Below are 56,167 nucleotides of genomic sequence, written 5' to 3'. Positions count from 1 at the left end.
GGTCCGCTCTTTGCTTTGAGGCAGGTATCGGGGGAATCGCTTCGTGGATACGATGCGGATGGGTATGGCGCATCCACCTGGCGGATCTCTGAGTGGGGAGACAGGGGCCATGCGATCGATGAGCCGCACCGGACTGGTGAGCGCTGGCTTGGGCCTTGGGGCCGTCGGCGGATTCGTCGGCAGCCTGCTCAGGGAACGCAGCGCTCTGACAGCCGCTCGCGACGCAGCGGGCGAAGGAAGCGAGGAACAGCCTTCATGGGGCGCCGGCTCGTACCGCTCACGCTGGACAACCTTCAGGACCTTCCCAAGCGCTGTCGCTCGTGCGTCTTCTGGGAGCTCGACCCCGTCAGCGGCGAAGCCGCGGTAAAGGCGGGCACCTCCGCGCTGGAGAAGGAGTCCTGGATCTCCGCCGTCCTGCTGGACTGGGGATCGTGCGGCCGGGTGGTCTACGTCGACGACGTTCCCGTGGGCTTCGTTCTCTACGCGCCGCCGGCCTACGTCCCGCGCTCCACGGCGTTCCCGACGAGTCCGGTCTCACCGGATGCCGTCCAGCTCATGACGGCGTTCATCATGCCCGGTTACCAGGGGCAGGGGCTGGGCCGGGTGATGGTCCAGACGGTGGCCAAGGACCTGTTGCGCCGGGGCTTCAAGGCGATCGAGGCGTTCGGTGACGCCCGCTGGAGGGAGCCCGCCTGTCTGCTGCCCGCCGACCATCTCCTGGCCGTGGGCTTCAAGACGGTCCGGCAGCATCCCACGCACCCCCGTCTGCGGCTGGAGCTGCGCTCGACGCTCTCCTGGAAGGAAGACGTGGAGATGGCGCTCGACCGGCTGCTGGGAGCCGTACAGAAGGAACCGGTGCTGCGGCCGCTGTAGAGGCCGGCGTCAGCCGAGGGCCTCATGCAAATGGGCCAACCCAGAGGGGTTGGCCCATTCGTGTTTCACGTGAAACGTCACTCGGCGATGAACTCGTCGAGGTCGCGCACGAGCGCAGCCTTCGGCTTGGCACCGACGATCGTCTTGACGACCTCGCCGCCCTGGTAGACGTTGAGGGTCGGGATGGACATGACGCCGTACTTGGCGGCCGTGCCCGGGTTCTCGTCGATGTTCAGCTTGACGATCTCGATCTTGTCGCCGTGCTCGGCGGCAATCGCCTCAAGGGACGGAGCGATCTGGCGGCACGGGCCGCACCAGTCGGCCCAGAAGTCCACCAGGACGGGCTTGTCGTTCTTGAGGACGTCCTCGTCGAAGGACGCGTCGGTCGTGCTCTTCAGGGCCACGGTGGGCTCCTTATCTTCTGCGGTGGGGCGAGGGAGGGGGAAGGTCAGACGGTGGCGGCAGCCTCGGCCTTGTCCTCGTCCGCGAGGGCGGAGAGGAAGCGCTCGGCGTCGAGGGCGGCGGAGCAGCCGGTGCCGGCCGCGGTGATCGCCTGCCGGTAGGTGTGGTCGACCACGTCACCGGCGGCGAAGACACCGGTCAGGTTGGTGCGGGTGGACGGGGCGGCGACCTTCAGGTAGCCCTCATCGTCCAGGTCCAGCTGGCCCTTGAACAGCTCGGTGCGCGGGTCGTGGCCGATCGCGATGAACAGGCCCGTCACCGGCAGGTCGGAGAGCTCGCCGGTCTTGACGTTGCGCAGCTTCAGACCGGAGAGCTTCTGGTCGCCCTGAACCTCGGCAACCTCGCTGTCCCAGACGAACTTGATCTTCGGGTCGCCGAAGGCACGCTCCTGCATCGCCTTGGAGGCGCGCAGGGAGTCACGGCGGTGGACGACGGTCACGGACTTGGCGAACCGCGAGAGGAAGGTGGCCTCCTCCATCGCGGTGTCGCCTCCGCCGATCACGGCGATGTCCTGGTCCTTGAAGAAGAACCCGTCACAGGTGGCGCACCAGGAGACACCCCGGCCGGAGAGCGCGTCCTCGTTCGGGAGGCCGAGCTTGCGGTGCTGGGAGCCGGTGGTGACGATGACAGCCTTCGCCCGGTGGACCGTGCCCGCGGTGTCGGTGACGGTCTTGATCTCACCGGTCAGGTCGACGGAGACGATGTCGTCCGGGATCAGCTCGGCGCCGAAGCGCTCGGCCTGCGCCCGCATGTTGTCCATCAGCTCAGGCCCCATGATGCCGTCGCGGAAGCCCGGGAAGTTCTCCACCTCGGTGGTGTTCATCAGCGCGCCACCGGCGGTGACGGCCCCCTCGAACACCAGGGGCTTCAGCGAAGCGCGCGCGGTGTAGAGCGCCGCCGTGTAGCCTGCCGGCCCGGAGCCGATGATGATCACGTTACGGACGTCGCTCACGGCTTGGTTCCTCGTCTCTGGTCTGCGTCAGTCGACCGGTGAGAGCCCCTTTCAGAACTCTCACCCCACCCAACGGATCCTAAGGGGCGCGCATTCCCGGTGTGTCCGGGCACACGGGGATGGCACACGGTACGGATGACCGCACAGACGGAGACGAATCCTCTCCGGACTCAGGTTCGAGGGAGGGACTGCTTGAGCAGGACCTTGCCGGCGGACGAGGGGTCCTGGTGGACGCAGTCCGCGTCGACGACATAGGCCGTGACCCGGGTGTTGTCGCCGGCGTCGGGCATCACGACGAGATAGGCACTCCTGCCGGCATAGGTACCGGTCTTGGCACCGAGGGCGTCGTCGCTGCTGTTGATCGCCTTCCGGACGCAGTCGGGAACCGAGGGCTGGGTCTGGATGAGGGTGTTCGCGCTCTGCGTGGACCCGGGGCTGTTCTGCTGGGAGTCGATGCCCGAGCGCGGCCGCTGGCTCTCGGAGCCCCGCTCCGTGCCCTTCTTCGTGGCGAGCAGGTCCTTCACCTGGCTCTGCACGCTGTCCCCGGAGAACGCGCTGGCGGCCGGTGTCGGCCGACCGTGAGCCGTTGTGTCGGAGCCACCGCTGACGAGCGACTGGAGGACGAGAGACCCGGCCCCCAGGACGGCGGCGGTGAGAACGGCACCCAGGGCGACGGTCCTGCGGCGCCGGCCGCGCTCGCGTCCCTTCCGTCCCGGGCCGGTAGATCCACTGGGGCGCCCGAGGGGGCGGTCCGACGGGACCGATGTTTCACGTGAAACATGACCGCCCGTGCGTGCCGGCTCTTCGGATGCGGAAACGAGGAGAGGTGCGTCCAGGGCTTCAGGTGCGGTGGAGGCAAGCAGCGCTTCGGCGGCGAGGGCGGCGTCGATACGCCCGGCGACGTCCGCGGGCATGGGCGTTGGGCCCGGCATGGTGCCGAGCAGCCCCCGGATCTCCTCCAGCGAGGCATGCACGTCCGCGCACAGCTCGCACCCTTCCAGGTGGCGCCGTAGTTCCGTGCTCCGGTCCGGTGGGAGGAGGCCTTCGGTGAGGTCGGAGATCTCGGCGACGTCCGGGTGCCCGGCCGTGTCTGTCGAGTAAGTCACGCTCGCCCACCTCCGCCCTTCACTGCGGTTGAATCGCTCGGACCCGTACGTCCCGGACCCTTGTCATGAGGACCTGCCGCAGGTGGGACGGATTTCCCTTCCACCCGGTTCCGTCCCGGCTCGGGCTCTTTTTCGTCACCGGTGCTTCCGGGCCGCAAATGGGTGAGGAGCGGAAGGAGTCTGGCCCGGCCTCGGGCGCACCGGCTCTTCACCGTCCCCGTCGGCACATCAAGGATCCGGGCGGCCTCGGCCACGGGGTAGCCCTGCATGTCCACGAGGACCAGAGCCGCACGCTGCTCATACGGAAGCGTGCCGAGCGCCTCGAGGAGCTGGCGGTGCACATCGTTCCGCTCGGCAGGAGCGGAGGCCGACTCGTGCGGCTCCAGCAGCTGCTCCAGCCGCTCGGTGTCGTCGACCGGAGCGGTCTTCCTGGAGGCGGCCTTGCGGGCCCGGTCCAGGCAGGCGTTCACGGTGATGCGATGCAGCCAGGTCGTGACGGCCGACTGCCCTCGGAAGGTGTGCGCGGCCCGGTAGGCGGACACCAGCGCATCCTGGACGGCGTCGGCGGCCTCCTCCCGGTCCCCCAGCGTCCGCAGCGCCACCGCCCAGAGCCGGTCCCGATGCCGCCGCACGATCTCACCGAAGGCATCGGGGTCGCCTTCCACATGGCGGGCGAGCAGATCCTGGTCGCTCACTCCGTCGTATCCGGCGCCCTCTGCCATCATCCCCTCCCGAGCGGAGACCTCAGCTGGTCACCTTGATGTCTGCCACTCTGCCCCGCCAGTGGTCTCCCCCGTCTGAAGGCAGCTTGGTCAGCCACACCAGGAGGTACCGGGTCTTGAGGGACGTGCCAGGCTTGAGCACCACCGTCGTGCCCGATCCGCTGGCAGCCTTGGTATAGGCGTCAAGCGATGTCGGTTCCGACCCCGCGTCCGCGCCGGCGGCACGGAGCTCGACCGAAGTCTGCCCGACGAAGGTGACCGTCACCTTTCCGACCTGCTGGACCTTACCGAGGTCGAGGACCATCCCGACGCCCGGCTTCAGATTGCCGAACTCCGGGCTCAGGTAGAAGCTCGTCTCCCAGTTGGTGGACGGGCTGTTGTCGAAGGCCTTCGTTATGTCATCAGGGTTTTCAGAGCGGTCGTCGCTGAACGGGTCGAAGTCGCGGCCGCCCTTGATGGGGACGGGAGTGCCGGACGCCGGCTTCTTCGGGCCCTTGTCCCCGCCGTCCTGAACCTGTGTCTTGTTGGTGTCGTCCGACTTGTCGCCCTGGCCCATCAAGGCGTCCGCCAGCTGCCAGCTGCCCAGACCCAGGGCGGCGATGAGGAGGGCCGAGACAGCCCACTTCAGGGCCTTGCCGGTGCGGCTCTGCAGCGGGGGCGGCGGGGCCACGATCGGCTGCGTGGCACCGGGGCGCGCTGCAGGGCGGCCGTACGTGCCCTGCTGGTACGTCGTGCGCTGGTACTCCGGTGGGGCTGTGAACGCCGGCTCCGGCGGGCGGATGCGGGGCATCTCACCGATCGCCTTGACCAGCTCCTCCGGCGTCGTGCACGCAGCCTCGTGCCGGGACGCGGTGGCCCCGTCGTTGACGAGGGCGCGCATGGCGAGTTCGGACAGGCCGCGGTGGACCCCGGCGCGCACCTGGTCCGGGGCGATCAGGCCGATGTCCTTGGGCAGGCCGGACAGGCCGTAGGCGTCGTTCTCGTACGGCCAGCGCTGGGTCAGCGCCGCGTACAGCAGGGCGCCGATCGACTCGGTGTCGGTGCGCTGCGGGGTGTCGGAACTGATGCCGCGCAGCGCCGCGTTCACGGCGAGGCCGCGGATGCGCCACTGACCGGTGGAGGCGCGCAGGACGGCGTTCGGGTTCAGCCGCAGATGGGCGAGGCCCTCGCGGTGTGCGGCGGCCATGGCAGAGGCGACCTGACTGACCATCTGGTAGGCGTCGTGCGGCTCCAGCGGGCCGGCCGCCAGCAGCGCGGTCAGTTCGGTGGCGTCGGGCAGCCACTCGTGCACGACGTAGACGAGGTCGTTCTCCTCGACGGCGTCCAGGACCTGGACGAAGCGTGGATCGCCGAGCAGCGCCGAGGAACGGGCGGCGGCCAGCACCGACCGGGCCCGCGCATGGTCCGCGGGAAGGATGTGGACGCCGACGGCGCGACGGAGTTTCTCGTCGACCGCACGCCAGCTGCTGAATCCGTCCAGACGGGTGACGCACTCCTCGAGACGGTAGCGTCTGGCGAGTTTGTGACCGCTGTGCAGTTCTGGCGGTGAGGCCTTCTTTCCGTGACCGTCCGTCCCGCCGCTCCCCTGCCCCTCGCTGTCCGTGTCCCGCTCCGGGTTCTGGGCCACCCCGTCGGCCGTGGACTGGTCCGCCTTGGCGGTCAGCGGCTGCTCGCCGCTGTTGTCTGCCACGTCGACGGCAGCCGTGCTCCGTTCCGCCACCGTCGTCCCTGCCTCCCCATCCGTTGCACGCTGTCCGACGCCGAATCCAATTGTGCCCACAGTCCGCCGCTATGCACGACACACAGCTGCGGACGATGGTTGTGCGCCTACCCCCGCCTCAGCGACCCAGACGCCCGCGCACCATGCCCACGAGCGAGTTGAGTTCGTCGATCCGCATCCGGCGGGCGGCCACGAAGAAGACGCCGAGCAGGACCGCACCGCCGACGACCAGCGCCGCGAAGGATCCGATGACGCCCTGACCGAGGGTGTGTCCGATGCCGTAGCAGGCCGCACCGCTGAGCAGGGCCGCCGGTACCGAGGCGATACCGAGCCGCGCGTACGTCCGCAGCACCCGTGCGCCATCCAGGTCACCGCCGAGCCGCTTGCGCAGCCTCCGCCAGGCGACGCCCACACCGATCGCGTAGGCGAGGCCGTACGCGGCGGCCATGCCCGCGACCGCCCAGCGGGCCGGCAGCAGGAAGTAGCAGAGCGCGGAGGCGCCCGCGTTGACCGCCGCCACGATGACGGTGTTGTAGAAGGGCGTCCGGGTGTCCTCGTAGGCGTAGAAGGCGCGCAGGACCACGTACTGCACGGAGTACGGGATCAGGCCGAGGGCGAAGGCCATCAGCATGTAACCCATGTTGACGGCTGAGCTGGTGCCCGCGGAGCCGAAGATCAGCGTGCACATCGGGATGCCGAGCGAGAGGAAACCGAAGGCGATGGGCACGATGGCGACCGCGGTGGTGCGCAGGCCCTGCGAGATGTCGTCACGGACGGCGCCGCCGTCACCTTCGGAGGCCGAGCGGGAGATGCGCGGCAGCAGCGCGGCCATGAGGGACACCGTGATGATGGCCTGCGGCAGGCCCCAGATCAGCTGGGCGTTGGCGTAGGCGGCGAAGCCGGTGCCCTTGACACCGGAGGCGTCGCCGGCAGCGGTGGAGAGCTGCGTCACGACCATGGCGCCCACCTGGTTGGCGAGGACGAACAGGATCGTCCACTTGGCGAGCATCGCGGCCTTGCCCAGGCCGTGGCCCTTCCAGTCGAAGCGCAGCCGGATCCGGAATCCGGTCTCGCGCAGGTAGGGGATCATCGCGAGGGCCTGGACGACCAGGCCGAGCAGCACACCGACACCGAGCAGTCGCTGACCCTGCGGCGGGATGTTGTCGACGCCCAGGTGGGAGTTGGCTGCGGTGCCGTAGACCCAGATGAACGCGCCGAGCGAGATGATGATGACGATGTTGTTCAGGACCGGCGTCCACATCATCGCGCCGAACTTCCCGCGCGCGTTCAGGATCTGACCCATCACCACGTGGATGCCCATGAAGAAGATCGAGGGCAGGAAGTAGCGGGTGAAGGTGACCGCGACGTCGTTGGCCGCAGGGTTGTCGGCGATGGTGGGAGACAGTGCCCGCACCAGCAGCGGCGCCGCGAGCATCGCGAGGGCGGTCAGCGCGGCCAGGGCCACCATCACGAGGGTCAGCAGACGGTTGGCGAAGGCCTCGCCGCCGTCCTCGTCCTCCTTCATCGAGCGCACCAGCTGGGGCACGAAGACGGAGTTGAGACCGCCGCCGACCGTGAGGATGTAGATCATCGTCGGCAGCTGGTAGGCCACCTGGAAGGAGTCGGCGAGGAAGCCGAGGCCCAGCGCGGCCGCGATCAGCGCGGAGCGGATGAAACCGGTGAGCCGGGACACCATCGTGCCCGCCGCCATGACCGCGCTGGACTTGAGCAGCCCGGCGGCCTTCCCGCCCTTCTTCGGGACGGGAGCCGGGGGTGCGGATGCCTCCGCGGCAGCGGACGGACCGGCGGGCTCGGGAGCTGAGGCCGGGGCCGGCACCGGCGGCTGGAGCGGCTGCCCGGGGGCGGGCGGACCGGCCTGGTACGGCGTCTCGGCGTACTGGTTCGCGTACTGCGGGCTCTGGGGGGCGTGCGGCGGCGCCGGGTACGGAGCCGCTGGGCCCTGCCCGGGGCCCGGCACGGCAGCCGTGCCGGGAACGGCCGGGGGATCCATCGGCGCGGGCGTACCGCCCTGCTGCTGGTCCCGGAAGAGATGCGCGAAGGCGTCGGGCTGGTGGTACTCCTCGCCGGAGTGCGTCACCAGGTCGTCCACGCCCACGAACTGGGTCGTACGGGGGTCGTCACCGTACGGCAGGTACTGGGCCGCGCCCTCCGGCTCCGGCGCCGGGGTCTGCGCCCACACGCGCGGGTCGGGGGCGTACGGCGACTGGGCCGGCTGGCCGTACAACGGCTGCTGCTGCTCGTACGTGCCCGGGGGCGGCGGGGGGTGCGCGGCACGGTCGTAGAGCGCCTCGGCGACCGGGTCCTGGGCGGCGAGATCGTGGTCTCGGTAGGGGTCCTGGTCGTAGGCGTCCTGGAGGTACATGTCCGCAGCGTGCTGCGGCGGCACCTGCCCGGGCTCGGGCGTCGGCTCGGGGTAGCCGGAGCCGGCTGCGCCCGGAGCGCGGTCACCGTCGTACGGCGCGTTCATGGTTACCCCACCTCATCGTCCCGGGCCACACCGGCCACGACATCGCTCAACGGTCCACTCTCTCACCCGTCCCGGACGGGTCGGCGCTTTCCGGTGCGGTGTCCGGTGCAGGGTCACTCGGCTGCTCCGGGTCGTCTGCCCCGGAGGGGGCGTCGGACTCCTCCGGGAGACGGTCCCCGGGGGCCCCGGGGTTCCCGGGCTTCTCGCCGGTGTCCTCCTCCGCGGCGTCGGGGCCGTCGTCCTCGGCCTGACGGGCGGCCGCACGCTTGCGCTGGGTGTACATCCGGAAGCCGGCCAGGACGAGGAGGAGCACGCCGCCGCCGATGACCAGCATGACCGTGGGCGTGACCTCGGTGACCTTCACATCGAACTGGACTTGGTCGCCGTATTCCTGACCGTCCTCGGTGTACAGCTGGGCGTAGACCGATACCCGGCCATTGGCGTTGGCCGAGGTGGTGAACTTCACGGACTGGCTGTGGCCGCCGGAGACCTCGACGCGCTGCTCGTAGTAGGCCTTGCCGCCGATCTTCAGGCGGGTCGGGTTCGTCGAGGTGAGCCGCAGCACGAGGTGGTTCACGGGCTGGACCAGGTTGTTCTGGACGGTCACCGGGATGGTGGCGCTGCGCCCGGAGAGCTTGGTCTCGGACTTCTCGATCAGCTTGACCTGGTCGGCCAGTTCGTCGAGCCAGTTCTCCACGTCGCCCCGGAAGCTGTCCGCCTGGGTGCCGCGGCCTCGCCACGACGTGGACATCTCACGGTTTATGGCCCTGCCGAACGGGGTGACCACGCGGGACTGGTCGCTGAGGATCACCTTGAAGTTGTCGAGCTTCTCCTGGGTGCGCGCGATCTGCTCGAAGGCCGTCCTGGGCAGCTCCTGCTTGCGCAGCGAGGAGGGGTAGGCGGACGTGGACGGGATGCGCGTGGTGGCGTCCGGGTCGGGCTTGGCCTTGGCGGCCGCGGTGAGGTTCTGCGACTGCGACCAGGTGCCGTCCTGGAGCGCCTTCAGCGCCGTCGCCATCGCCTGGGCCTGGCTCGCCGACGGCATGCGCTGCGGAGCGACGACGATGCTGCGCTGCTCGTCCGTCTGCGCGTTCACCTCCAGACTCTGCGCCAGGAACTCCTGCACGGCGAGCGTGGCCGAGTCCGCCTTGGTCAGATCGCCCGCGAAGGCCGTGGACAGCCGTGCGTCGGCCACCACCGCCGTCGTACCGCCGCCGACGGGGCGGGCGGCGGAGGGCGTGTACGACAGCCCGGCGGTCTCCTGGAGGCTGTCGCTGCGGGCGATCACCCGGTCGGCACCGGCCGAGGTGGCGACCTTCATGATCGACGGGTCCACGGCGCCTTCCACCGGCCAGGCGAAGTCCGTGCTCGGTGTGACATGAAGCACGGTCTTCACGGTGGTGGCGGCGACGTCGGTGGCGTCCTTGAGGTGGCTGAGCGAGCCGGTGACGCTGGTGCCGTTGTGCGCGAGGGAGGCCAGGTCCGGGTCGGCGAAGGGCAGGGCGACGACCTCCTTGCCCGCCACGGCCTTCTGCAGGCCGGCCAGCCACTGCTTGGCGACCGCCTGGTGGGTGCCGGCCGTGGTGGTGTTGCCCTCGCCCTGGACGCGGTAGTTGCCCGCCATCGCATCCACCGACGCCAGCAGGTCCGGGTCGATCACCCAGGTGACGTCGAGGTCCTTGCCCAGTTCCAGCATCTGCGCCAGCCGACCGCCCCGGGCGAGCTCCTTGGCCAGGTCGTCGTTGAGGAACACCGGCGTCTGCAGCTCGCCGGCACCTGTCCGGGCCGTCATGTGGACGGTGGAGATCAGCGGCCACAGGAACGTCGTCTTCGTCTTCGTGTCGGCCTCGGAGGGCTGCCACGGCAGGAACGTCTGCTGGACGCCGAGCACCTGCTCCCAGGGCTGCGCGGCGGTCTGGCCGGACAGGGCGACGCCGAACTCGTAGACGCCGTCGTCGCCGAGGTCCAGCTTGTCCACCGGGACCGAGATGCTGAAGTGCTCGGCGACGCCCGGGGCCAGCTTGGCGAACTTCTCCTCGTACTTTCCGCCGACCTCGGTGCCGGTGGTGCTCTGGAGGTCGTCGGAGCGCTGGGCGACCCCGTCGATCGCCGAGCGCGTGTTCAGCATGCGACCCACCCGCAGGCCCACGTGGGCGCCGGTGACGGCCTGCTTGCCGTTGTTGGTCACCGTGCCGGACACGGTCAGCGTGTCGCCGTCCGTGGGGGCGCTGGGGCTGAGTGAGTCCACCGAGACGGACACGGCGTCCGAGGAAGCGGCCTGTGCCGGCCCCGCGGCGGGCAGCTGGAGGAGCCCGGCCAGCAGGGGCACACCGGCGAACAGTCCTCCGGTGCGCCGCAGCCACCGGCGCACCGGTGAGGCACTGGTCCCCTGGAAGTCAGCCGCCTCGGCCACGCGCTCGCCCGTCCCTCGTCGTCGTCAGTGGTCGTCGGAATGTGCGTCCACGCATGGTAACGAGGCGCGCTGAGGTGAAGTGCCGCGGTCTGCTCCGCAAGATCGTGGGGCAGTAGCGACCCGTCCTCTATATCCAGTATCGAGGGGAGAGCGGATGTACGCCGTAAGCGCAGCCCTTGTGCGCTTATGGCAGGAGGCATCCGTGCCCGTCCAATCGAGGCGCCCCGGGGCGCCGGGGCCACGTACCCTCTTCTGTTGTGCCGAACCCCATCGATGACAATCCCTCTGCCCTGAGCCAGGCGCAGCAACGCGCTGTGAGCGAGCTGCTACGGGTGGCCCCCGTGGCCGACGATCTCGCCCGCCGTTTCCAGGAGGCCGGGTTCTCGCTCGCCCTGGTGGGCGGCTCGGTCCGCGACGCGTTGCTCGGCCGGCTCGGCAACGACCTGGATTTCACCACCGACGCGCGCCCCGAGGACGTACTGAAGATCGTGCGGCCCTGGGCGGACGCCGTCTGGGAGGTCGGGATCGCCTTCGGCACGGTCGGGGCGCAGAAGGACGGCTACCTGATCGAGGTGACCACCTACCGGTCCGAGGCGTACGACCGCACCTCGCGCAAGCCCGAGGTGTCGTACGGCGACTCCATCGAGCAGGATCTGGTCCGTCGGGACTTCACGGTCAACGCGATGGCCGTGGCGCTGCCGGAGAAGGAGTTCATCGACCCGCACGGCGGCCTGGAGGACCTCGCGGCCCGGGTGCTGCGCACCCCCGGTACGCCCGAGGAGTCGTTCTCGGACGATCCGCTGCGGATGATGCGGGCCGCCCGGTTCGCCGCCCAGCTGGACTTCCAAGTGGCTTCCGAGGTCGTCACGGCGATGACGGACATGGCCGGGCGGATCGAGATCGTCTCGGCCGAGCGGGTGCGGGACGAGTTGAACAAGCTGATCCTCTCCGCGAACCCGCGCAAGGGTCTGAGTCTTCTGGTCGACACCGGGCTCGCCGACCACGTCCTGCCCGAGCTGCCGGCCCTGCACCTGGAGCGTGACGAGCACCACCGGCACAAGGACGTCTACGACCACACGCTGATCGTGCTGGAGCAGGCGATGGCGCTGGAGGAGGACGGCCCCGACCTCACGCTGCGCCTGGCCGCGCTGCTGCATGACATCGGCAAGCCGCGCACCCGCCGCTTCGAGAAGGACGGCCGGGTCTCGTTCCACCACCACGAGATGGTGGGCGCGAAGATGACCAAGAAGCGCATGACGGCTCTGAAGTACTCCAACGACCTGGTGAAGGACGTCTCGCGTCTGGTCGAACTCCACCTGCGCTTCCACGGCTACGGCACCGGCGAGTGGACGGATTCGGCGGTGCGCCGCTATGTCCGTGACGCGGGCCCGCTCCTGGACCGCCTGCACAAGCTGACCCGCTCCGACTGCACCACGCGGAACAAGCGGAAGGCGGCCGCGCTGTCGCGGGCCTACGACGGCCTGGAGGAGCGCATCGGGCAGCTCCAGGAGAAGGAGGAGCTGGACTCGATCCGCCCGGACCTCGACGGCAACCAGATCATGGAGATCCTGGGCGTCGGCCCCGGACCCGTCATCGGCAAGGCGTACAAGCACATGCTGGAGCTGCGCCTGGAGAACGGTCCGATGGAGCACGATGCGGCGGTGGCGGCCCTCAAGGAGTGGTGGGCCGAACAGAGCTGAGGCCGTGGACGGGGCATGTTTCACGTGAAACATGACCGAGGGCCTAGCGAGGGGGCGATGTTTCACGTGAAACATCGCCCCCACTGCTGTCTCGGCGCGCTTCGAAGCGGGCCATGGCCACCGCGACCCCGCCGTAGATCAGGGCGACGAACACCACCAGCACCGCTGACCGGCCGTCCGGCGGGAGCATCAGGGCGGCCACTCCGGCAGCGCCCACGAAGGCGACGTTGAAGAGGACGTCGTACACGGAGAAGATCCGGCCCCGGAAACCGTCCTCGACCGAGGACTGGACGATCGTGTCCGTGGCGATCTTGGCTCCCTGAGTGATCAACCCCAGGACGAAGGTCGCGACCATCAGGGGGCCGGTGGCGAACGGCAGACCCAGCGCAGGCTCCAGAACCGCGGCCACACCGGAGCAGACCACGATCCAGCGGCCGGGGCCGAGCCGGCCCACCGCCCACGGTGTCACCACGGCGGCCGCGAAGAAGCCCGCGCCGGACACCGCCACGGCGAGTCCGAGCAGCCGGAGTCCTTCGTCCGGGGTCGCGGCGAGGGTGTACCGGCACAGCATGAGGAGCAGGACGAGGAGCGCGCCGTAGCAGAAGCGCATCAGCGTCATCGAGGCCAGCGCCCAGGCCGCTTCCCGGCGCCGGGGCTCGGCCAGGTGCCGCACGGCCGCGAGCAGATCGCGTGCGGTGTCGGCGACCGCGGTCGGCAGGTGGGGCTGCGTCGGCAGCCGGTCGGGGCCCAGCAGCGCGGGAGCCATCCTCAGTGAGGTCAGCGCGGCACAGAGATAGAGGAAAGCGCCGAGCAGGACCACCGCGGCATCGGAGCCCGCCGCCACGAGCCGTACGAGGAAGGCGAGGCCGCCGCCCGCGGTCGCGGCGAGTGTTCCGGCCGTCGGGGACAGGGAGTTGGCGATCACCAGGCGCTCGGCGTCGACCACGCGCGGCAGGGCGGCCGACAGCCCGGCGAGGACGAAGCGGTTGACGGCCGTGACGCACAGCGCGGAGACATAGAACAGCCAGTCCGGCACCGAGCTGACCATCAGCACGGCGGTGGCCGCCGCCAGCAGTGCGCGCAGCAGGTTGCCGTACACGAGGACCTGGCGGCGGCGCCAGCGGTCCAGCAGGACGCCCGCGAAGGGACCGACCAGCGAGTAAGGGAGCAGCAGGACCGCCATCGCCGAGGCGATCGCCACGGCCGAGGTCTGTTTCTCCGGGGAGAAGACGACGTACGCGGCGAGCGCGACCTGATAGACGCCGTCGGCGCCCTGCGAGAGGAGGCGTACGGACAGCAGGCGTCGGAAGTCCCGCAGACGCAGCAGGACGCGCAGGTCACGGACGACGGGCATGGAGCAAAGCCTCACATATGCCGAGGGTCCCCGGGTCAGGAAACCCGGGGACCCTCACAGCCCTGGCAGGAGCGTTCTGTGCGGTGTGCTGGCTGTCGAGCTAGCGCACCGCGTGGTGCCGACTAGCGCACCGCGTGGTGCCGACTAGCGCACCGCGTGGTGTCGACTAGCGCACCGCGTTGTGTCGAGCTAGCGCTCGACGTCACCGCGGATGAACTTCTCGACGTTCTCGCGGGCCTCGTCGTCGAAGTACTGGACCGGCGGGGACTTCATGAAGTAGCTCGACGCCGACAGGATCGGGCCGCCGATGCCGCGGTCCTTGGCGATCTTCGCGGCGCGCAGGGCGTCGATGATGATGCCGGCGGAGTTCGGGGAGTCCCAGACCTCGAGCTTGTACTCCAGGTTCAGCGGGACGTCGCCGAAGGCGCGGCCCTCGAGGCGGACGTACGCCCACTTGCGGTCGTCCAGCCAGGCCACGTAGTCGGACGGGCCGATGTGGACGTTCTTCTCGCCGAGGTCCCGGTCGGGGATCTGGGAGGTGACGGCCTGCGTCTTGGAGATCTTCTTGGACTCCAGGCGGTCACGCTCGAGCATGTTCTTGAAGTCCATGTTGCCGCCGACGTTCAGCTGCATCGTGCGCTCGAGGCGCACACCACGGTCTTCGAACAGCTTCGCCATGACGCGGTGCGTGATGGTGGCGCCGACCTGGGACTTGATGTCGTCACCGACGATCGGGACGCCCGCCTCGGTGAACTTGTCCGCCCACTCCTTGGTGCCGGCGATGAAGACCGGAAGGGCGTTGACGAAGGCGACCTTGGCGTCGATGGCGCACTGGGCGTAGAACTTCGCCGCGTCCTCGGAACCGACGGGCAGGTAGCAGACGAGCACGTCGACCTGCTTGTCCTTGAGGACCTGGACGACGTCGACCGGCTCCTCGGCGGACTCCTCGATGGTCAGGCGGTAGTACTTGCCGAGGCCGTCGAGGGTGTGGCCTCGCTGGACCGTGACGCCCTTGTTCGGAACGTCGGCGATCTTGATGGTGTTGTTCTCGGAGGCGCCGATCGCGTCCGCGAGGTCGAGGCCGACCTTCTTGGCGTCCACGTCGAAGGCGGCGACGAACTCGACGTCACCGACGTGGTAGTCGCCGAACTGCACGTGCATCAGGCCGGGGACCTTCGACGCCGGGTCGGCGTCCTTGTAGTACTCGACTCCCTGCACCAGCGACGCGGCGCAGTTGCCCACGCCGACGATGGCTACGCGAACCGAACCCATTCCGGTTGCTCCCTGTGTGTACGAGTGAGGCCCTGAGTGGGTCTCACGTGGCGGTGTCGCCGGGCGTATCCGTCCGGGGGGTTTCCCCGGGACGGGGCAGGCCGCCCGTCGCTCCAGTTGTGGTGTCCTGCTGAGCGGACCCCCCGGATGCGGAACCCTTCAGGTCCCGACCGGCCCGCTCGCTCTCGATGAGCTCGTTCAGCCAGCGCACTTCGCGCTCCACGGACTCCATCCCGTGGCGCTGGAGCTCAAGCGTGTAGTCGTCGAGGCGCTCCCGGGTGCGCGCCAGGGAGGCGCGCATCTTCTCCAGGCGCTCCTCCAGGCGGCTGCGCCGGCCCTCCAGCACGCGCATACGCACATCACGCGACGTCTGCCCGAAGAAGGCGAACCGTGCGGCGAAGTGCTCGTCCTCGTAAGCGTCAGGACCGGTTTGTGAAAGAAGCTCCTCGAAGTGCTCCTTACCTTCTGCCGTCAACCGGTACACGATCTTCGCGCGGCGTCCGGCGAGGGGAGCGGCGAGGGCGTCGTCATGGGTGCTGCCTTCCTCGATCAACCAGCCGTTGGCGACCAGCGTCTTGAGGCAGGGGTAGAGGGTCCCGTAGCTGAACGCCCGGAACACACCCAGCGACGTGTTGAGTCGTTTGCGCAGCTCATAGCCGTGCATCGGGGACTCGCGCAGCAGCCCGAGTACGGCGAACTCAAGGATGCCGGAACGCCGGCTCATGATCGCCTCCTCTCGGTCCGCAGCGTCTTTATCTCGCGCTGATGTATCGACTCGATACATCCCGACGATAGAACGGCCTTCCGCATGCGACAAGAGGGAGGACGGTGAACGGGATCACATCACCGATTCGTAGGAAGCGAGTTGCCTGTTTTGGGGTGAACCTCGGGGCTCGGCAGGTTTTGGCGGTGCGTAGTCTGTGCGGCATGCAGACCACCGGGAACCAAGTGACGCCTGGGGGGCGTCGTCGTCCCCGGTGCAGTACGGGTGAATGCGGAACCGACCACATCCGTACTTCGGGGGGACCGGAAACCAGCCGCCGTTCCAGGCGCGCACGGGTGCGCCTGCCCGAGGAGTAATCGTTCGATGAGCGAGCACCGTCGCAAACCGCCGCCGCCGCAGGGAGGCGGACGTGCCGCGGCCCGACGCGGCCAGCCCGGCCCGTCCTCCGGCCGCCGTGCGGCACCGCGAGGCGCCACCGGGTCTTCTGCCGACTCCTATGGTTCCAGTTCCCATGGGTCGGACTCCTACGGCTCGGGGGGTGAGGAGCGCCCCTACGGCAGCCGCGCCGAGGCACGCCGGGCGGCGCAGAGAGGCGGCGGCAGGCGCCGTACCGCCGACAACGCAGGTCCGGGCGGCCGGCGCGGCGGTCCGGGCGGACCGACCGGGCCCGGACGCGGCAGAGGCCGTGCGGCGGCACCGCCCGGCAAGAAGCGATTCATCGACTACCCACGGGCGGGCAAGTACGGCTGGCACCGCTGGGTGCCGTCCTGGAAGCTCGTCTCGGGTCTGTTCATCGGCTTCGTCGGCGCTCTCGTCGCCATGGTCGGCATCGGCTTCGCGATGGTGCAGATCCCCAGCGAGAACATCGCCGCCCAGTCGCAGAACAACGTCTACTACTGGGCCGACAACACTCGGATGGTGGCCACCGGCACCGGCGTCAACCGCCAGAACGTCACCATCGACAAGATCCCCGAGGCCATGCAGTACGCGGTGATCTCGGCCGAGAACAAGAGCTTCTACAAGGACTCGGGTGTCGACCCCATGGGTATCGTCCGAGCCCTGGCCAACATGGCGCGAGGCGGTCAGACGCAGGGTGGTTCGACCATCACCCAGCAGTTCGTCAAGAACACGTACCTGAGCCAGGACCAGACCGTCACCCGCAAGTTCCGCGAGATGTTCATCTCCATAAAGGTGGGTGCCAAGCTCAAGAAGCCGCAGATCCTCCAGGGCTATCTGAACACCTCGTACTACGGCCGCGGTGCCTACGGCATCCAGGCCGCCGCCCAGACCTACTACAACGTGGACGCGGTCAAGCTCACGCCGAGCCAGTGTGCCGTCCTCGCGGCGCTGCTGAAGGGCCCGACCTACTACGACCCGGCGGGCAACCCGGACCTGGACAAATCGGCGACCCAGGCTGCCAACACCAAGCGCTCGCAGGAGCGGTGGCGCTGGATCCTCGGTGAGATGCACAAGGACAAGCACCTCTCCGACGCCCAGTACCAGGACGCCCTCAAGAAGTACCCCGAGCCCCAGGGCCGCAAGGCGACCAAGGGCATGACCGGCCAGATCAGCTACCTGGCCGACACGGCGAAGAAGTACGTCCTGAGCCACTCCGACATCTCGGAGGCGGATTTCGACCGGGGCGGCTACCAGATCTACACGACCTTCAAGAAGAACAAGGTCAACGACCTGGCCGCGGCCGTGAAGAAGATCCAGAAGTCGCGCCTCGACCCGAAGCGCCGCGACCTGGACAAGTACGTCCAGTTCGGTGCGGCCTCGGTGGTGCCCAACGACGGCGCGATCGTCGCCCTCTACGGCGGTGACGGTTACGAGAACGGGCACTTCACCAACAACGCCGACACCTCGGGTGTCCCCGTCGGTTCGACGTGGAAGCCGTTCGTGCTGGCCGCGGCCATGGAGTACGGGACGTACAAGACCCAACCCGAGGGCCTCTCGCCGCTGAGCAAGTACAACGGCAACGACAAGCTCAAGGTCCTGAACCAGGACGGCTCCACCGTCCTGAAGAAGGACGGCTCGCCGTTCTACCAGCGCAACGAGAGTGACCATCGCTGGGGCTACATCACCCTGCGCAAGGCGATGGAGCAGTCCATCAACACGCCGTTCGTCCAGCTCGGCATGGACGTGGGGATGTCGAAGGTCCGGGACGTGGCCGGCTCGACCGGCATCCTCCCCCAGAGCATGTCGAAGGACCTCAACCCGTCGTTCGCCATCGGTACGTCCACTCCCAGCGCGATCCGTATGGCCGACGCCTACGCGACCTTCGCGGCGTCCGGCAAGCAGGCGGATCCGTACTCGGTGACCAGTGTCAAGAAGGACGGCGTGGACGTGCCCGGCTTCGAGAAGCCCAAGGTCAAGCGGGCGATGGACTCGAACATCGCCAACAACGTCACGGACGTCCTGCAGAACGTCATCCAGAACGGTACCGGTCAGAACGCCAAGGCCCTGGGCCGTACGGCGGCGGGCAAGACCGGTACCACCGACAGCAACAAGTCGGCCTGGTTCGTGGGCTACACCCAGCAGCTGTCCACCTCGGTGGCGATGTTCCGCGAGAACCCGAAGGACCACGAGCTGCTCTCCATGAACGGCACGGCCGGCGTGCCGTCGATCCATGGTGGTGACATCCCGACGTCGGTGTGGACCGAGTACATGAAGGCCGCGCTGAAGGGGAGCAACGACCTGGGCTTCCCGGAAGCCACCGAGATCGGCAAGGTCCAGGACGAGGTGGGCGCGCCTTCGCCGACTCCGTCGGTCACCATCACACCGAGTGAGACTCCCAGCGAGACGCCGAGCGCCACGCCCAGCGAGACGGCCACCTCGCCGTCGCCCACGGTGAGCCAGCCCTGCAACAACTGGAAGTGCGTCCCCACCGGCACGGACGGCGGTACGACGGACGGGGGTGTCAGCTCCAGTCCGACACCCACGGATACGAGCGGCACCACTAAAGGCAACGGCAACGGAGGCATCTTCGCAGGTCAGACCGGCTAGCCGGGCAGTCTGACCGATTGGTGGTCATATCGCCCGCCAAGGGTGTTTCACGTGAAACGAGGGCCGCCGCATCCACGAGGTGCGGCGGCCCTCGGCGTATTCCTAGACAGGTACGGCAGGATGTGGCCCATGCCCAGTGCAGAGATGACGCCCGCGAGCGTGCACGAGCCCGAGCCCGTGCGGCCTGCCGGTGCGGAGCCGGTGCGGCCGACCAGGGAGGACGAGGTCGCCGCGGCCGGGAGTGAGCTGATCGGTGGCCCCATCGGGCGGCGCGCCCTGCTCGGGACGACCTGGTGGACTCCCGTACGGGTCGTCGCGCTCGTCGCGATCGGCATGTTCGCGCTCGGCCTCGTCCAGAAGGCGCCCTGCTATCACAGCGCCTGGTTCTTCGGCGCCAGCTCGCAGTACACGCATGCCTGCTACTCGGACATCCCGCACCTCTATCAGGGGCGCGGTTTCGCCGACGGGCTGGTGCCGTACTTCGACAAGCTCCCGGGCGACATGGACTACCTCGAATACCCGGTGCTGACCGGTGTGTTCATGGAGGTGGCCGCCTGGCTCACGCCCGGCAGCGGCACCATCCAGCACCAGGAGCAGTGGTACTGGTTCGTCAACGCCGGGATGCTGATGGCCTGTGCGGCCGCCATCGCCGTCTGTGTGGCCCGCACCCACCGCCGACGCCCCTGGGACGGCCTGCTGGTCGCTCTGGCGCCCGCCTTCGCCCTCACCGCCACCATCAACTGGGACCTGCTGGCGGTGGCTCTGACGGCCGCCGCGATGCTGATGTGGTCGCGGGGGCGCGCCGTCGCCTTCGGAGTCCTCCTGGGGCTCGCCACGGCCGCCAAGCTCTATCCCGTCTTCCTGCTCGGCCCGCTGCTGGTGCTGTGCTGGCGGGCCGGCAAGTGGCGGGAGTTCTTCCAGGCCGTGGGCGGAGCCGTCGTCGCCTGGCTCGTCGTGAACCTGCCGGTGATGTACTTCGCCTTCCAGGGCTGGTCGAAGTTCTACACGTTCAGCCACGACCGGGGTGTCGACTTCGGCTCCTTCTGGCTGATCTGGGCGCAGAACTCCAGCAACCCGCCCACCACCGACTTCGTGAACACCTCCGCCACCGTGCTGGTGGTGCTGTGCTTCCTCGGCATCGCGGCACTCACCCTCACCGCTCCGCGCCGGCCGCGCTTCGCCCAGCTCGCGTTCCTGATGGTGGCGGCCTTCATCCTCACCAACAAGGTCTACTCCCCGCAGTACGTCCTGTGGCTGGTGCCGCTGGCCGTCCTCGCCCGGCCCAAGTGGCGGGACTTCCTGATCTGGCAGGCGTGCGAGGTGGCGTACTTCCTGGGCATCTGGATGTACCTCGCCTACACGACCAGCGGAGACGCCCACAAGGGTCTACCGACGCAGGGCTACCACTGGGCGATCGCGTTGCACCTGCTGGGCACGCTGTACCTGTGCGCCGTCGTCGTACGCGACATCCTCATGCCCGAGCGGGACGCGGTGCGCCGGTCCGGCGACGACGACCCCTCGGGCGGGGTGCTCGACGGCGCGGAGGACGTCTTCGTGCTCGGTGCGGCGGCCCATCCCCCGCGGCACGCCGCCCACTTCGACGCTCCTCAGGTGGACTGGGGGAGGCCGGAACCGCCGTCGCACGAGGACCGTTCGCTCTGAGCGAACACCCTCTCGGCATTCCTCGGCGTCCCCTCGGCACCACGTCCGGGCCCTCGGTGGGCATGAAGAAGGCCGTACACGAACGTCGTGTACGGCCTTTCGCTTCGGCAGCCGGGACTAGCGGTCCACGATCCGGTCGAACTGTGTGGTGGTGTGCCGCAGATGGGCCACCAGCTCGTCCCCGACCGTCGGCTCGGGGGCGTCCGACGGGACGAAGAGGATCGACACCTGCATGTGCGGCGGCTCGGCGAACCAGCGCTGCTTGCCGCCCCAGACGAACGGAGAAAGGTTCCGGTTCACCGTGGCGAGGCCGGCCCGTGCAACACCCTTGGCGCGCGGCATGACGCCGTGCAGGGCCTTCGGGGCCTCCAGGCCCACCCCGTGCGACGTACCGCCTGCCACGACCACCAGGAAGCCGTCGGAGGCCGCCTTCTGCTGCCGGTAGCCGAAGCGGTCGCCCTTGGCCACGCGCGTGACGTCCAGGACGGCGCCGCGGTACTCGGTGGCCTCATGGTCCCCCAGCCACAGCCGGGTGCCGATGCGGGCGCGGAACCGGGTCTGCGGGAACTGCTGCTGGAGCCGGGCGAGTTCCTCGGCCTTGAGGTGGCTGACGAACATGGTGTGCAGCGGCAGCCGGGCCGCCCGCAGCCGGTCCATCCAGCCGATGACCTCCTCGACGGCGTCCGAGCCGTCGGTGCGGTCCAGCGGCAGGTGGATGGCGAAGCCCTCCAGCCGGACGTTCTCGATGGCCTGGTGCAGCTGCGGCAGGTCCTGCTCGCTGATGCCGTGCCGCTTCATCGAGGACATCACCTCGATGACGACACGGGCGCCCACGAGGCCGTACACGCCGTCGATCGACGACACCGAGCGGACCACCCGGTCCGGCAGCGGGACGGGCTCCTCACCGCGCCGGTACGGCGTCAGCACCAGCAGGTCACCGCTGAAGTAGTCCTTGATGCGCGCGGCCTCGTACGTGGTGCCGACGGCGAGGATGTCCGCACCCAGGCGCCTGGCCTCCTCGGCCAGTCGTTCGTGTCCGAAGCCGTAGCCGTTGCCCTTGCAGACCGGGACGAGGCCCGGGAACTGCTCCTGCACGTGCTTGTGGTGCGCCCGCCAGCGCGCGGTGTCGACGTAAAGCGTGAGCGCCATGGCCGGACCCGGAACCTTTCTCGTGGCTGCGGTGAATCAGAGGTGCGAAAGCTGTGAAGCCTATCGAATCAAACGCCTGCGGCTCAGCGGCGCGACATGTAGATGTCGAGCGCCTTGTGGAGCAGCTTGTTCAGCGGGAAGTCCCATTCGCCCAGGTACTCGGCGGCCTGCCCGCCCGTGCCGACCTTGAACTGGATCAGGCCGAACAGGTGATCCGTCTCGTCCAGCGAGTCGGAGATGCCGCGCAGGTCGTAGACGGTGGCGCCGAGCGCGTAGGCGTCGCGCAGCATCCGCCACTGCATCGCGTTCGAGGGGCGGACCTCACGGCCGATGTTGTCGGAGGCGCCGTAGGAGTACCAGACGTGGCCGCCGACGATCAGCATGGTCGCGGCGGACAGGTTCACGCCGTTGTGGCGGGCGAAGTACAGCCGCATCCGGTTGGGGTCCTCGGTGTTGAGGGCCGTCCACATGCGCTGGAAGTACGACAGCGGGCGGGGCCGGAAGTGGTCGCGCACGGCCGTGATCTCGTACAGCCGCTGCCACTCGGCGAGGTCCTGGTAGCCGCCCTGGACGACCTCGACGCCGGCCTTCTCGGCCTTCTTGATGTTGCGGCGCCACAGCTGGTTGAAGTTCTTGTGGACCTCTTCCAGGGAGCGGCCCGCCAGCGGCACCTGGAAGACGTAGCGGGGCTGCACGTCACCGAAGCCGGCCCCGCCGTCCTCGCCCTGCTGCCAGCCCATGCGGCGCAGCTTGTCGGCCACCTCGAAGGCGCGCGGCTCGATGAAGTCGGCCTCCATGTCGCGCAGGCGCTTCACGTCCGGGCTCTGGATGCCCCGCTTGATGGTTTCCGCGTCCCAGCGGCGGATGATCACCGGCGGGCCCATCTTCACGGAGAAGGCACCCTGCTGCTTGAGGTGCGCCAGCATCGGCTGGATCCAGTCGTCCAGATTCGGCGCGAACCAGTTGATGACCGGGCCCTCGGGGAGATAGGCGAGGTAGCGCTTGATCTTGGGCAGCTGACGGTAGAGGACCAGGCCGGCGCCGACCATCTCGCTGGTGCGCTCGTCGAACCAGCCGAGGTGCTCCGAGCGCCACTCCGCCTTCACATCGGCCCAGGCCGGGACCTGCATGTGGCTCGCCGCCGGCAGGCTCTGGATGTAGGCCAGATGCTGCTCGCGGCTGATGGTCCTCAGGGTCAGGCTCATGTCGGGGCGCTCCTCGGGCTGGTGTGTCCCCATGGGTTCAGGGGCTCCGGCTCTCGCGCCGAAGCCTACTGCGCCTTGCGAGCACCCCGACTGGGGCGTACGGCACCTTCGCCCCGGCTTCTGGCCGCCGAGGCGTTTTCACGGTGTCGGAGAAGGTGCCGGACCGACGGCCGGACGGGTCAGCCGATGAGGCCGCCGAACAGTCCGCCGTTCGACATGCCGAGCATGAAGCCGACTCCGGCGGCACCGAGACCCAGGATCAGCCCGGTCCGCTCCCGCGTGGTCTCCGAGACCCACTGCCCGTACAGGCCGGTGATGATCCCCACCAGGCCGGCCCAGGACGAGAGCAGGTGAAGGCCGTGGAAGAAGGACGTGATGAAGGCGATCAGGCCCAGGGCCAGCGTCGCCACCATCAGGGTGTCCTGGAGCGGATGAGGCCTGCCGTCGGTGGCGAAGAAGGATCCGGCGGTGTTGGGTCGCAATGCCTGCTGTGCCATGAGGCACCTCCTGCGGATCGCGGCGCACTGTAGCGCCATACACACCCGATGTGTACAGATTGAAGGGCCCCCACCGCCGGATTTCAACCGGAAGCACGTGTGCGGGTAGTCTGTACCGCTGCACCGGTGTCTGCCCAGGCCGCTGCGGGGATCCCCCCGAGGAGCCCCCGATTGTCAGTGGTGGCCGATACCGTTGCGTACGCATCACAACCCTCCTGCCACGGAACGACCGTGGCCGCTGAGTCCAAAGGAGGTGGGTTCCACATGCGTCACTACGAGGTGATGGTCATCCTCGACCCCGATCTGGAGGAGCGCGCTGTCGCCCCCCTGATCGAGAACTTCCTCTCCGTCGTCCGTGAGGGCAACGGCAAGGTGGAGAAGGTCGACACCTGGGGCCGTCGTCGTCTCGCGTACGAGATCAAGAAGAAGCCCGAGGGCATCTACTCGGTCATCGACCTGCAGGCCGAGCCTGCGGTCGTGAAGGAGCTCGACCGCCAGATGAACCTGAACGAGTCGGTCCTCCGGACCAAGGTCCTCCGCCCCGAGACCCACTGAGCTTTCCCGCTCAGCTGATCTCGGGATTCGAGTAGCAGTAACAAGCAGCCAGAGCAGCAAACCCGCCGAGAGGTACCCCCATGGCAGGCGAGACCGTCATCACGGTCGTCGGCAACCTTGTCGATGACCCCGAGCTGCGCTTCACCCCGTCCGGTGCGGCGGTCGCGAAGTTCCGCGTCGCGTCCACTCCCCGCACCTTCGACCGCCAGACGAACGAGTGGAAGGACGGCGAGAGCCTCTTCCTCACGTGCTCGGTCTGGCGTCAGGCGGCGGAGAACGTCGCCGAGTCGCTCCAGCGAGGCATGCGCGTCATCGTGCAGGGCCGGCTGAAGCAGCGGTCCTACGAGGACCGTGAGGGCGTCAAGCGCACGGTCTACGAACTGGACGTCGAGGAAGTCGGCGCCAGCCTGCGCAACGCCACGGCCAAGGTCACCAAGACCGCCGCCGGTGGTGCTCGCGGTGGCCAGGGTGGTTACGGCGGCGGTGGCGGCCAGCAGGGCGGCGGCTGGGGCGGTGGCCCCGGTGGCGGTCAGCAGCAGGGCGGCGCTCCTGCCGACGACCCGTGGGCGACCGGCGCTCCCGCCGGTGGCAACCAGGGCGGCGGCGGCTGGGGCGGAGGCTCCGGCGGCGGTGGCGGCTACTCGGACGAGCCCCCCTTCTAGGGCTCGCATCCCCACTTCTTGATCACACAGGAGAAACATCATGGCGAAGCCGCCTGTGCGCAAGCCGAAGAAGAAGGTCTGCGCTTTCTGCAAGGACAAGGTCACGTACGTGGACTACAAGGACACGAACATGCTGCGGAAGTTCATTTCCGACCGCGGCAAGATCCGTGCCCGCCGTGTTACCGGCAACTGCACGCAGCACCAGCGTGACGTCGCCACGGCCGTCAAGAACAGCCGTGAGATGGCGCTGCTGCCCTACACGTCCACCGCGCGCTAAGGGAAGGGTGACCGACTAATGAAGATCATCCTCACCCACGAGGTCTCCGGCCTCGGTGCCGCTGGCGACGTCGTCGACGTCAAGGACGGTTACGCTCGCAACTACCTCATCCCGCGGAAGTTCGCTATCCGCTGGACCAAGGGTGGCGAGAAGGACGTCGAGCAGATTCGCCGCGCCCGCAAGATCCACGAGATCCAGACCATCGAGCAGGCCAATGCTGTGAAGGCCCAGCTCGAGGGCGTCAAGGTCCGCCTGGCCGTCCGCTCCGGCGACGCCGGCCGTCTCTTCGGTTCCGTCACCCCGGCCGACATCGCTTCCGCGATCAAGGCTTCCGGTGGCCCCGAGGTCGACAAGCGTCGCATCGAGCTGTCCGCCCCGATCAAGACCCTGGGCGCCCACGAGACGTCCGTGCGTCTGCACCCCGAGGTTGCCGCCAAGGTCAACATCGAGGTCGTCGCGGCGTGACGCTGCGCTCGGCTTGAGCAGTTGAGAGGGGCCGCCTCCTACGGGGCGGCCCCTCTTCGCGTTCGGTCTCAGTGCGGCTGTGCGCGGGGCGCTGCATGTTTCACGTGAAACGGTCAGCGCGTCGCACCCGTTACGATCCAGCGGCCCGAGCGGGCGCGGAGCCAGAGAGTCAGCATCCTGACCGTCATCATGAGCGTCATAGCCGCCCAGAGCGCGGTGAGGCCCCCGCCCAGCGTCAGGACGAGCAGCGCCACCGGGGCGAACACCGCCAAGGTCGCCACCATCGCCCAGGCCAGATACGGCCCGTCCCCAGCGCCCATCAGGACTCCGTCCAGCACGAAGACGATTCCGCAGACGGGCTGGGAGAGGGCCACCATCAGCAGTGCCGGAAGTGCCGCGTCCTTGACCACGGAGTCGCTGGTGAACAGCGGGAGGAACAGCGGCCGGGCGGCCACCACGAGGAGGCCCAGTACGACACCGGCGGCTACGCCCCACTGGACCATGCGGCGGCAGACCTCGCGGCTGCCGTGGGCGTCGTTCGCGCCGAGGTAGCGGCCGATGATGGCCTGCCCGGCGATCGCGATCGCGTCGAGGGCGAAGGCCAGCAGGCTCCACAGGGACAGGATGATCTGGTGGGCGGCGATGTCGGCGTCACCGAGGCGTGCCGCGACAGCCGTGGCGATCATGAGAATCGCCCGCAGCGACAGCGTGCGGACGAGCAGGGGAACTCCGGCCTGAGCCGAGGCCCGGATGCCGGCGGCATCCGGGCGCAGGGAGGCCCCGTGCTTGCGGGCCCCACGCACGACCACGGCCAGATAGACGGCCGCCATGCCGCACTGTGCGATGACGGTGCCCCAGGCGGATCCGGCGATGCCGAGTCCGGCGCCGTAGACGAGTCCCGCGTTGAGTGCGGCGTTGGCGACGAAGCCTGCGACAGCGACGTACAGCGGGGTCCTGGTGTCCTGCAGGCCGCGCAGCACACCGGTGGCGGCGAGGAGGACCAGCATGGCCGGGATGCCGAGTGCGGAGATGCGCAGATACGTCGTGGCATAGGGGGCAGCGGTGGCGGAGGCACCGAAGAGGTCCACGATGCCCGGAGCCAACGGGAGGACGAGGGCGATGACCGCCACTCCGAGGAGCAGGGCGAGCCAGATGCCGTCCATACCCTGACGGATGGCTGACTGGAGATCGCCGGAGCCGACGCGCCGGGCCACGGCGGCCGTGGTGGCGTAGGCGAGGAAGACGAAGACGCTCACGGCGGTGGTGAGGAGGGCCGAGGCCACGCCCAGACCGGCGAGCTGGGCGGTCCCGAGGTGGCCGACGATGGCGCTGTCGGCCATGACGAACAGAGGCTCCGCGACGAGTGCGCCGAAGGCCGGGACGGCCAGCGCGACGATCTCTCGGTCGTGCCGGCGGCGGGTGGCCTGGGGGATCGCTGGAGCCTGTGTCATGAGCACTAATCTAATCGTCCACAGGTAAGAGATGCAATTGCTGACTGACCCTTACTTCCGGTCTCGAACCGTGCACATGAGCGCACCGTTCGAGGCGATCTTGATCCGACTGGGGAAGTTTTTCTTCTGCACAGCCGGTGGACGGTAAAGGTGCAGGTCAAAGCGCTGCACTCGGCGGGATCGAGGGCTTGTTCACAGGGCTGTCCACCGCGTCGTGCACAGGTTTCGGCAGGTTCTCCACAGCATCCGGGCCGTCGTCCACATGGCCTGTGGATAACCAGATTGGCTGACGGTGCCGACAGGCCTACCGTTGTCCGGCGCCCGCTCCTTCCCTCGGCCTGGGAAACGTCACAAAACCGACGCGCCAGAAGCGGAGTTGGGCCTCTCAACTGTCAGTGTCGTGCCGTACAACAGAGGGCACGGCGAGGTCCGCCGTGCGGACGGGAGGAGGTGGCTCGGTGAGCATTTCCGAGCCCTTGGACGATCCGTGGGCCGACAGCGGACCCAGCGATCGTCTGCCCGCCTCCCGTCGCCGAAGCGACGGCGGCCGGGGCCGTGACGAACAGCACGACCGGGGCCGGGAGAACGGCGACTGGGAAGGCGGCACCTCCTTCGAGCGGGTGCCGCCGCAGGACCTGGACGCCGAGCAGTCCGTGCTGGGCGGCATGCTGCTGTCCAAGGACGCCATCGCCGACGTCGTCGAGGTCCTCAAGGGCCACGACTTCTACAAGCCGGCGCACGAGACGATCTACCAGGCGATCCTCGACGTCTACGCCAAGGGCGAGCCGGCCGACCCCATCACCATCGCCGCCGAACTCACCAAGCGCGGCGAGATCAACAAGGTCGGTGGCGCGTCGTACCTCCACACCCTCGTCCAGACGGTGCCTACGGCGGCGAACGCCGAGTACTACGCCGAGATCGTCCACGAGCGGGCGGTCCTGCGCCGCCTGGTCGAGGCAGGCACCCGCATCACGCAGATGGGATACGCGGCCGACGACGACGTCGACGAGATCGTCAACCGCGCCCAGGCCGAGATCTACGCAGTCACCGAGCAGCGCACCAGCGAGGACTATCTGCCGCTCGGCGACATCATGGAGGGCGCCCTCGACGAGATCGAGGCGATCGGCTCACGCAGCGGCGAGATGACCGGTGTGCCCACGGGCTTCACGGACCTGGACTCGCTGACCAACGGCCTGCACCCGGGCCAGATGATCGTCATCGCGGCCCGTCCCGCCATGGGTAAGTCCACGCTCGCGCTGGACTTCGCACGCGCGGCGTCGATCAAGCACAACCTGGCCAGCGTCATCTTCTCCCTCGAAATGGGGCGCAACGAGATCGCGATGCGTCTGCTGTCGGCCGAGGCGCGCGTGGCGCTGCACCACATGCGCTCGGGCACCATGACGGACGAGGACTGGACCCGCCTGGCGCGCCGTATGCCCGAGGTCTCCTCCGCGCCGCTCTACATCGACGACTCCCCGAACCTGTCGATGATGGAGATCCGCGCGAAGTGCCGCCGGCTGAAGCAGCGCAACGACATCAAACTCGTGATCATCGACTATCTGCAGCTGATGCAGTCCGGTGGTTCCAAGCGCTCCGAGAGCCGTCAGCAGGAGGTGTCGGACATGTCCCGTAACCTCAAGCTGCTGGCCAAGGAGCTGGAGGTCCCGGTGATCGCGCTCTCGCAGCTCAACCGTGGTCCCGAGCAGCGCACGGACAAGAAACCGATGGTGTCCGACCTGCGTGAGTCCGGCTCCATCGAGCAGGACGCCGACATGGTCATCCTGCTGCACCGTGAGGACGCCTACGAGAAGGAGTCACCGCGAGCGGGCGAGGCGGACATCATCGTGGGCAAGCACCGTAACGGCCCTACGGCGACGATCACGGTGGCCTTCCAGGGCCACTACTCCCGCTTCGTGGACATGGCCCAGACCTGACCCGGCCGGACTGCCGGAGAAATGAACTCGACGCATGGCGCCCCAGCGGATGGACTGGGCCCATGACGACATCGCAAGAAGAGCTGCTCCCGGGCACCCGGCGGGCGTTGCTGCACCGGATCGCTCTCGCGCAGGCCGAAGGGCGGGCGCCCTCGCTGGTCGCCGCTGTCGTGCGGGACGGGCGGGCCGTCTGGCACGGGTCGCGCACTTCGGTGGACGGGCACGGGCCGAACGAGAACGTGCAGTACCGGATCGGGTCGATCACCAAGACGTTCACCGCCGTACTGGTGCTGCGGCTGCGCGACGAGGGCGTGCTCGATCTCGGTGATCCCCTGGAGAAGCATCTGCCGGGCACCGGAGCCGGCGAGGCGACGATCGCCGAACTGCTCGCACACACCTCCGGGTTGGCCGCCGAGTCACCCGCGCCCTGGTGGGAGCGGACCCCGGGCTCACTGCGCCCCGAGCTGAGCGACGTCCTCGGCGAGCAGCCCCTCCTGCACCCCGTCGGTCGGCGCCACCACTACTCCAATCCCGGCTACACCCTGCTGGGCGCACTGGTGGAGGAGCTTCGGGGCGCCCCCTGGGAGGAGGTGCTGCACAGCGAGGTGCTCGAACCCCTCGGGCTCCACCGCACCACCGCCCAGCCGCAGGCGCCGCATGCGGGCGGCTGGGCGGTGCATCCCTGGGCCGACGCACTGCTGCCCGAACCGCTGGAGGATCTCGGCCGGATGGCTCCCGCCGGCCAGCTGTGGTCCACCACCGGTGACCTCGCGCGGTTCGCCGCCTTTCTGGCCGGGGGAGACGACCGGGTGCTGAGCGCGGAGTCGGTGCGCGAGATGCGGACGCCCGCGGCGCCGGCCGAGGCCGCGGACGTGGTGGACGGGGCGACCTATGGCCTCGGCATGCAGGTCCAGCGGCGGGACGGCAGGCTCCTCGTCGGGCACTCCGGCTCGCTCCCCGGCTTCCTCGCGAACCTCACCATCAGCGTGGAGGACGACGTGGCGGCGGTGGTGCTGGCCAACTGCACGAGTGGCCCGCTGCTGGGGGCGGTGGGCGCCGATCTCGTCCGTATCGTTGCGGAGGCGGAGCCGCGTATCCCCGAGCCGTGGCGTCCGCTGCGTGAAGTCGACCCGGATGTCCTGGAGTTGGCGGGGCAGTGGTACTGGGGGACGCACGCTTTCGCCCTGCGGGTGATGGCCGACGGGCTTCTTGCGCTGGCACCGCTGACCGGTGGCGGCCGCCGCGCCCGCTTCCGTTCGAACGGAGACGGCACATGGACGGGCCTGGAGGGTTACTACGCCGGAGAGCTGCTCCGGCCCGTACGCCGCCCGGACGGTTCCCTGATCCATCTGGACCTCGGGTCGTTCGTGTTCACGCGGCAGCCCTACGAGGTGGGGGCTGAGGTGCCCGGTGGGGTGGATTCGAAGGGCTGGCGCGGGATCGCGGAGTAGGCGGCTCGTCGCCGGGGGTGGGTGTTTCACGTGAAACACCCACCCCCTGGCCGTTCATTCAGAGCTGGAGCTTGAAACCCACGTGCGAAGCGGTGAAGCCGAGGCGTTCGTAGAAGCGGTGAGCGTCCGTGCGGCTGCTGTCGGAGGTCAGCTGCACCAACTGGCAGTTCTGGCGCCGGGATTCCTCGACAGCCCACTCGATGAGCTGGGTGCCCAGGCCGCTGCCGCGCTCGTCGGCGTGGATGCGGACGGCCTCGATGATCGAGCGGGTCGCTCCCTTGCGGGAGAGCCCATGGACGAGCGTCAGCTGGAGGGTGCCGATGACTCGGCCTTCTCGAACCGCCACGACGAGCTGCTGGTTCGGGTCCGTGTTCAGCCGGTCCAGCGCCGCGAGGTAGGGCGTCAGGTCGTCGGGTGACTCGCGCTGGGCGCCCAGTGGATCGTCGGCGAGCATGGCGACGATCGCCGGCAGATCGTCCGCGGTCGTACGGCGTATTTCAAGATCTCCCATACCCGCACCCTATGCGGGCACGTTCAGGGACTCCACGACGCGTACCAGCGGGGCCAGTTCGGGGTTCCTGGCCGCCTCGTCCAGGGCCTCGCGCAGGGCGGCGTCATTGGTGGGCCGCGCCTCCTCCAGCAGCCGCAGACCCGCCTCGGTGACATTGGTGTAGATGCCGCGACGGTCGGTGGGGCACAGGTAGCGCTCCAGCAGACCGCGGTCCTCCAGGCGGGTCACCAGTCGCGTGGTGGCGCTCTGGCTGAGCACGACCGCGTCGGCGACCTGCTTCATCTGCAGATGGCCGCCCTCGCCCTCGTGCTGCCGGCTGAGCACGTCGAGCAGGGAGTACTCGCGCACGCTCAGGTCGTGCCCGGTCTGCAGGGCGCGCTCGATGTGCGCCTCGATCCTCCCGTGCAGGAGAGCGAGGGCGGACCAGCCCTGAGCGAGGGCGGTGAGTGCGGGGTCCGTCGCTGTCATTGGCGTTTTCCTCCGTCCCGGAGCGGCTGGATCCAGAGTAGAGCACTCCCGCAATAGTCGGCGGTTGCCCTTAGCCCGCGTCTGCAACTATTGTGAACGCACGCAAAGCGCTCCTGCAATCGTCTGGGAAGGTGTACCCCCCATGCCTCTCGCGCTTCTGGCCCTCGCGATCGGGGCCTTCGGGATCGGAACGACCGAGTTCGTGATCATGGGTCTGCTGCCCGAGGTCGCCGGAGACTTCGGGGTCTCCATCCCCACAGCGGGCCTGCTGGTGACCGGATACGCCCTCGGCGTGGTGATCGGCGCCCCGCTGATGACCGTGCTCGGCACCAAGGTCTCGCGCAAGCGGATGCTGATGCTCCTGATGGGCCTCTTCATCGCTGGCAACCTGGTCTCCGCTCTGGCTCCCACCTTCGCGATCATGCTGATCGGACGGGTGATCGCCTCGCTCGCCCACGGTGCCTTCTTCGGCATCGGCTCGGTCGTCGCGGCCGAGCTGGTGGCGCCCGACAAGAAGGCCGGCGCCATCGCGATGATGTTCACGGGCCTGACCGTCGCCAACGTCGTCGGCGTTCCGCTGGGCACGTTCGTCGGGCAGCACGTCGGATGGCGCGTCACCTTCGGCATCGTCGCCGCCCTCGGTCTCGTCGGCCTGGCCGGCATCGCCAGGCTGGTGCCCGAGATGCCCAGGCCCGAAGGCGTGCACCTGCGTCATGAAGTGGCTGCCTTCAAGAACGCCCAGGTCCTGCTCGCCATGGCGATGACCGTGCTCGGCTTCGGCGGTGTCTTCGCGGCCATCACCTACATCGCGCCGATGATGACCCACATCGCCGGCTTCGCCGACGGGTCCGTCACCTGGCTGCTGGTCCTGTTCGGCCTCGGCATGGTCGGCGGCAATCTCATCGGCGGCAAGTTCGCCGACCGCGCGCTGATGCCGATGCTGTACGTCTCCCTGGGTGCCCTGGCCGCCGTGCTCGCGCTGTTCTCGCTCACCGCGCACAACAAGATCGCTGCCGCCGTGACCATCGCCCTGATCGGCGCCCTCGGCTTCGCGACCGTCCCGCCGCTGCAGAAGCGCGTCCTCGACCAGGCCCACGGCGCCCCGACGCTCGCCTCGGCCGTGAACATCGGCGCCTTCAACCTGGGCAACGCCCTCTCCGCCTGGCTCGGCGGTTTGGTGATCGCGGCCGGCTTCGGCTACACCGCCCCCAACTGGGTCGGCGCCGCCCTCGCCGCGGCCGCCCTGGTCCTCGCCGTCCTCTCGGCCGCCCTGGAGCGCCGGGACAGCGGGCGGAGCGCCGTGGTGACCTCCGGAAGCCCCGCCGGGCAGCGGACCCCCGTCCACCACTGAGCCCGCCCCGACCGCAGGGCATCACCACCCGTACTCGACCGTCACCCGGACCGCTGGGGCGCAGGCCGCCCCCGGCCCGTACGGCATCCCCTCACCTCTCGCACACACCGCACCAAGGAGAAAGCGCCATGAGCACCACCGCCGTCGCCCCGCTCACCACCGAGGACGCCGAGCTGCTCGTCGCCACGGCCCGTCGCGCTGCCGAGGAGGCGGGAGTCACCGTCAGCGTCACCGTCCTGGACGCCGGCGGCCACCTGCTCGCCTTCCGCCGGGACGACCGGGCCGTGCTGATCTCCGGCGAGACCAGCACCCGCAAGGCCTACACCGCCCTCCAGCTGAACGCGGCCACCGCCGACCTCGTCGACGCCGTGCAGCCCGGCGGCCTCTTCCACACGCTCCCCACGGCACTCGACCGGCCCCTGCTCTTCATCGCGGGCGGTCTCCCCGTCCACCGGGACGGCAGGCTGATCGGCGCGATCGGCGTCGGCGGCGGTGCCCCGGACCAGGACCACGGCTTCGCCACCGCGGCCGTCCAAGCGCTTGCCTGACCGCACACCCCGCGGCATGACAACGCCGGTCCTCACCGCCCTGGAGCGGTGAGGACCGGCGTCTGCCGTGCGACCGCTCAGCCCGCGGCCACCGTCAGCGGCGCGAACCGGCGCGTCCAGTCCCCCGGCAGGTCCGTGATGCCATAGGTCATGACGGCGTTGAAGGCCACGGACGTCAACCCCCGCGCCCTGGCCCAGGCCAGCAGCTCCTCGTGGCGTACGTCGATGTCGGTGCGCAGCGGGCGGTCCGTACGGGCCGCCAGCGAGGCGATGAGGGCCTTGGCCGTCTCGGTGTCCCGGGCGATCAGCGGGCCGACGACATGCGTGTCCATGTTGGGCCACGCGGCCGTGTAGCCGATGATCCGGCCGCCGTCCTCGGCCACGCGCAGCTGATCGGCGAAGGCGGGCAGGCGGGTGATGAGGGGAGTGCGGTCGACGCCGAACACCTCCTCGTCGAGACGGAGGATCGAGGGCAGGTCCTCCGCGGTGGCAGCACGGGTCGCCACCCCGTGTTCCGTGCCGCCGGGTACGAAGTGCCCCCGCAGCATCTCCGCCCGGCCCGTGACCTTGAAACCCAGTTCTTCGTAGAGCGGGCGCCCATAGGGCGTGGCGTGCAGGGTCAGCGGCGTGGTTCCCATGGCCGCGACGACATGCTGCATCAGGCGGCGCCCGACACCTTGGCGGGCGTGGCGCTCGGCCACCAGGACCATGCCGATGGCGCCGAGGTCCGATTGCTCCCAAGAGCCGTACTCCGTGACGACGCAGGCGGCGACGAGCCCTCCGTCGGGGTCGTCGATGCCGTAACCCTTGCCGGCCGTGAGCAGGAAGCCCCACTTGTGTTCCTCGCGTGGCCACCCCCGATCTTCGGACAAGTCGGCGCAGGCGGTGAGATCGCGGAGCGTCAGACGGCGTATGGGCAGAGCAGCGGGGGAAGGAGTCGGCACGCAGGTCAGGCTGTCCGACCGGCACCCCCGACGTCCACCTGTTTCGACGCAGACGCAGGTGCTTTTGGCCATGTCGTGGCCGTTCGAACAGGCCGTCGACCGGCGTGCGTGTTTCACGTGAAACATCAAGGGACGCGGCGGCGCCTCCCATTAGCCTCAGCCCATGGCGAGACTTCACCTCTTCGACCTCGATGGCACTTTGCTGCATGGCACCACCGCCCCCGTGGAGATTTCCCGCCAGTTGGGCAGGGAAGCGGAGACGGTGGCGCTGGACCGGGAGATCGCGGAGGGGCGGATAGGTCCGCCGGAGTATGCGACCCGGGTGTACGACCTGTGGGCGGAGCTGACCGAGGCGCAGGTGAGTGCGGCCTTCGAAGCGGCTCCCTGGCTTGCCCGGATCCGTGAGGTCTGGGCGGAGATCAGGGCCACGGGCGACTACTGCGCGGTGGTGTCCCTCTCACCTTCCTTCTTCGTGGAACGTCTCCTGGGCTGGGGTGCACACGCGACCTACGGATCGCGCTTTCCCGCCGTGCCGTTCACCGAGCCCGTGGACCCGGCCGGAGTGCTCAACGCCGCGGCCAAGGTGACCATCGCGGACCGGCTCTGCCAGGAATTCGGTGTGACCCGTGGAGACTGCGTCGCGTACGGCGATTCGCTGTCGGACAGGGAACTATTTGCTGTCGTACCGGTTTCCGTTGCGGTCAATGCGGACAGGCACCTGGCCGGACTCGCCACATACTCCTACACCGGCCGTGATCTGCGGGAAGCCTATGAATTGGTGTACACGTCCGGTAGTTGAGGGAGTTCATGGTTCGCCCCTTGCTCGTTCCATGGGGAAGCAAGGGGGGACTTGTGTGCATGGCGACGGCCGGTAGGGTCGACTCCGGTTCACGTCCGGGATGGAGTACACGCATCCCGTGCGGGCCGAGAGCAGGGCAGACAGCCTAACGGGACGAAGAGATCGAAGACCCGCGTTTCCGGGTATACGGCCGTGGCATCCGGCCAGGATGGGATGCTGCGGAGAGTGCTACGGCTGGCCGCCCGCCGGGGGAAAGCATGCGCCTCCCGAGGAGGTGCGCAGACCGACCGAGAGATGTTCGAGGCGAGGGCACCCATGGACGCTCCGACCACCACGTCGGGGGAGAACGGCATAGCGGGCGGAGGCGGCTGGTTCACGCCGCACAAGGCGCCTTCGACCCCGCCGCCGGGCGGTGATCAGGAGACGGCCGAGGGACGCAGGCCCGCGGTGGTACGCCCGGTGGGTCGGCCGACCCGGGAGGGCACCGCCCGCCCCACGTCCGACGCCCCTGCCGCCTACCCCACTCCTGCCGCTCCCGTCGAGCAGCCCGCACAGCCGCTCGCACAGGCCCCGCCCAGCAGCCCACCGATCCCCGAGCCCGCCGCGGCCTTCGAGCCTTCACGCCCCGCCGCAGCGTCGACCGAGCCGGAGCGCGTGCCCCCTCAGCGCTCCGCTCCCCCCGTCGTCGAGGAGACATCCCCGGACGCGCTCGCCGTCCGGGGCACGATGGCCGAGATCGGCCCCGTCGCCGACAAGGTCACCTCCTACTTCTACGCGCTCCTCTTCGTTCGTCATCCCGAACTGCGTCCGATGTTCCCGCCGGCGATGGACACCCAGCGGGACCGGCTGCTGAAAGCATTGCTCACCGCGGCCGAGCACATCGACAACAAGCCGGTCCTCGTCGAGTACCTGCAGAACCTGGGCCGCGGACACCGGAAGTACGGCACACGCGCCGAGCACTATCCGGCCGTGGGCGAATGCCTCATCGGCGCACTCAGCAAGTACGCGTCCAATATCTGGAAGCCGGAGATCGAGGCCGCCTGGGTGCGCGCCTACACCACGATCTCCCAGGTGATGATCGACGCCGCGGCGGCGGACGAACTGCGCGCCCCGGCCTGGTGGCACGCCGAGATCGTCTCGCACGACCTCCGGACCCCCGATGTCGCGGTCGTCACCGTCCGCCCGGACCAGCCCTACCCCTTCCTCGCCGGGCAGTACTCCAGCGTGGAGACGCCCTGGTGGCCACGGGTCTGGCGGCACTACTCCTTCGCCTCGGCACCCCGCTCGGACGGCCTGCTCACGTTCCATGTGAAGGCCGTTCCAGCCGGCTGGGTCTCCAACGCGCTGGTGCATCGCGCCCGGCCGGGAGACGTCATACGCCTGGGCCCGCCGGCCGGCTCGATGACCGTCGACCACACCACCGACAGCGGGCTGCTCTGCCTGGGTGGCGGCACGGGTATAGCGCCCATCAAGGCCCTCGTCGAGGACGTGGCCGAGCACGGCCTGCGCCGTCAGGTCGAGGTGTTCTACGGCGCCCGCACCGACCACGACCTGTACGACATCGACACCATGCTCAGACTCCAGCAGAGCCACCCGTGGCTCTCCGTACGGGCGATCATCGACCAGCTGGCCCATCTCCAGCTGCCCGACGCCATACGGGAGTACGGCCCCTGGAACGAGTACGACGCCTACGTCTCGGGTCCGCCCGGCATGATCCGCAGCGGGGTCCACGCCCTGCAGGACATCGGCATTCCCTCGAACCGCATACGGCACGACTCGGTCGAGGAGCTGATCGTCGTCGGGAACTGACCGACGCCGGCCGACTATCCGAGGTCGGGGGCGTGCATCGCGCGGACGCCCTCGATGTTGCCGTCCAGGTAGTGCCGCAGCGACAGCGGTACGAGGTGGACGGAGGCGATGCCGACCCGGGTGAACGGGACACGGACGATCTCGTACTCACCCGCCGGCTCCTCCACTTCGGGGCCGTGGCGCAGCGACGGGTCCATGGACTCCAGCCGGCACACGAAGAAGTGCTGGACCTTCACGCCGGTCGCGCCGCCGTCCTCGCCGATGTGCTCCACGGTGTCCACGAAGCAGGGCACGACGTCGGTGATCTTGGCGCCGAGCTCCTCGTACACCTCGCGGTGCAGGGCGTCGACGACGGTCGGGTCCGCGGCCTCGACCCCGCCACCGGGAGTGACCCAGTAGGGATCGACACCGGGCTTGGTGCGCTTGATCAGGATCAGGTCGTCACCGTCCAGAAGAACGGCACGGGCGGTGCGCTTGACCACGGGTCGGACGGTCATGGGAGAAATGTGGCCCGGCTGGTTCCACGTGAAACATCCCGCAGCGCCACCACCCGAGCGCACCGGGTAAAACCTCGGAGCAGAGGCTCACCCCCAGCCCGCGGCCGCCCGCAGAAGCCATTCGTGCGCCCGCGCGACATGCGGCATGGCGAGCGTTCCCGTGCGCACCGCCAGGAAGTACGTGCGCAGCGGTGGCACCGCGGGGTCGTGCAGCGTCACGATCTCCCCCCGCTCGAGAGCAGGGGTGCACAGATAGCGGGGCAGCACCGCCAGTCCGGCGCCCGCGGTCGCACAGGCGAGCACCGCGCGCAGATCGGGGACGATGACCGTGCCGGAGGCGGCCGGGCGCGAGTCGAAGACGGAGGCCCAGTAGCGCGAGACGAACGGCAGCGACTCGTGGACCTCGACGACCGGGAGGTTCTCCAGCGCGGGCGCCCCCTTGAGGCGCAGCGCTCCGGGGCCGATCTGCTCGGCCCAGCGCGGGGCGGCGACCAGCATGTGCTCCTCGTCGCAGAGCGCGGTGGCGGTCAGGAGGGCGCCGCGCGGCCGGACCGTGCTGATGGCCAGGTCATGGTGTCCGGCGGCCAGCCCCTCCAGGGTTTCCTCCGCGGTGCCGAAGGAGGCGCGCAGGGCGAAACTCTGGCCGTCGTCGCCGGTCATCTCCGTCAGCACGGGAAGCGCGCGTTCGGCGGTGAACTCCAGCGGGCCGGCGAGATGCAGCGTTCGTAACGAGGACTCGTCGTCCAGGCCGATCTCCGCTATCTCCACCAGGGCGTCGAGGTGGGGCGCGGCCTTGTGGGCGAGTTCGTCGCCGATGGTCGTCGGCGTCACCCCGCGGGCCTGCCGCAGGAACAGGGGGCGGCCCAACTGTCGCTCAAGGGTGCGGATCTGGGAGGTGACGGCCGGCTGGGAGAGGCCCAGCAGGGCGGCGGCGCGGGTGAAGGAACCGGCCCGGTGCACGGTGACGAACGTGCGCAGCAAGGCCAGATCCATGGCACGCCCTTCCCTCTCCCTGCCCTCCTCCGGCCCCCGAGGCAGGCACCAACTATAAATAAGTCGATAGGTCTCTGTCGCTACCGTGATTGGACACTGACAGAGAGTCAACTAGCCTTGTTCGCACGGTTCTTCGCGCGCGGAACCGAAGGCGGTCCGAGCCACGAGGGGGGAGGCTCGGACCGCCGCAGAACGGGTCGGACGGCCCCTGATCCGGTCACTCGGCGGACTCGTCCAGGGCCCGCAGCACATCCGCCACCAGGTCCTCGGGATCCTCGGCGCCGACGGACATGCGGATGAAGCCCTCCGGGACGGCGTCTCCGCCCCAACGGCCGCGGCGTTCGGCCGTGGAGCGCACACCTCCGAAGCTCGTCGCGTCCTCGACCAGATGCAGCGCATCGAGGAAACGCTCGGCACGCGCGCGCGTGGGCAGCGTGAAGGAGACCACGCAGCCGTAGCGGCGCATCTGCTGGGCGGCGACCTTGTGCGCGGGGTCGTCGGGCAGCCCCGGATAGCGCAGCCCAGAGACCTCGGGCCGCTGCCGCAGGGCCTCGGCGACCGCGAGGGCCGTCGCGTTCTGCCGGTCGACGCGCAGCTGGAGCGTGGCGATGGAGCGGTGCGCGAGCCAGGCCTCCATGGGCCCGGAGATCGCGCCGACGATCTTGCGCCACCGGCGTACGGCGGCCATCGCCTCGGCGTCGCGACCGGTGACGTAGCCCAGCAGGAGGTCACCGTGCCCGGTCAGCTGCTTGGTGCCGCTGGCCACGGAGAAGTCGGCGCCCAGCTCCAGCGGGCGCTGCCCGAGCGGGGTGGCGAGGGTGTTGTCGACGGCCACCAGGGCGCCCCGCGCGTGTGCCGCCCCGGCCAGCCGCCGGATGTCGCACACGTCGAGCCCCGGGTTCGACGGCGACTCGATCCACAGCAGCCGCGCGCCGTCGAGGACCTCGAGCTGGGCGTCGCCGCCGGTGGGCGCGGTGCGCACCTCGATGCCGTAGGCCTCCAGCTGGGCGCGGACCAGCGGCAGCGCCTGGTAGCCGTCGGAGGGCAGGACGACCGCGTCCCCGGCGCGCAGCTGGGAGAACAGCACCGAGGAGATCGCGGCCATGCCGGAGGCGAACACCAGCGTCTCGACGTCGCCCAGCCCCGGCGCCTCCAGCTCCCCGATGGCGCGCTCCAGCAGGGTCCAGGTGGGGTTGTCGTCCCGGCCGTAGGCGTACGGTCCGGTCACTTCGCCCGGTAGGTGGAAGTGCGCGGCGAACACCGGTCCGGGCAGCGTCGGCTCGTGCTTGACGGGCTCGGGGAGTCCGGCCCGTACCGCGCGCGTGCCGTCGCCGACGCGGTCCGCGTCCTTGCCGGTGTCGCTCATGCGGCCCGTCCCTCCAGCTGCTCCCGTACAGCGGCGAGCAGACCGGTGCTCGCCGCCTCCACCATCGCCAGGCACTCCTCGAAGCCGTCCCGGCCCCCGTAGTAGGGGTCCGGCACATCGAGGTCGCCGCCGGCCGTGGGGTCGTCGGCGGCCGCGGGGTCGTATGCACGCAGCAGGCGCACCTTGCGGGCGTCCTCCTCGGTGGCTGCGAGGCGGCGCAGGGCCTTGAGATGGCCGGTGTCGAGGGCGATCACCAGGTCGAGGCGGGCGAACCAGGAGGGCTGGAACTGTCGTGCGACGTGCTGGGTGCCGTAGCCGTGCTCGTCGAGGACCGAGACGGTGCGCGGGTCGGCGGCCTCCCCCTCGTGCCAGCCTCCGGTGCCGGCGCTGTCGGTCTCCACCAGGTCCGCGAGGCCGGCCTCTTCGACGCGCGCGCGGAAGACGGACTCGGCCATCGGGGAACGGCAGATGTTCCCGGTGCACACGAAACAGACGCGGTAGGTCATGGCGGGTTCAGTCCTCGTCGGGCAGGACGAGGTTCAGCGCCCACGAGACGATGGAGATGATCAGGCCGCCGAGTACGGCCGTCCAGAACCCGTCCACGTGGAAGCTCAGGTCGAGCTTGCCGCACACCCAGGACGTCAGCAGCAGCATCAGCGCGTTGACGACCAGGGTGATCAGCCCGAGGGTGAGGAGGAACAGCGGGAAGGTGAGCACCTTCACGATCGGCTTGACCAGGAAGTTCACCAGGCCGAAGATCAGCGCGACCACGATCAGCGTGCCGGCCTTCTTGGCCGTGCTGTCACCTGTGAGGGTGATCTTGTCGAGCAGCAACACGGCGACCGCCAGAGCGCCCGCGTTCGCGAGCGTCTTGACTACGAAATTCTTCATGTGTCTGATCGTGGCAGACCAGATCGACGGCGAGCAGTGGGGCGAGGGCGGCAAACGGCGATGAAGGCATTCCGGCTGGACGAACTGGAGGCGGAGCGCGCCGCCAACGAAGGGGCCTACCTGCAGTTTCTGCGGGAACGGCACATGTCGGTCGGCCTGTACGCCCTCAACGCGGGCGAACACGACCCGCAGCGGCCGCACAACCAGGACGAGGTCTACTTCGTCGTCAGCGGCCGCGCATCGATCACGGTCGGCGAGGAGACCACCCAGGTGGCCCGGGGCAGCGTGGTGTACGTGCCGGCCGGCGTCGCCCACAAGTTCCACCACATCACCGAGGATCTGCGGGTTCTGGTCGTCTTCTCTCCGCCTGAGGCCTGAGCCCGGCCCTCGGGGTTCCCTAGGGGGAGGGTCAGGGGAGGACAAGGGGTGCGAGGCCCCCGCGGGACCCTCTGGCGGCCCTAGCATCGAGTGCAGACATCGAGAACTGCGTCCACCGACAGCGCGCAGTAGGCCGTGGACGCACCGGAACGCAAAGGACGAGGGCAATGCGAGAGATCTTCGCGGGGCTGCCGTGGTGGGTGAAGTGGGTCGCGGTGCCGGTCATCGCCCTGGTGGTCTTCGGCAGCCTGATAGCGACCGTGGTCGGCTTCGTGATCGGCCTGCTCTTCAAGGCGCTGATCTTCGTCGCCCTGGTCGGTGGACTGATCTACGTCGTGCGCAAGTTCACGTCGAACTCATCGTCGCGCAGCGACTGGTGAGGGACACGGGAGCCGGTGACCGGTAACGGGAAATCACCGGTTCCCTCGGGCGAGGGAAGTTTCCCCGGCAGGCCGTCTGCACGCGGTGGCGGGCGGTTAGAGTCCGGAACCCCACGCGGGGCCGGGCCCCGCGGGCGGCGTACACCCCACCCGTGCTTCCTCCGCACGGGCTGCCCCGACCCTCGCGCTACGGGAGTGACCCTTGGCCACGGTTGACACCGCACCGGCAGAACCCCACGCACCCCCCGCCCCGCCGCACTCCTGCACACCCCCCATGCAGCGGCCACCCTCCGCGAGCGTCCCGGGACAGCCACGCGCCGCGTCCCTCCCCGGACCCCCGCACTCCCCGGACGTTCCGGGTCAACCGTCCGCCGCGACCCTCATCGGATCCGTGCAGCGCGCGATGCGCCTGCTGGAGACCGTCGCGGCGCACGAGTACGGCGCCCCCGCCAAGCAGCTCGCCCGCGAGACCGGCCTCGCCCTGCCCACGACCTATCACCTGTTGCGCACCCTGGTGCACGAGGGCTATCTGCGCCGCGAGAAAGGGCTGTTCTTCCTCGGGGACGCGGCCGAGCGGCTGAGTAGCAGCGGAGCGCAGCAGAAACGTCGCAGCACGGTGGCCGACACCCTGGCGCACTGGCGCGATTCCATCGGTGTGCCGGTGTACTACGCGATGTACCGGGACGGCGAGATCGAGGTCATGTGCGTCGCCGACTCGCGGGAGGCCCCGGCGGTCGAGGAGTGGGCCGACTTCCGCGAGACGGGGCACGCGCACGCGGTCGGCCAGTGCCTGCTCTCCCAGCTGGACGAGGAGGCCCGCCGGGACCACCTGAGCCGCTATCCGGCGCAGTCCATCACCCCGTACACCGTGCGCGACAACGACGCCCTGCTGCGCCGGCTGGCCCGGATGCCGCGGATGGACCCGGTGGTGGAGCGTCAGGAGTACGCGCTGGGCACGGTCTGCGCGGCAATTCCGATCACGGTCGGCACCACGGCGGCCACGATGGCCATCTCGCTCCCCGCTCACCAGGCCGACCGTCTTCTGCCCGCCGCACGGCGGTTGCAGGCCGAGGTCGGGCGCCATCTGGGCGCGCTGATGCCCTCTATCAGTATCTGAAAACTCACTCCTTGTGATCTGCTGTGCACTTTCAGCAAGATTTGACTACGGTCGAGGGACCAATCCCGGCCAGTCGATGTCATTTGACGGGGTAGGCGATGCGGGAATCCGTACAAGCAGAAGTCATGATGAGCTTTCTCGTGTCGGAGGAGCTCTCCTTCCGCATTCCGGTGGAGTTGCGCTACGAGACCTGTGATCCCTATGCCGTGCGGCTGACCTTCCATCTGCCCGGTGATGCCCCGGTGACCTGGGCCTTCGGCCGCGAGCTGCTGATCGACGGAGTCGGACGGCCGTGCGGCGAGGGGGACGTGCACATCGCACCCGTCGACTCCGAGGTGCTGGGCGAGGTGCTGATCCGGCTTCAGGTCGGCGGCGACCAGGCCCTGTTCCGTTCCTCGGCTCCACCGCTCGTGGCCTTCCTCGACCGCACGGACAAGCTCGTACCGCTCGGGCAGGAGGGCGCGCTGGCCGACTTCGACGCCCATCTCGACGAGGCCCTGGACCGCATCCTGGCCGAGGAACAGAGCGCCGGCTGAGGTGTTGCGGCAACGGGGCGCCCAGCGCTCCGCCATGCCGCGTGCAGCTGTGCAGGAACGCTTCTTCGCTGGGTTCCGGCCTCCGCCGGGCTCCCTCACCGCTTCCGGCGCCGGCCCCTGCCGCCGCGCGCCGGAGCGGGCAGTGCCCCGGCGGGGGCCGCCGTGTCCGGTGCCGGCCGGTCGGCCGACACCACCAGGGCGGCGAGCGCGGTGGTGACCGGGACGGAGGCGACCAGGCCGATCGAACCCACCAGCGTGCGCACGATCTCCTCGGCCACCAGCTCGCTGTTGGCGACCGTGCCCACGCTGCTCTGGGCGATCGAGAACAGCAGCAGCAGCGGCAGCGCGGCACCGGCGTAGGCGAGGACGAGAGTGTTGACCACCGAGGCGATGTGGTCGCGGCCGATCCGGATGCCCGCCCGGTACAGCCCGCGCCAGCCCATCGCCGGATTGGCCTCGTGCAGTTCCCAGACCGCCGACGTCTGGGTCACCGTCACATCGTCCAGGACACCGAGCGAACCGATGATGACGCCGGCCAGCAGCAGACCGCTCATGTCGATCGACGGGTACAGGCCGTGGATCAGACCGGTGTTGTCGTCCGTGTTGCCGGTGAGCGCGGCCCAGTCGATGAACTCCGAGCCGAGGATGCCGATCAGCAGCAGGGAGGCCAGCGTGCCGAGCACCGCCACCGACGTACGGGCCGACAGTCCATGGCACATGTAGAGCGCGATGAGCATGATCGCGCTGGCCCCGACGACGGCCACCAGCAGCGGATTCGAGCCCTGCAGGATCGCGGGCAGGATGAAGAGCGTCAGCACCAGGAAGCTCACGGCCAGCGCGACCAGCGCCATGACACCGCGCATCCGGCCCACCACCACGACGGCGAGCGCGAAGATCCCCGCGAGCAGTGCCATCGGGAACTTACGGTTCACATCGGTGACGGAGTACTGCAGGTTCTTCGGCGCCGAGGGCTCGTAGGCGACCACGACCTTCTCGCCCTCCTGCAACTGCCGCGTCTGGTCCGGCTGCACGATCTCGGTGAACGTACGGCCCTGGTCGTCGCCGGTGTCGACGCGGATCGTCGCCTTCCTGCAGGTACCTTTCGCCTGTTGCTGCGCCGAGTTGCCCTCGGCGGTGGAGGTGTCGCCGGTCGCGGTGCCCCCCGAGGCGTTCACCGACTTGCAGCTCACCTCGACCACCTTGGTGACCGTGGCCTGCTGTGTCTGGCGGTCGAAGCCGACGCCCGTGCGTTCGTGCGGCGGGGCTCCCCCGGGCCAGAGCACCACGAGACCGACCACGACCGCGGCCGCGAACGGGATCAGGATCGCCGCGATGACCTTGCGCAGATGCTTGGAGACGGGCGCGGCGGGTCCATGGCTGTGGCTGTGCCCGTGCGAGTGGCCGTGTCCGGTGCCCGGGCCGTGCCTGTCCCCGTCCCCGTGGCCATGGCCATGGCCGTGCCCGTGGCCGTCATGGCCGTGTTCGCCGCCCTGTCCGGAGCCGCCTCCGCGCGGCGGTTCGGAGGGAGGGTACGGGTACTGCTCCATGGTGGTCACCGCCAGATCATCGCAAGAACGCCAGGGGCCCTCTGTTCACCGCGCCCGAATTGACGCTAGCGTGGAGGCACCTTTGCACACGCGGGAGCTCGGAGCACCGGGCTGAGAGGGCGCTGACCTCCGTATTCGCGATGTTTCACGTGGAACGTGGTTTCACGGGAAACATCGGCAGACGGAAACCGCTGCGTCGACCGCCGAACCTGTTACCGGGTAATGCCGGCGTAGGGAGTAGGTCTCATGACCAACAAGGACGCACGCACGCCTGCCTCCGTTCAGGACGAGAAGTCCCAGGAGGCCGGGAAGTCCATCGGCTGGCACAAGGCGTACGTCGAGGGCACCCGCCCCGACCTGCGCGTGCCGGTCCGCCAGGTGCACCTCACCAACGGGCAGTCGGTCACGCTGTACGACACATCAGGCCCGTACACCGATCCACTCGTCGACACCGACGTCCGCAGGGGTCTGTCGCCGCTGCGGGAGAACTGGATCATCGCCCGCGGCGACACCGAGGAGTACGCCGGCCGTCCCGTCCGCCCCGAGGACGACGGGATCAAGCACACCTCACCGCGCGGCGGGCTGCGCAACCTGGACGCGGTCTTCCCCGGACGTCCGCGTCAGCCGCGCCGAGGCCGTGACGGCACGGCGGTCACACAGCTCGCGTACGCCCGCCGCGGCGAGATCACGCCCGAGATGGAGTTCGTGGCCCTCCGCGAGAACGTTGATCCCGAGGTGGTCCGCGAGGAGATCGCCGCGGGCCGCGCGGTGCTGCCGGCCAACGTCAACCACCCGGAGATCGAGCCGATGATCATCGGCAAGCGGTTCCTGGTGAAGGTCAACGCCAACATCGGCAACTCCGCGGTCACTTCCTCCATCGAGGAGGAGGTCGAGAAGATGACCTGGGCGACCCGTTGGGGCGCCGACACGGTCATGGACCTGTCCACCGGCCGCAACATCCACACCACCCGCGAGTGGGTGCTGCGCAACTCCCCCGTCCCCATCGGCACGGTGCCGCTCTACCAGGCGCTGGAGAAGGTCGACGGCAGGGCCGAGGAACTGACCTGGGAGATCTACAAGGACACGGTCATCGAGCAGGCCGAGCAGGGCGTGGACTACATGACCGTCCACGCGGGCGTGCGCCTGCCGTATGTGCCGCTCACCGCCAACCGCAAGACCGGCATCGTCTCGCGCGGCGGCTCGATCATGGCCGCGTGGTGCCTCGCGCACCACAAGGAGTCGTTCCTGTACGAGAACTTCGAGGAGCTCTGCGAGATCCTCGCCGCCTACGACGTCACGTACTCGCTCGGCGACGGCCTCCGGCCGGGCTCGATCGCGGACGCCAACGACGAGGCACAGTTCGCGGAGCTGCGGACGCTCGGGGAACTCAACCGGATCGCCAAGCGTTTCAACGTACAGACCATGATCGAGGGCCCGGGCCACGTCCCGATGCACAAGATCAAGGAGAACATCGACCTTCAGCAGGAGATCTGCGATGAGGCTCCGTTCTATACGCTCGGCCCGCTGACCACGGACGTCGCCCCGGCGTACGACCACATCACCTCCGGCATCGGTGCCGCGATGATCGCCTGGTGGGGCACGGCGATGCTCTGCTACGTCACGCCCAAGGAGCACCTCGGCCTGCCCAACCGTGACGACGTCAAGACCGGCGTCATCACCTACAAGATCGCCGCCCACGCGGCCGACCTCGCCAAGGGACACCCCGGTGCGCAGGAGTGGGACGACGCGCTGTCCGACGCCCGTTTCGAGTTCCGGTGGGAGGACCAGTTCAACCTCGCCCTGGACCCGGACACGGCACGGGAGTTCCACGACGAGACACTGCCGGCCGAGCCCGCCAAGACGGCCCACTTCTGCTCCATGTGCGGGCCGAAGTTCTGCAGCATGAAGATCTCGCAGGACATCCGCCGCGAACACGGCGGTACCAAGACCGAGATCGAGGAGGGCATGGCCCAGAAGTCGAAGGAGTTCGCGGCCGCGGGCAACCGCGTGTACCTGCCGCTGGCGGACTGACCCACGCGGGCGGGCGCTGCTCCTCGGGCCGGATGCCCGGAGAGCAGCGCCGCCACCGGTAGCCGTGTTCTCGCCGGACAGGCACCGTAACGGAAGGAACACGATGCCGCCCGGGGCTCTCAAGATCTCTAAGGTCTCCCGTGTGGGTGGGATCGATGTTGCCAACGGGGTGGTCGGCGCGGTCATCGGCATGGTGTTCGCGGTGCTGTTCCAACAGCCCCTGCAGGACGCGTGGTTCCGGATGCGCAGACGCTCGGCGAGTGCGCTGCGCGGTCTGAGGAGCCGGGAGGAGTCGGGACCGGCGTGGCGGACGTTCTCGCTCGGGCCCCTGCAGACCTCGGCACTGATCGTGGAGGGAGACGGGGAGACTCCGATCCCAGCAGAGACGATCTTCGTACACGTGCTCGACGAAGACGTCCGGCTCCCGGCGGACATGAAGCCTTGGCGGGACGAGATAGCCACCGAGAGCGAACACCTGCGTGCCGAGGGGCGTACCCCCCTGTGGAACGGGCCGCGTTATGCGGTCGAGTCGTTCGACATCTCCCGCACGTCACTGGACGAGACGCCGGAGGTGCATCTGCGACTGCGGCCGACCGACTACTACACGTTCCTGGCGGCTCAGCAGCTCGACCGTCGGCTGCCGGACGGTGCGACCCCGCGGTCGCGATACCTGGATCCCGAGCAGCCCCTGGCCGCCCCCGCGTTCCTCCAGTGCAGCTTCGCCGTCAACGTCGCCGTGGTCACCGCCGACGACATGCTCGTGGTGAGCCGTCGCAGCGAGCGGGTCAGGATGGCGCCCGGCGTGTGGAACTCCTCGGTCAACGAGGGGCTGTCCCGGCACATCGACTCGTCGGGACGGAGCGCGCCTGACCTGCACGCGGTGTGCCGTCGGGGAATGCGTGAGGAACTGGCCCTGGAGGCGCACGAGTACACACTCGACCTTCTGGCGTTCGTCCTGGACGTCGACAAGCGCCACTGGAGCGGCCACTACTTCGCCAGGCTCAAGGAACTGAGAAGTTCCGACCTCCAGGCACGGATGAGCAGGGGCGTGGCGGACCGCTGGGAGCATCAGACGATCGACTATGTGCCGTTCCGTCCGGCGCCCGTCATCAAGTATCTGCTCCGGGAAGACCGTATCCACCGCTGGGCGCCGCTGGCGCCCGCGTTGTTCCACCTCGCTCTCGTGCACGCCTACAGCCGCACGTCCGTCGAACGCGTCGAGGCGCAGATCGTCCGACGGCTGTAGCCTCACTCCGGCTGGTGTTCCGGGCCGCCGAAGTCGGGGCTCGTGTAGTCCGGGCTGGTGAAGCTCGGGCGGCCGGAGGCGGAGCCGTCGTCGGGGCTGCTGAAGCCGGGGCGGCCGTAACCCAGGCGCGGCATACGGCCGGTCGGAGCCGGCGGGGCTGTGGGGTGCAGGGCGGCCGTGCCGGGCTGGGCGAGCGCGTTCCGCAGGAACGGCAGGATGCCGCGCTCCAGCAGGGCCTCCCGCCAGGCCTCTCTGGCCCTGGCCACCTCCGCGCTCGCCGCGTCGTGGGTCCCGGCTTCCGCCGCGGCGCTGTTGCGCAGGGCGGTGAGCAGCAGCCCGACCGCGGCGACGAGGATCGCGGCCGCGGCCACGGCGCCGAACACCCAGCCCGCGGTGAGCATGGTCTGGGCGAAAGCCTGGCCGGGAGCCAGCATTCTCAGGATGTAGCCGACGAGCAGGAAGATCGCCGCGGCGGTCCCGGCGAGGACGGGGGCCAGCACCGCGATCACGGCGATGGCGCCCGCCCCGGTCGTCTCGGCGGCCTCGCCGAGGCCGGTAGCGAGTCCCATCGCGTCCGCACCCGGTCCGGCGGAACCGGAATCGCGGGCGGCCGAGGGGGTGGACGGCGCCGGGTGGCGCAGTTCCTCGCGGACCTTCACGTAGTTCTGGTACTCGGCCGCCGCGGCCGCCGTGATCAGCGTGGTGGCGTCGAGGGCCATGGTGCGCAGTTGTTCGGGGTTCAGCCGCTGTCCGACAGCGGCCAGTTCCGGTCGGTGTGGTGCGGAGCGCAGCGCCTCATCGAGGATCCGCTCGAATTCCTGGCGGTCCTCGCTCAGCAGGTGCTGCGGAACGCTGTTCATGTGCATCCCCCGATGCTCCGTAGGGCTGGTGGCTCGCACGCCGGCGAGCCGTCGGGCAGAAACGGAGGGGAGCCTGCTACGGATAAGCCGATGGTAGAGCCGTGACGGCACGCGGTGACAGGGGGTTGCCGGAATTTGCGTGCCGACCTGCGTTCATCCGGTATGGGGCGCACCTGCCCCGCGAACGCTCAGATATCCAGGGGAAGTTGCTGGACCAGCAGCTTTCCGGCCATGGTCACGCCGCCGTCCATGGCGATGGCGAGTCCCTCGGCGTAGACGTGCGGTCCCTCGACGACGGGTCCGCTGCCCTCTTCGTCGTCCTCGGATCCGACCTCGCCGAGCAGATACGGAATGGGGCTGTGGCCGTGGACGATGCGGGTCCCGCCGTACGTGTCGAGCAGGGACCGTACGGCGTCGGCGCCGCCCTCGTCGCGGAAGGAGAAGCGCTTGGTGAACTTCCGGAACAGGTCCCAGCACTCGTCCGCGTCGTTGCGCGTGAGCGTCTCGCGGACCGTGTCGTTGACGGCCTCGATCGAGTCGCCGTAGTCGAGGTAGGCGGTGGTGTCGGAGTGCACGAGCAGGTAGCCGTCGACCTCCTCGACGGCGTCGAGGCGGGCCATCCACTGCAGGTGGTGGTCCTGGAGGCGGTCCATGTCGGTCTTCTGGCCGCCGTTGAGCAGCCAGGCCGCCTGGAAGGTGGCGGTGCCCGCGCCGGAGTTGACGGGGGTGTCGCCGAACCGCTTGGCGCCGAGCAGCAGCAGTTCGTGGTTGCCCATGAGGGCCTTGCAGTAGCCGCCGGCCGCGGCTGCCTCGGCGGACAGCCGCATCACCAGGTCGATCACGCCGATGCCGTCCGGGCCGCGGTCGGTGAAGTCGCCGAGGAACCACAGCCGGGCGGTGCCCGCGCACCACTGGCCGGAGGCGTCGATCAGCCCCTTCTCCCGCAGGGCGGCCACCAGCTCGTCCAGGTAGCCGTGGACGTCACCGACGACGTAGAGCGCGCCGGGGCCGGTCGTGGGCTCTGCGGCGGGGGCTGCGGGGGCCGGTTCGACGGGGACCTGGAGCGTGTCGCCGCGGTTGATGACGGGCAGGTCGCGCTGGGTGGGCGTGTAGCCCTCGGGGTAGGCCTCGTCCACGGACGGGAGGGCGTCGCCGGACTGGGCGTGGACGTACGGACCGGTCTCGTGGACGTACGCGGGTACCCGGAAGTCGCGCAACGTCGCCGTCCGCTCCACCTCGGGTCCCTGACCGGCCCCCTGAGTCATCAGACCCCTCCACCATCGCGCCGCAGCTGCACCGCTTCGGACTGCCTGGTCGCAGCGGCCCGCGGTGTCGTGGGCCCATCATAGGAATGCGCGTCGCGCCGTGTGATGACCCAGGGGTGGTGAATCAGAGCAAGACTCCAGTTCACCGCGGCTTTCGCCCCGTTTGGGCAGGGGTTCGACCGGCTGCCGGTCCTGCGCCGGCCGCACGACTGGACGGTCGACCGACCTGTTTGGGGCCCGTGGAGCCGCGTGCCGCGAGGCGGCCGAGCCGTGGTGGCCGGATTCGGCTCCCCCCGGGGCCCCTCGGCCCCCGCCCCCGGCCGCGGCGGGTGAACCGATCGCGCCACCCGCCGGGCTCCCGCCTGCGATCCCCCCGCTATCCCCTTTCCGGGGTCCGCGGTGGGCTGACGGTCGTGCGCGGGGGACGCCGCTGGGACGAGGTTCGCACGATCAGCTCCGTCGGTATCACCTGCTCGACGGGCTGGTCCGACTCGACGCCCTCGATGGCGTCGATGAGGAGCTGGACCACCGCGGTGCCGATCCGGCGCGGCTTCAGGGAGAGCGTGGTGATGGGTGGCTCGGTGTTGGCGTACACCGTGGATTCGCTGCAGCACACCAGCAGCAGGTCGTCCGGGACGCGCAGGCCGTAGCGGCGGGCGGCGGCGAGCAGGTCGGTGCCGTTGGGGTCGAAGAGGCCGTAGACGGCGTCCGGGCGGTCGGGGCGGGCGAGCAGCCGGTCGGCGGCGACGGCGCCCGCGCACGGGTCGTGCGCCGGGTAGGCCTCGTAGACCGGGTCCTGGCCGACGCGCTCGCACCAGCGCAGGTAGGCCGTGGTGGACAGATGGGTGTACGTGTCCGTCGTCGTGCCGGTGAGCAGGCCGATCCGGCGGGCGCCCGCGGCGGCGAGGTGGTCCAGGATGCCGAGGACGGCGGCCTCGTGGTCGTTGTCGACCCAGGCGGTGACCGGGAGCGAGCCGGCCGGGCGGCCGTCGGAGACGACCGGCAGCCCCTGCCGGACGAGTTCGCTGACCACCGGGTCCTGGTCGGAGGGGTCGATGACGACCGTGCCGTCCAGGGCCACGTTCGACCACACGTCGTGGCGGGAGGTCGCGGGCAGGATGACCAGGGCGTAGCCACGGGCGAGCGCGGCCGAGGTGGCGGCCCGGGCCATCTCGGCGAAGTACGCGAACTCCGTGAAGGTGAAAGGTTCATCCCCGTACGTCGTCACGGTCAGGCCGATCAGTCCCGACTTGCCGGTACGGAGGGTGCGCGCGGCGGCCGAGGGGCGGTACCCCAGCCGGTCGGCGACCTCGCGGACATGGCGCCGGGTGGCATCCGGGAGCCGGCCCTTGCCGTTGAGGGCGTCGGACACGGTTGTGATGGAGACCCCGGCGGCGGCGGCCACGTCTCTGATGCCCGCCCGGCCCGGTCGACTGCCTCGACGTGAGGTTTCCGCGCGGCTCACCTGGTGCTTCCCTGCTGCTGTCATGGCGAGCCGATAGTAGGGCTCATGCGGTGGGGTAGTGCGGACGCATATGCACACATTGACAGGTACGTTTCTGCATGGTCATTACGGCTCAACTGCCTTGGAAAGCAAGGAAGTTGAGTGCTCTCATGGTAAGACGTGACGTGTCGACGCGCATGAGCCTGCCAAGTGCTCGATGTCTCGAAGAGGTCTCAACTCACCTGCACGGGTGATGCGCGCCACGGCGCGAGCCACCGGCGCGTAGATATATGTGCGGCGCGCCCCCCGATACGTACGCCTTCGTCTGGTGATGCCCCTGATGCCTGTGGGATCGGTGAGGTTCGCCTCTTGTGGTGCCCCGCATCTGTTCGCAGGGGCGCCGAATCCTCATAAGGTGTGGAGTATTGGAAGCCGGCGGCGTCGACGGGCCGCCGGTGGTCGCGAGGAGGACTGCGGTGAGCGAGACGAGCCCGAAGCTGCGCGCCGAGCTGGCGGGTATCCCCACGTACAAGCCGGGCAAGCCCGCCGCGGCCGGCGGGCCGGTCGCCTACAAGCTGTCCTCCAACGAGAACCCGTATCCGCCGCTGCCCGGCGTGATGGAGAGCGTGACCGCGGCTGCCTCCAACTTCAACCGCTACCCGGACATGGCCTGCACGGGCCTGATGAACGAGCTGTCGGAGCGCTTCGGTGTCCCGCTCTCCCACCTGGCCACCGGCACCGGCTCGGTGGGTGTCGCCCAGCAGCTGATCCAGGCCACCAGCGGCCCCGGCGACGAGGTGATCTACGCCTGGCGGTCCTTCGAGGCGTACCCGATCATCACGCAGATCAGCGGCGCCCGGTCGGTGCAGGTGCCCCTCACTGCGGGCGATGTGCACGACCTGGACGCGATGGCGGAGGCGATCACCGACCGGACGCGTCTGATCTTCGTCTGCAACCCCAACAACCCGACCGGCACGGTGGTGCGTCGCGCGGAGCTGGAGCGCTTCCTCGACCGGGTGCCCGGCGATGTGCTGGTGGTGCTGGACGAGGCCTACCGGGAGTTCATCCGCGACCCCGAGGTGCCCGACGGCGTCGAGCTGTACCGGAACCGGCCCAACGTCTGCGTCCTGCGCACGTTCTCGAAGGCCTACGGCCTCGCCGGGCTGCGCGTCGGTTTTGCGATCGCGCACGAGCCGGTGGCGGCGGCGCTGCGCAAGACGGCGGTGCCCTTCGGTGTCAGCCAGCTCGCGCAGGAGGCGGCGATCACCTCGCTGCGGGCCGAGGACGAGCTGCTGGGCCGGGTCGGCTCGCTGGTGTGCGAGCGCACGCGCGTGGTCGACACGCTGCGCGCCCAGGGCTGGACGGCCCCGGAGACCCAGGCCAACTTCGTGTGGCTGCGGCTGGGGGAGCGCACGGTCGCGTTCGCGGCGGCCTGTGAGGAGCACGGTGTGGTGGTCCGGCCGTTCCCGGGCGAGGGTGTGCGGGTGACGATCGGCGAGACCGAGGCGAACGACATCTTCCTGAAGGTGACGGAAGCGTTCCACAAGGAGATCTGAGCGGGCTCCGTCGGGAGCACCGAAGCGGTTCCGGGTGGGCCTCGCTTGTGCGGGGCCTACTCGTCTGTCAGTACCTCTTCGTGGATCAGTTCCACGCGTATGGGGTCGCCGTCGCGCACGGTCGCCAGGACTGCGGCGTCCCCGTCGAGTCGGCCCAGGACGTTGCACGGGCTCGCGAGCCGGCACTCGTCACCTCGCGAGATGGGCGTGGGCCCGTAGGGAAGGGCGAGGGCGTCGCCGTCCGTCCAGAAGGCCACCGTGCCCGGCTCCACGATCTGCCGGGCGTCCGTTTCACGTGAAACGGAGACACCTGTGTCGAAATACACCTCCTCGCCCCAGACGTGGGCGGTGGAGGTGAGCGGCAGGGCCTTGCCGAGGGCCCGGGTGGTCGGCGTGTCGTCGAGGGTCGCGGTGGTGTTGCCTGCGAGCCAGGAGATCCGTATCTGCATGGCGCGCAATTCAACAAGATGTTGAAGTCGCCGCCAAGACCTTGACGGCACGGCGAAGGGGGGACCCCCCGTTGGTTGCCGAAAATCAGTAGGTCATAATGGCTTGTGAATGTGAACGCGTTCACAAGCGCATCCCGTTTGCTCCTCTATGTACGTGACAAGAGGGGCAAACCGCCGCAGTACCACGGCGTAGTAAGGAGAGTGACGACGTGGACCTGGCTTTGGCGCCGGAGACACTGGCGCGCTGGCAGTTCGGCATCACCACCGTCTACCACTTCCTGTTCGTCCCCCTGACGATCTCCCTGGCCGCCCTCACGGCCGGGCTCCAGACGGCCTGGGTGCGCACGGAGAAGGAGAAGTACCTCAGGGCGACGAAGTTCTGGGGCAAGCTCTTCCTGATCAACATCGCGATGGGTGTGGTCACCGGCATCGTGCAGGAGTTCCAGTTCGGTATGAACTGGTCGGACTACTCGCGCTTCGTCGGTGACATCTTCGGCGCCCCGCTCGCCTTCGAGGCCCTGATCGCGTTCTTCTTCGAGTCCACCTTCATCGGGCTGTGGATCTTCGGCTGGGACAAGCTGCCCAAGAAGATCCACCTGGCCTGCATCTGGATGGTCTCGATCGGCACGATCCTGTCGGCGTACTTCATCCTGGCGGCCAACTCCTGGATGCAGCACCCCGTCGGCTACCGGATCAACAAGGCCAAGGGCCGGGCCGAGCTCACGGACTTCTGGCATGTCCTGACCCAGAACACCGCGCTCAGCCAGGCTTTCCACACCCTCACCGCGGCCTTCCTGACCGGCGGCGCCTTCATGGTCGGCATCTCCGCCTACCACCTGGCCCGTAAGCGGCACATCCGCGAGATGAAGACCTCGCTGCGGCTCGGCCTGATCACGGTGGTCATCGCCGGCCTGCTCACCGCGGTCAGCGGTGACGTGCTCGGCAAGGTCATGTTCAAGCAGCAGCCCATGAAGATGGCCGCTGCCGAGGCGCTGTGGGACGGCCAGAAGCCGGCACCGTTCTCGATCTTCGCCTACGGAGACGTCGAGAAGGGCCACAACACCGTCGCGATAGAGATCCCGGGCCTGCTGTCCTTCCTCGCCAACGACGACTTCACCTCGTACGTCCCCGGCATCAACGACGTCAACAAGGCCGAGCAGCAGAAGTTCGGGCCCGGCGACTACCGGCCCAACATCCCGGTGGCCTTCTGGGGCTTCCGGTGGATGATCGGCTTCGGCATGGCCTCTTTCACCATCGGCCTCGCCGGACTGTGGCTGACCCGGAAGAAGTTCATGCTGCCGCAGCACCTGAGGGTCGGCGAGGACGAGGTGCCGCACCTGGTGCTGTTCCGGAACAAGGCGCTCGGCCCGAAGCTGACCACCTGGTACTGGCGCATCGCGATCTGGACCCTGGCCTTCCCGCTGATCGCCAACTCCTGGGGCTGGATCTTTACCGAGATGGGCCGTCAGCCGTGGGCCGTCTACGGCGTCCTGCAGACCCGGGACGCGGTCTCCCCCGGTGTCTCCCAGGGCGAGGTCCTCACCTCGATGATCGTCTTCACCGCGCTGTACGCGATCCTCGCCGTCGTCGAGGTCAAGCTGCTGGTGAAGTACGTCAAGGCCGGCCCGCCCGAGCTGACCGAGGCCGACCTCAACCCGCCCACGAAGATCGGCGGCGACACCCGTGACGCCGACAAGCCGATGGCCTTCTCGTACTAGGCCGGGGGAACAGTCATGGAACTTCACGACGTCTGGTTCGTCCTCATCGCCGTCCTGTGGACCGGCTACTTCTTCCTGGAGGGCTTCGACTTCGGGGTCGGCATCCTCACCAAGCTGCTCGCCCGGAACCGGCCGGAGCGCCGGGTGCTGATCAACACCATCGGGCCCGTCTGGGACGGCAACGAGGTGTGGCTGCTCACAGCGGGCGGCGCGACCTTCGCCGCCTTCCCGGAGTGGTACGCCACCCTCTTCTCCGGCTTCTATCTGCCGCTGTTGGTCATCCTGGTCTGCCTGATCGTCCGGGGTGTGGCCTTCGAGTACCGGGCGAAGCGGCCCGAGGAGAACTGGCAGCGCAACTGGGAGACGGCCATCTTCTGGACCTCGCTCATCCCGGCGTTCCTGTGGGGCGTGGCCTTCGGGAACATCGTGCGGGGGGTGAAGATCGACCAGCACTTCGAGTACGTCGGCGGCGTCGGGGACCTGCTCAACCCCTACGCCCTGCTCGGCGGCCTGGTGACGCTCACGCTCTTCACCTTCCACGGGGCGGTCTTCGCGGCGCTGAAGACCGTCGGGGACATCCGGCTGCGGGCACGGAAGCTGGCGCTGCGGGTCGGTCTCGTGACGGCTGTCCTGGCGCTCGCCTTCCTGCTGTGGACGCAGGCCGACAACGGCGACGGCAAGAGCCTGGTGGCCCTGATCGTGGCGGTCGTCGCCCTGGTGGCCGCTCTGGTGGCCAATCAGATGGGTCGCGAGGGATGGTCGTTCGCGCTGTCCGGCGTGACCATCGTGGCGTCGGTGGCGATGCTCTTCCTGGCGCTCTTCCCGAACGTCATGCCGTCCACGCTCAACGGGGACTGGAGCCTGACGGTCACCAACGCCTCGTCGAGCCCGTACACCCTGAAGATCATGACGTGGTGTGCGGCCATCGCCACGCCGCTCGTCCTGCTCTACCAGAGCTGGACCTACTGGGTGTTCCGCAAGCGGATCGGCACGCAGCACATCGCTCCTGACGCTGCAGCACACTGAGTCCGCCGAGGGTGTGTTTCACGTGAAACACACCCTCTGGACCGAAGGGCATGTTTCACGTGAAACCAATCGATCCGCGCCTCCTGCGCTACGCCCGCGCCACCCGCCTCTTCCTGGTGGCGGTGGTCGGTCTCGGGGCCGTCGGAGCCGGGCTGGTGATCGCCCAGGCCATGCTCATCGCCGAGGTGGTGGTCGGCGCCTTCCAGCACGGGCAGTCGGTCGCTGAACTGCGCACTCCTCTGCTGCTGTTGGCGGCCGTGGCCGTGGGGCGATCGATTGTCGCGTGGCTCACCGAACTCGCGGCACACCGTGCGAGCGCGGCCGTGAAGTCGGAGCT

The 56,167-nt window shown here is 69.1% G+C and carries 51 protein-coding genes and 1 riboswitch (1 of these 52 cut by a window edge); of the genes, 24 read left to right on the top strand and 27 right to left on the bottom strand.

Features of this window, described 5'->3' with window-relative positions; genetic code table 11:
- Positions 1–255 precede the first annotated feature (255 nt).
- Complete coding sequence (locus ACFY3C_RS27170; RefSeq protein WP_386572640.1) at positions 256–873, top strand: GNAT family N-acetyltransferase; 618 nt, start codon at positions 256–258, stop codon at positions 871–873.
- A gap of 77 nt (positions 874–950) precedes the next feature.
- Here ACFY3C_RS27170 and trxA read toward each other — a convergent pair whose 3' ends face one another.
- The 7 genes from trxA to ACFY3C_RS27135 all read right to left on the bottom strand — a co-directional run bounded on the left by trxA (position 951) and on the right by ACFY3C_RS27135 (position 10,736).
- Positions 951–1,277 carry a thioredoxin gene (gene trxA, locus ACFY3C_RS27165; RefSeq protein ID WP_390772577.1) on the bottom strand — a complete coding sequence of 109 codons (327 nt, stop codon included), beginning with the start codon at positions 1,275–1,277 and terminating at the stop codon, positions 951–953.
- Positions 1,278–1,321: 44 nt separating this feature from the next.
- A complete protein-coding gene (gene trxB, locus ACFY3C_RS27160; RefSeq protein ID WP_390772576.1) occupies positions 1,322–2,287 on the bottom strand; it encodes a thioredoxin-disulfide reductase in 966 nt (321 codons plus the stop codon).
- A 170-nt stretch (positions 2,288–2,457) separates the two neighbouring features.
- Positions 2,458–3,393: an anti-sigma factor family protein gene (locus ACFY3C_RS27155; protein ID WP_390772575.1), complete on the bottom strand. Its 936-nt coding sequence runs from the start codon at positions 3,391–3,393 to the stop codon at positions 2,458–2,460.
- Positions 3,390–4,115, bottom strand: a complete 726-nt coding sequence (sigM, locus tag ACFY3C_RS27150) for an RNA polymerase sigma factor SigM (RefSeq protein WP_390772574.1) — start codon at positions 4,113–4,115, stop codon at positions 3,390–3,392. The genes ACFY3C_RS27155 and sigM overlap by 4 nt, the downstream gene beginning before the upstream one ends.
- Before the next feature lie 22 nt (positions 4,116–4,137).
- Entirely contained in the window at positions 4,138–5,835 is a 1,698-nt protein-coding gene (locus ACFY3C_RS27145; RefSeq protein ID WP_390772573.1) for a serine/threonine protein kinase, read from the bottom strand.
- Positions 5,836–5,953: 118 nt separating this feature from the next.
- On the bottom strand, positions 5,954–8,323 hold the full coding sequence (gene murJ, locus ACFY3C_RS27140; RefSeq protein WP_390772572.1) for a murein biosynthesis integral membrane protein MurJ: 2,370 nt from the start codon (positions 8,321–8,323) through the stop codon (positions 5,954–5,956).
- Between the two features lie 46 nt (positions 8,324–8,369).
- Entirely contained in the window at positions 8,370–10,736 is a 2,367-nt protein-coding gene (locus ACFY3C_RS27135; protein WP_390772571.1) for a DUF6049 family protein, read from the bottom strand.
- A 257-nt stretch (positions 10,737–10,993) separates the two neighbouring features.
- Here ACFY3C_RS27135 and ACFY3C_RS27130 point away from each other — a divergent pair, with 257 nt between their 5' ends.
- A complete protein-coding gene (locus ACFY3C_RS27130; protein ID WP_389178993.1) occupies positions 10,994–12,436 on the top strand; it encodes a CCA tRNA nucleotidyltransferase in 1,443 nt (480 codons plus the stop codon).
- Between the two features lie 43 nt (positions 12,437–12,479).
- On the opposite strand, the gene ACFY3C_RS27125 is transcribed toward ACFY3C_RS27130, so the two are convergent.
- From ACFY3C_RS27125 to ACFY3C_RS27115, 3 genes are all read right to left on the bottom strand, one after another.
- Entirely contained in the window at positions 12,480–13,790 is a 1,311-nt protein-coding gene (locus ACFY3C_RS27125; RefSeq protein WP_390772570.1) for an MFS transporter, read from the bottom strand.
- 189 nt (positions 13,791–13,979) lie between these two features.
- Positions 13,980–15,062 carry an inositol-3-phosphate synthase gene (locus tag ACFY3C_RS27120; protein WP_386572629.1) on the bottom strand — a complete coding sequence of 361 codons (1,083 nt, stop codon included), beginning with the start codon at positions 15,060–15,062 and terminating at the stop codon, positions 13,980–13,982.
- Positions 15,063–15,105: 43 nt separating this feature from the next.
- Entirely contained in the window at positions 15,106–15,786 is a 681-nt protein-coding gene (locus ACFY3C_RS27115; RefSeq protein WP_386572628.1) for a helix-turn-helix transcriptional regulator, read from the bottom strand.
- Between the two features lie 363 nt (positions 15,787–16,149).
- Between ACFY3C_RS27115 and ACFY3C_RS27110 the strand changes: the two genes are divergently transcribed.
- A complete protein-coding gene (locus ACFY3C_RS27110; protein ID WP_390772569.1) occupies positions 16,150–18,792 on the top strand; it encodes a transglycosylase domain-containing protein in 2,643 nt (880 codons plus the stop codon).
- A gap of 129 nt (positions 18,793–18,921) precedes the next feature.
- Positions 18,922–20,454 (top strand): glycosyltransferase family 87 protein, encoded by a 1,533-nt coding sequence (locus tag ACFY3C_RS27105; protein WP_390772568.1) that lies wholly within the window; start codon positions 18,922–18,924, stop codon positions 20,452–20,454.
- A gap of 117 nt (positions 20,455–20,571) precedes the next feature.
- On the opposite strand, the gene ACFY3C_RS27100 is transcribed toward ACFY3C_RS27105, so the two are convergent.
- From ACFY3C_RS27100 to ACFY3C_RS27090, 3 genes are all read right to left on the bottom strand, one after another.
- Positions 20,572–21,603, bottom strand: coding sequence for an alanine racemase (locus ACFY3C_RS27100; protein ID WP_386572624.1), 1,032 nt, complete (start codon positions 21,601–21,603; stop codon positions 20,572–20,574).
- Between the two features lie 83 nt (positions 21,604–21,686).
- Entirely contained in the window at positions 21,687–22,808 is a 1,122-nt protein-coding gene (gene femX, locus ACFY3C_RS27095) for a peptidoglycan bridge formation glycyltransferase FemX (RefSeq protein WP_386572623.1), read from the bottom strand.
- A 179-nt stretch (positions 22,809–22,987) separates the two neighbouring features.
- Entirely contained in the window at positions 22,988–23,305 is a 318-nt protein-coding gene (locus ACFY3C_RS27090; protein WP_390772567.1) for a hypothetical protein, read from the bottom strand.
- Positions 23,306–23,569: 264 nt separating this feature from the next.
- Here ACFY3C_RS27090 and rpsF point away from each other — a divergent pair, with 264 nt between their 5' ends.
- The 4 genes from rpsF (at position 23,570) to rplI (ending at position 25,264) form a co-directional block, all read left to right on the top strand.
- Positions 23,570–23,860, top strand: coding sequence for a 30S ribosomal protein S6 (gene rpsF / locus ACFY3C_RS27085; RefSeq protein ID WP_003956532.1), 291 nt, complete (start codon positions 23,570–23,572; stop codon positions 23,858–23,860).
- Between the two features lie 80 nt (positions 23,861–23,940).
- Entirely contained in the window at positions 23,941–24,522 is a 582-nt protein-coding gene (locus ACFY3C_RS27080) for a single-stranded DNA-binding protein (protein WP_390772566.1), read from the top strand.
- Positions 24,523–24,562: 40 nt separating this feature from the next.
- Positions 24,563–24,799, top strand: coding sequence for a 30S ribosomal protein S18 (gene rpsR / locus ACFY3C_RS27075; protein ID WP_003949403.1), 237 nt, complete (start codon positions 24,563–24,565; stop codon positions 24,797–24,799).
- An 18-nt stretch (positions 24,800–24,817) separates the two neighbouring features.
- Positions 24,818–25,264, top strand: coding sequence for a 50S ribosomal protein L9 (gene rplI / locus ACFY3C_RS27070; RefSeq protein WP_067000461.1), 447 nt, complete (start codon positions 24,818–24,820; stop codon positions 25,262–25,264).
- Between the two features lie 113 nt (positions 25,265–25,377).
- Here rplI and ACFY3C_RS27065 read toward each other — a convergent pair whose 3' ends face one another.
- Entirely contained in the window at positions 25,378–26,715 is a 1,338-nt protein-coding gene (locus ACFY3C_RS27065) for an MATE family efflux transporter (protein WP_390772565.1), read from the bottom strand.
- 458 nt (positions 26,716–27,173) lie between these two features.
- On the opposite strand from ACFY3C_RS27065, the gene dnaB reads away from it, so the two are divergent.
- Together dnaB and ACFY3C_RS27055 are read left to right on the top strand one after the other, a co-directional pair.
- On the top strand, positions 27,174–28,649 hold the full coding sequence (gene dnaB, locus ACFY3C_RS27060; RefSeq protein ID WP_386572619.1) for a replicative DNA helicase: 1,476 nt from the start codon (positions 27,174–27,176) through the stop codon (positions 28,647–28,649).
- 62 nt (positions 28,650–28,711) lie between these two features.
- Positions 28,712–30,100, top strand: a complete 1,389-nt coding sequence (locus ACFY3C_RS27055) for a serine hydrolase domain-containing protein (RefSeq protein ID WP_390772564.1) — start codon at positions 28,712–28,714, stop codon at positions 30,098–30,100.
- Positions 30,101–30,158: 58 nt separating this feature from the next.
- Here the strand turns inward: ACFY3C_RS27055 and ACFY3C_RS27050 are convergent, their stop codons facing one another.
- Together ACFY3C_RS27050 and ACFY3C_RS27045 are read right to left on the bottom strand one after the other, a co-directional pair.
- Positions 30,159–30,611 (bottom strand): GNAT family N-acetyltransferase, encoded by a 453-nt coding sequence (locus tag ACFY3C_RS27050; protein WP_390772563.1) that lies wholly within the window; start codon positions 30,609–30,611, stop codon positions 30,159–30,161.
- Between the two features lie 9 nt (positions 30,612–30,620).
- Positions 30,621–31,079 carry a MarR family winged helix-turn-helix transcriptional regulator gene (locus tag ACFY3C_RS27045; protein ID WP_145878917.1) on the bottom strand — a complete coding sequence of 153 codons (459 nt, stop codon included), beginning with the start codon at positions 31,077–31,079 and terminating at the stop codon, positions 30,621–30,623.
- A gap of 142 nt (positions 31,080–31,221) precedes the next feature.
- On the opposite strand from ACFY3C_RS27045, the gene ACFY3C_RS27040 reads away from it, so the two are divergent.
- Both ACFY3C_RS27040 and ACFY3C_RS27035 read left to right on the top strand, forming a co-directional pair.
- A complete protein-coding gene (locus ACFY3C_RS27040) occupies positions 31,222–32,430 on the top strand; it encodes an MFS transporter (RefSeq protein WP_390772562.1) in 1,209 nt (402 codons plus the stop codon).
- A gap of 128 nt (positions 32,431–32,558) precedes the next feature.
- Positions 32,559–32,978, top strand: a complete 420-nt coding sequence (locus ACFY3C_RS27035; RefSeq protein ID WP_386572615.1) for a heme-binding protein — start codon at positions 32,559–32,561, stop codon at positions 32,976–32,978.
- 77 nt (positions 32,979–33,055) lie between these two features.
- Here the strand turns inward: ACFY3C_RS27035 and ACFY3C_RS27030 are convergent, their stop codons facing one another.
- A complete protein-coding gene (locus ACFY3C_RS27030) occupies positions 33,056–33,922 on the bottom strand; it encodes a GNAT family N-acetyltransferase (protein WP_390772561.1) in 867 nt (288 codons plus the stop codon).
- Positions 33,923–34,085: 163 nt separating this feature from the next.
- Between ACFY3C_RS27030 and ACFY3C_RS27025 the strand changes: the two genes are divergently transcribed.
- Positions 34,086–34,721 (top strand): HAD family hydrolase, encoded by a 636-nt coding sequence (locus ACFY3C_RS27025; protein WP_390772560.1) that lies wholly within the window; start codon positions 34,086–34,088, stop codon positions 34,719–34,721.
- Between the two features lie 315 nt (positions 34,722–35,036).
- Positions 35,037–36,530, top strand: coding sequence for a globin domain-containing protein (locus ACFY3C_RS27020; protein ID WP_390772559.1), 1,494 nt, complete (start codon positions 35,037–35,039; stop codon positions 36,528–36,530).
- A gap of 14 nt (positions 36,531–36,544) precedes the next feature.
- On the opposite strand, the gene ACFY3C_RS27015 is transcribed toward ACFY3C_RS27020, so the two are convergent.
- The 5 genes from ACFY3C_RS27015 to ACFY3C_RS26995 all read right to left on the bottom strand — a co-directional run bounded on the left by ACFY3C_RS27015 (position 36,545) and on the right by ACFY3C_RS26995 (position 40,277).
- Positions 36,545–37,027: an NUDIX domain-containing protein gene (locus tag ACFY3C_RS27015; RefSeq protein WP_389178940.1), complete on the bottom strand. Its 483-nt coding sequence runs from the start codon at positions 37,025–37,027 to the stop codon at positions 36,545–36,547.
- Between the two features lie 87 nt (positions 37,028–37,114).
- Positions 37,115–38,020 carry a LysR family transcriptional regulator gene (locus tag ACFY3C_RS27010; RefSeq protein ID WP_390772558.1) on the bottom strand — a complete coding sequence of 302 codons (906 nt, stop codon included), beginning with the start codon at positions 38,018–38,020 and terminating at the stop codon, positions 37,115–37,117.
- A gap of 217 nt (positions 38,021–38,237) precedes the next feature.
- On the bottom strand, positions 38,238–39,386 hold the full coding sequence (locus tag ACFY3C_RS27005; protein WP_386572607.1) for a cystathionine gamma-lyase: 1,149 nt from the start codon (positions 39,384–39,386) through the stop codon (positions 38,238–38,240).
- On the bottom strand, positions 39,383–39,892 hold the full coding sequence (locus ACFY3C_RS27000) for a low molecular weight protein-tyrosine-phosphatase (protein WP_390772557.1): 510 nt from the start codon (positions 39,890–39,892) through the stop codon (positions 39,383–39,385). The genes ACFY3C_RS27005 and ACFY3C_RS27000 overlap by 4 nt, the downstream gene beginning before the upstream one ends.
- A 7-nt stretch (positions 39,893–39,899) precedes the next feature.
- Complete coding sequence (locus ACFY3C_RS26995; protein WP_386572603.1) at positions 39,900–40,277, bottom strand: phage holin family protein; 378 nt, start codon at positions 40,275–40,277, stop codon at positions 39,900–39,902.
- Between the two features lie 60 nt (positions 40,278–40,337).
- Here ACFY3C_RS26995 and ACFY3C_RS26990 point away from each other — a divergent pair, with 60 nt between their 5' ends.
- From ACFY3C_RS26990 to ACFY3C_RS26975, 4 genes are all read left to right on the top strand, one after another.
- Positions 40,338–40,655, top strand: a complete 318-nt coding sequence (locus ACFY3C_RS26990) for a cupin domain-containing protein (protein ID WP_390772556.1) — start codon at positions 40,338–40,340, stop codon at positions 40,653–40,655.
- Between the two features lie 167 nt (positions 40,656–40,822).
- Complete coding sequence (locus ACFY3C_RS26985) at positions 40,823–41,035, top strand: DUF5326 family protein (protein ID WP_389178925.1); 213 nt, start codon at positions 40,823–40,825, stop codon at positions 41,033–41,035.
- 202 nt (positions 41,036–41,237) lie between these two features.
- Positions 41,238–42,152, top strand: coding sequence for an IclR family transcriptional regulator (locus ACFY3C_RS26980; RefSeq protein ID WP_386572600.1), 915 nt, complete (start codon positions 41,238–41,240; stop codon positions 42,150–42,152).
- 98 nt (positions 42,153–42,250) lie between these two features.
- Complete coding sequence (locus ACFY3C_RS26975; protein ID WP_103813611.1) at positions 42,251–42,688, top strand: SsgA family sporulation/cell division regulator; 438 nt, start codon at positions 42,251–42,253, stop codon at positions 42,686–42,688.
- A gap of 95 nt (positions 42,689–42,783) precedes the next feature.
- Here ACFY3C_RS26975 and ACFY3C_RS26970 read toward each other — a convergent pair whose 3' ends face one another.
- Positions 42,784–44,235, bottom strand: coding sequence for a YibE/F family protein (locus ACFY3C_RS26970; RefSeq protein WP_390772600.1), 1,452 nt, complete (start codon positions 44,233–44,235; stop codon positions 42,784–42,786).
- An 80-nt stretch (positions 44,236–44,315) separates the two neighbouring features.
- Positions 44,316–44,489: riboswitch (TPP riboswitch) on the top strand.
- Here ACFY3C_RS26970 and thiC point away from each other — a divergent pair.
- Both thiC and ACFY3C_RS26960 read left to right on the top strand, forming a co-directional pair.
- On the top strand, positions 44,482–46,266 hold the full coding sequence (gene thiC / locus ACFY3C_RS26965) for a phosphomethylpyrimidine synthase ThiC (protein ID WP_390772555.1): 1,785 nt from the start codon (positions 44,482–44,484) through the stop codon (positions 46,264–46,266). It overlaps the preceding riboswitch by 8 nt.
- Positions 46,267–46,408: 142 nt before the next feature.
- Positions 46,409–47,512, top strand: coding sequence for a hypothetical protein (locus ACFY3C_RS26960; protein WP_386572596.1), 1,104 nt, complete (start codon positions 46,409–46,411; stop codon positions 47,510–47,512).
- Between the two features lie 2 nt (positions 47,513–47,514).
- Here ACFY3C_RS26960 and ACFY3C_RS26955 read toward each other — a convergent pair whose 3' ends face one another.
- The 3 genes from ACFY3C_RS26955 to ACFY3C_RS26945 form a co-directional block, all read right to left on the bottom strand.
- The gene (locus ACFY3C_RS26955; protein WP_390772554.1) at positions 47,515–48,378 is read right to left on the bottom strand and encodes a hypothetical protein; all 864 of its coding nucleotides are present in this window, start codon (positions 48,376–48,378) and stop codon (positions 47,515–47,517) included.
- Positions 48,379–48,560: 182 nt separating this feature from the next.
- Positions 48,561–49,637, bottom strand: coding sequence for a metallophosphoesterase (locus tag ACFY3C_RS26950; protein WP_386572593.1), 1,077 nt, complete (start codon positions 49,635–49,637; stop codon positions 48,561–48,563).
- A 376-nt stretch (positions 49,638–50,013) separates the two neighbouring features.
- Positions 50,014–51,126, bottom strand: a complete 1,113-nt coding sequence (locus ACFY3C_RS26945) for a LacI family DNA-binding transcriptional regulator (RefSeq protein WP_386572592.1) — start codon at positions 51,124–51,126, stop codon at positions 50,014–50,016.
- Positions 51,127–51,557: 431 nt separating this feature from the next.
- On the opposite strand from ACFY3C_RS26945, the gene hisC reads away from it, so the two are divergent.
- Complete coding sequence (gene hisC / locus ACFY3C_RS26940; RefSeq protein WP_390772553.1) at positions 51,558–52,637, top strand: histidinol-phosphate transaminase; 1,080 nt, start codon at positions 51,558–51,560, stop codon at positions 52,635–52,637.
- A gap of 56 nt (positions 52,638–52,693) precedes the next feature.
- Here hisC and ACFY3C_RS26935 read toward each other — a convergent pair whose 3' ends face one another.
- On the bottom strand, positions 52,694–53,086 hold the full coding sequence (locus tag ACFY3C_RS26935) for a cyclophilin-like fold protein (protein WP_390772552.1): 393 nt from the start codon (positions 53,084–53,086) through the stop codon (positions 52,694–52,696).
- A 209-nt stretch (positions 53,087–53,295) separates the two neighbouring features.
- Between ACFY3C_RS26935 and ACFY3C_RS26930 the strand changes: the two genes are divergently transcribed.
- The 3 genes in view from ACFY3C_RS26930 to cydD are tightly spaced (at most 59 nt apart) and all read left to right on the top strand, a layout consistent with a single transcriptional unit that may run on beyond the window.
- On the top strand, positions 53,296–54,804 hold the full coding sequence (locus ACFY3C_RS26930; RefSeq protein WP_386572589.1) for a cytochrome ubiquinol oxidase subunit I: 1,509 nt from the start codon (positions 53,296–53,298) through the stop codon (positions 54,802–54,804).
- A 15-nt stretch (positions 54,805–54,819) separates the two neighbouring features.
- A complete protein-coding gene (gene cydB, locus ACFY3C_RS26925; RefSeq protein ID WP_390772551.1) occupies positions 54,820–55,830 on the top strand; it encodes a cytochrome d ubiquinol oxidase subunit II in 1,011 nt (336 codons plus the stop codon).
- 59 nt (positions 55,831–55,889) lie between these two features.
- On the top strand, positions 55,890–56,167 hold the 5' portion of the coding sequence (cydD, locus tag ACFY3C_RS26920) for a thiol reductant ABC exporter subunit CydD (protein WP_390772550.1). The gene runs 3,268 nt beyond the window's last position; the window shows 278 of its 3,546 coding nt (coding positions 1–278); the start codon lies at positions 55,890–55,892; its stop codon lies off the right edge, out of view.

Source organism: Streptomyces sp. NPDC001410 (genome assembly GCF_042895235.1).
In the GTDB taxonomy this organism is placed as follows: Bacteria; Actinomycetota; Actinomycetes; order Streptomycetales; family Streptomycetaceae; genus Streptomyces.
Note: the sequence above shows the minus strand (reverse complement) of the source record. Positions and strands in the feature narration are given on the sequence as shown.

Bases quoted from the DNA above. Each gene is read 5' to 3' on its own strand.
- ACFY3C_RS27045 (WP_145878917.1), bottom strand. From the start codon at position 31,079: ATGACAGCGACGGACCCCGCACTCACCGCCCTCGCTCAGGGCTGGTCC.
- ACFY3C_RS27105 (WP_390772568.1), top strand. From the start codon at position 18,922: ATGCCCAGTGCAGAGATGACGCCCGCGAGCGTGCACGAGCCCGAGCCC.
- ACFY3C_RS27000 (WP_390772557.1), bottom strand. From the start codon at position 39,892: ATGACCTACCGCGTCTGTTTCGTGTGCACCGGGAACATCTGCCGTTCC.
- ACFY3C_RS27170 (WP_386572640.1), top strand. From the start codon at position 256: ATGGGGCGCCGGCTCGTACCGCTCACGCTGGACAACCTTCAGGACCTT.
- ACFY3C_RS26935 (WP_390772552.1), bottom strand. From the start codon at position 53,086: ATGCAGATACGGATCTCCTGGCTCGCAGGCAACACCACCGCGACCCTC.
- ACFY3C_RS27115 (WP_386572628.1), bottom strand. From the start codon at position 15,786: ATGAGCCGGCGTTCCGGCATCCTTGAGTTCGCCGTACTCGGGCTGCTG.
- ACFY3C_RS27015 (WP_389178940.1), bottom strand. From the start codon at position 37,027: ATGACCGTCCGACCCGTGGTCAAGCGCACCGCCCGTGCCGTTCTTCTG.
- thiC (WP_390772555.1), top strand. From the start codon at position 44,482: ATGACCAACAAGGACGCACGCACGCCTGCCTCCGTTCAGGACGAGAAG.
- ACFY3C_RS26975 (WP_103813611.1), top strand. From the start codon at position 42,251: ATGCGGGAATCCGTACAAGCAGAAGTCATGATGAGCTTTCTCGTGTCG.
- ACFY3C_RS27035 (WP_386572615.1), top strand. From the start codon at position 32,559: ATGAGCACCACCGCCGTCGCCCCGCTCACCACCGAGGACGCCGAGCTG.
- ACFY3C_RS27010 (WP_390772558.1), bottom strand. From the start codon at position 38,020: ATGGATCTGGCCTTGCTGCGCACGTTCGTCACCGTGCACCGGGCCGGT.
- ACFY3C_RS27005 (WP_386572607.1), bottom strand. From the start codon at position 39,386: ATGAGCGACACCGGCAAGGACGCGGACCGCGTCGGCGACGGCACGCGC.
- ACFY3C_RS27025 (WP_390772560.1), top strand. From the start codon at position 34,086: ATGGCGAGACTTCACCTCTTCGACCTCGATGGCACTTTGCTGCATGGC.
- ACFY3C_RS27125 (WP_390772570.1), bottom strand. From the start codon at position 13,790: ATGCCCGTCGTCCGTGACCTGCGCGTCCTGCTGCGTCTGCGGGACTTC.
- murJ (WP_390772572.1), bottom strand. From the start codon at position 8,323: ATGAACGCGCCGTACGACGGTGACCGCGCTCCGGGCGCAGCCGGCTCC.
- ACFY3C_RS26990 (WP_390772556.1), top strand. From the start codon at position 40,338: ATGAAGGCATTCCGGCTGGACGAACTGGAGGCGGAGCGCGCCGCCAAC.
- ACFY3C_RS27065 (WP_390772565.1), bottom strand. From the start codon at position 26,715: ATGACACAGGCTCCAGCGATCCCCCAGGCCACCCGCCGCCGGCACGAC.
- ACFY3C_RS26995 (WP_386572603.1), bottom strand. From the start codon at position 40,277: ATGAAGAATTTCGTAGTCAAGACGCTCGCGAACGCGGGCGCTCTGGCG.
- ACFY3C_RS27055 (WP_390772564.1), top strand. From the start codon at position 28,712: ATGACGACATCGCAAGAAGAGCTGCTCCCGGGCACCCGGCGGGCGTTG.
- cydB (WP_390772551.1), top strand. From the start codon at position 54,820: ATGGAACTTCACGACGTCTGGTTCGTCCTCATCGCCGTCCTGTGGACC.
- ACFY3C_RS27080 (WP_390772566.1), top strand. From the start codon at position 23,941: ATGGCAGGCGAGACCGTCATCACGGTCGTCGGCAACCTTGTCGATGAC.
- ACFY3C_RS26970 (WP_390772600.1), bottom strand. From the start codon at position 44,235: ATGGAGCAGTACCCGTACCCTCCCTCCGAACCGCCGCGCGGAGGCGGC.
- ACFY3C_RS26955 (WP_390772554.1), bottom strand. From the start codon at position 48,378: ATGCACATGAACAGCGTTCCGCAGCACCTGCTGAGCGAGGACCGCCAG.
- ACFY3C_RS27020 (WP_390772559.1), top strand. From the start codon at position 35,037: ATGGACGCTCCGACCACCACGTCGGGGGAGAACGGCATAGCGGGCGGA.
- ACFY3C_RS27050 (WP_390772563.1), bottom strand. From the start codon at position 30,611: ATGGGAGATCTTGAAATACGCCGTACGACCGCGGACGATCTGCCGGCG.
- ACFY3C_RS27090 (WP_390772567.1), bottom strand. From the start codon at position 23,305: ATGGCACAGCAGGCATTGCGACCCAACACCGCCGGATCCTTCTTCGCC.
- ACFY3C_RS27110 (WP_390772569.1), top strand. From the start codon at position 16,150: ATGAGCGAGCACCGTCGCAAACCGCCGCCGCCGCAGGGAGGCGGACGT.
- ACFY3C_RS26985 (WP_389178925.1), top strand. From the start codon at position 40,823: ATGCGAGAGATCTTCGCGGGGCTGCCGTGGTGGGTGAAGTGGGTCGCG.
- ACFY3C_RS27120 (WP_386572629.1), bottom strand. From the start codon at position 15,062: ATGGGTTCGGTTCGCGTAGCCATCGTCGGCGTGGGCAACTGCGCCGCG.
- rpsR (WP_003949403.1), top strand. From the start codon at position 24,563: ATGGCGAAGCCGCCTGTGCGCAAGCCGAAGAAGAAGGTCTGCGCTTTC.
- rpsF (WP_003956532.1), top strand. From the start codon at position 23,570: ATGCGTCACTACGAGGTGATGGTCATCCTCGACCCCGATCTGGAGGAG.
- sigM (WP_390772574.1), bottom strand. From the start codon at position 4,115: ATGGCAGAGGGCGCCGGATACGACGGAGTGAGCGACCAGGATCTGCTC.
- ACFY3C_RS26950 (WP_386572593.1), bottom strand. From the start codon at position 49,637: ATGACTCAGGGGGCCGGTCAGGGACCCGAGGTGGAGCGGACGGCGACG.
- rplI (WP_067000461.1), top strand. From the start codon at position 24,818: ATGAAGATCATCCTCACCCACGAGGTCTCCGGCCTCGGTGCCGCTGGC.
- ACFY3C_RS27040 (WP_390772562.1), top strand. From the start codon at position 31,222: ATGCCTCTCGCGCTTCTGGCCCTCGCGATCGGGGCCTTCGGGATCGGA.
- ACFY3C_RS26945 (WP_386572592.1), bottom strand. From the start codon at position 51,126: ATGACAGCAGCAGGGAAGCACCAGGTGAGCCGCGCGGAAACCTCACGT.
- ACFY3C_RS27100 (WP_386572624.1), bottom strand. From the start codon at position 21,603: ATGGCGCTCACGCTTTACGTCGACACCGCGCGCTGGCGGGCGCACCAC.
- femX (WP_386572623.1), bottom strand. From the start codon at position 22,808: ATGAGCCTGACCCTGAGGACCATCAGCCGCGAGCAGCATCTGGCCTAC.